Annotated in this window: 51 protein-coding genes and 1 riboswitch (2 of these 52 running past the window's edge); of the genes, 27 read left to right on the top strand and 24 right to left on the bottom strand. The window is 70.1% G+C overall.

Annotation, left to right across the window (positions count from 1 at the left end; genetic code table 11):
- From FHU39_RS11280 to FHU39_RS11270, 3 genes are all read right to left on the bottom strand, one after another.
- Window positions 1-457 carry the 5' portion of a DUF456 domain-containing protein gene (locus tag FHU39_RS11280; RefSeq protein WP_343065830.1) on the bottom strand. Its footprint begins 23 nt before the window's first position, so 457 of the gene's 480 nt are visible here — the first part of the coding sequence; the start codon lies at window positions 455-457; its stop codon lies off the left edge, out of view.
- Window positions 458-552: 95 nt separating this feature from the next.
- Window positions 553-774 (bottom strand): DUF7455 domain-containing protein, encoded by a 222-nt coding sequence (locus FHU39_RS11275; RefSeq protein WP_221185475.1) that lies wholly within the window; start codon window positions 772-774, stop codon window positions 553-555.
- A gap of 112 nt (window positions 775-886) precedes the next feature.
- Window positions 887-2,167 (bottom strand): MFS transporter, encoded by a 1,281-nt coding sequence (locus FHU39_RS11270; RefSeq protein WP_221185238.1) that lies wholly within the window; start codon window positions 2,165-2,167, stop codon window positions 887-889.
- Between the two features lie 209 nt (window positions 2,168-2,376).
- Here FHU39_RS11270 and FHU39_RS11265 point away from each other — a divergent pair, with 209 nt between their 5' ends.
- Window positions 2,377-4,500, top strand: a complete 2,124-nt coding sequence (locus FHU39_RS11265; protein ID WP_183320418.1) for a DNA gyrase subunit B — start codon at window positions 2,377-2,379, stop codon at window positions 4,498-4,500.
- Between the two features lie 5 nt (window positions 4,501-4,505).
- Here FHU39_RS11265 and FHU39_RS11260 read toward each other — a convergent pair whose 3' ends face one another.
- Window positions 4,506-5,657, bottom strand: a complete 1,152-nt coding sequence (locus FHU39_RS11260; protein WP_183320417.1) for a zinc-dependent alcohol dehydrogenase — start codon at window positions 5,655-5,657, stop codon at window positions 4,506-4,508.
- Between the two features lie 74 nt (window positions 5,658-5,731).
- On the opposite strand from FHU39_RS11260, the gene FHU39_RS11255 reads away from it, so the two are divergent.
- Complete coding sequence (locus FHU39_RS11255; protein ID WP_183320416.1) at window positions 5,732-6,130, top strand: MmcQ/YjbR family DNA-binding protein; 399 nt, start codon at window positions 5,732-5,734, stop codon at window positions 6,128-6,130.
- A 116-nt stretch (window positions 6,131-6,246) separates the two neighbouring features.
- Here FHU39_RS11255 and guaD read toward each other — a convergent pair whose 3' ends face one another.
- The 9 genes from guaD to FHU39_RS11210 all read right to left on the bottom strand — a co-directional run bounded on the left by guaD (window position 6,247) and on the right by FHU39_RS11210 (window position 17,259).
- Window positions 6,247-7,539, bottom strand: coding sequence for a guanine deaminase (gene guaD / locus FHU39_RS11250; protein ID WP_183320415.1), 1,293 nt, complete (start codon window positions 7,537-7,539; stop codon window positions 6,247-6,249).
- Window positions 7,536-8,357 (bottom strand): xanthine dehydrogenase accessory protein XdhC, encoded by an 822-nt coding sequence (gene xdhC, locus FHU39_RS11245; protein ID WP_183320414.1) that lies wholly within the window; start codon window positions 8,355-8,357, stop codon window positions 7,536-7,538. Before xdhC ends, guaD begins: the two co-directional genes overlap by 4 nt.
- A 1-nt stretch (window position 8,358) precedes the next feature.
- Window positions 8,359-10,761: a xanthine dehydrogenase molybdopterin binding subunit gene (gene xdhB / locus FHU39_RS11240; protein ID WP_183320413.1), complete on the bottom strand. Its 2,403-nt coding sequence runs from the start codon at window positions 10,759-10,761 to the stop codon at window positions 8,359-8,361.
- On the bottom strand, window positions 10,758-12,206 hold the full coding sequence (locus FHU39_RS11235) for a xanthine dehydrogenase small subunit (RefSeq protein WP_183320412.1): 1,449 nt from the start codon (window positions 12,204-12,206) through the stop codon (window positions 10,758-10,760). The genes xdhB and FHU39_RS11235 overlap by 4 nt, the downstream gene beginning before the upstream one ends.
- A gap of 194 nt (window positions 12,207-12,400) precedes the next feature.
- The gene (locus FHU39_RS11230; RefSeq protein WP_221185236.1) at window positions 12,401-13,774 is read right to left on the bottom strand and encodes an 8-oxoguanine deaminase; all 1,374 of its coding nucleotides are present in this window, start codon (window positions 13,772-13,774) and stop codon (window positions 12,401-12,403) included.
- The gene (gene uraD, locus FHU39_RS11225) at window positions 13,771-15,699 is read right to left on the bottom strand and encodes a 2-oxo-4-hydroxy-4-carboxy-5-ureidoimidazoline decarboxylase (RefSeq protein WP_343065829.1); all 1,929 of its coding nucleotides are present in this window, start codon (window positions 15,697-15,699) and stop codon (window positions 13,771-13,773) included. The genes FHU39_RS11230 and uraD overlap by 4 nt, the downstream gene beginning before the upstream one ends.
- A gap of 378 nt (window positions 15,700-16,077) precedes the next feature.
- Entirely contained in the window at window positions 16,078-16,452 is a 375-nt protein-coding gene (locus FHU39_RS11220) for a helix-turn-helix domain-containing protein (RefSeq protein WP_183320410.1), read from the bottom strand.
- On the bottom strand, window positions 16,445-16,687 hold the full coding sequence (locus FHU39_RS11215) for a thiamine-binding protein (RefSeq protein WP_183320409.1): 243 nt from the start codon (window positions 16,685-16,687) through the stop codon (window positions 16,445-16,447). The genes FHU39_RS11220 and FHU39_RS11215 overlap by 8 nt, the downstream gene beginning before the upstream one ends.
- On the bottom strand, window positions 16,684-17,259 hold the full coding sequence (locus tag FHU39_RS11210; protein WP_183320408.1) for an HhH-GPD-type base excision DNA repair protein: 576 nt from the start codon (window positions 17,257-17,259) through the stop codon (window positions 16,684-16,686). Before FHU39_RS11210 ends, FHU39_RS11215 begins: the two co-directional genes overlap by 4 nt.
- Before the next feature lie 72 nt (window positions 17,260-17,331).
- Here FHU39_RS11210 and FHU39_RS11205 point away from each other — a divergent pair, with 72 nt between their 5' ends.
- Window positions 17,332-17,895 (top strand): DinB family protein, encoded by a 564-nt coding sequence (locus tag FHU39_RS11205; RefSeq protein WP_183320407.1) that lies wholly within the window; start codon window positions 17,332-17,334, stop codon window positions 17,893-17,895.
- A 6-nt stretch (window positions 17,896-17,901) separates the two neighbouring features.
- On the opposite strand, the gene FHU39_RS11200 is transcribed toward FHU39_RS11205, so the two are convergent.
- Window positions 17,902-18,852, bottom strand: coding sequence for a ferredoxin family protein (locus FHU39_RS11200; RefSeq protein ID WP_183320406.1), 951 nt, complete (start codon window positions 18,850-18,852; stop codon window positions 17,902-17,904).
- A 145-nt stretch (window positions 18,853-18,997) separates the two neighbouring features.
- On the opposite strand from FHU39_RS11200, the gene FHU39_RS11195 reads away from it, so the two are divergent.
- Entirely contained in the window at window positions 18,998-20,263 is a 1,266-nt protein-coding gene (locus FHU39_RS11195; protein ID WP_183320405.1) for a DUF222 domain-containing protein, read from the top strand.
- Between the two features lie 54 nt (window positions 20,264-20,317).
- Here the strand turns inward: FHU39_RS11195 and FHU39_RS11190 are convergent, their stop codons facing one another.
- From FHU39_RS11190 to FHU39_RS11170, 5 genes are all read right to left on the bottom strand, one after another.
- On the bottom strand, window positions 20,318-20,641 hold the full coding sequence (locus FHU39_RS11190) for a type II toxin-antitoxin system PemK/MazF family toxin (RefSeq protein ID WP_343065828.1): 324 nt from the start codon (window positions 20,639-20,641) through the stop codon (window positions 20,318-20,320).
- Between the two features lie 10 nt (window positions 20,642-20,651).
- Window positions 20,652-20,882: a ribbon-helix-helix protein, CopG family gene (locus tag FHU39_RS11185; protein WP_183320404.1), complete on the bottom strand. Its 231-nt coding sequence runs from the start codon at window positions 20,880-20,882 to the stop codon at window positions 20,652-20,654.
- 20 nt (window positions 20,883-20,902) lie between these two features.
- On the bottom strand, window positions 20,903-21,406 hold the full coding sequence (locus FHU39_RS11180) for a DoxX family protein (protein WP_183320403.1): 504 nt from the start codon (window positions 21,404-21,406) through the stop codon (window positions 20,903-20,905).
- Window positions 21,407-21,481: 75 nt separating this feature from the next.
- Complete coding sequence (locus tag FHU39_RS11175; RefSeq protein WP_183320402.1) at window positions 21,482-23,935, bottom strand: DNA gyrase/topoisomerase IV subunit A; 2,454 nt, start codon at window positions 23,933-23,935, stop codon at window positions 21,482-21,484.
- A gap of 96 nt (window positions 23,936-24,031) precedes the next feature.
- Window positions 24,032-24,838 carry an LLM class F420-dependent oxidoreductase gene (locus tag FHU39_RS11170; protein WP_183320401.1) on the bottom strand — a complete coding sequence of 269 codons (807 nt, stop codon included), beginning with the start codon at window positions 24,836-24,838 and terminating at the stop codon, window positions 24,032-24,034.
- A gap of 48 nt (window positions 24,839-24,886) precedes the next feature.
- Between FHU39_RS11170 and FHU39_RS11165 the strand changes: the two genes are divergently transcribed.
- Window positions 24,887-25,942 (top strand): alpha-hydroxy-acid oxidizing protein, encoded by a 1,056-nt coding sequence (locus FHU39_RS11165; protein ID WP_221185235.1) that lies wholly within the window; start codon window positions 24,887-24,889, stop codon window positions 25,940-25,942.
- Here FHU39_RS11165 and FHU39_RS11160 read toward each other — a convergent pair.
- Window positions 25,922-26,551: a nitroreductase family protein gene (locus FHU39_RS11160; RefSeq protein WP_183320400.1), complete on the bottom strand. Its 630-nt coding sequence runs from the start codon at window positions 26,549-26,551 to the stop codon at window positions 25,922-25,924. The two genes, FHU39_RS11165 and FHU39_RS11160, sit on opposite strands and share 21 nt — an antisense overlap.
- A 189-nt stretch (window positions 26,552-26,740) precedes the next feature.
- Here FHU39_RS11160 and FHU39_RS11155 point away from each other — a divergent pair, with 189 nt between their 5' ends.
- Genes FHU39_RS11155 through FHU39_RS11125 form a run of 7 tightly spaced genes read left to right on the top strand, consistent with a single transcriptional unit; the run spans window position 26,741 to window position 35,736 of the window.
- Entirely contained in the window at window positions 26,741-27,247 is a 507-nt protein-coding gene (locus tag FHU39_RS11155) for a sigma-70 family RNA polymerase sigma factor (RefSeq protein ID WP_221185234.1), read from the top strand.
- Entirely contained in the window at window positions 27,244-28,683 is a 1,440-nt protein-coding gene (locus tag FHU39_RS11150; RefSeq protein ID WP_183320398.1) for a beta propeller repeat protein, read from the top strand. Before FHU39_RS11155 ends, FHU39_RS11150 begins: the two co-directional genes overlap by 4 nt.
- Before the next feature lie 18 nt (window positions 28,684-28,701).
- Complete coding sequence (locus FHU39_RS11145) at window positions 28,702-31,392, top strand: bifunctional acetate--CoA ligase family protein/GNAT family N-acetyltransferase (protein ID WP_183320397.1); 2,691 nt, start codon at window positions 28,702-28,704, stop codon at window positions 31,390-31,392.
- A 54-nt stretch (window positions 31,393-31,446) separates the two neighbouring features.
- A complete protein-coding gene (locus FHU39_RS11140) occupies window positions 31,447-32,055 on the top strand; it encodes a DUF5998 family protein (RefSeq protein WP_183320396.1) in 609 nt (202 codons plus the stop codon).
- Window positions 32,052-33,203: an alkaline phosphatase family protein gene (locus tag FHU39_RS11135; protein WP_183320395.1), complete on the top strand. Its 1,152-nt coding sequence runs from the start codon at window positions 32,052-32,054 to the stop codon at window positions 33,201-33,203. The genes FHU39_RS11140 and FHU39_RS11135 overlap by 4 nt, the downstream gene beginning before the upstream one ends.
- A 24-nt stretch (window positions 33,204-33,227) precedes the next feature.
- Complete coding sequence (locus FHU39_RS11130) at window positions 33,228-33,926, top strand: thymidine kinase (RefSeq protein ID WP_183320394.1); 699 nt, start codon at window positions 33,228-33,230, stop codon at window positions 33,924-33,926.
- Between the two features lie 43 nt (window positions 33,927-33,969).
- On the top strand, window positions 33,970-35,736 hold the full coding sequence (locus FHU39_RS11125) for an MFS transporter (protein ID WP_221185233.1): 1,767 nt from the start codon (window positions 33,970-33,972) through the stop codon (window positions 35,734-35,736).
- Window positions 35,737-35,741: 5 nt separating this feature from the next.
- Here FHU39_RS11125 and sepH read toward each other — a convergent pair whose 3' ends face one another.
- The gene (gene sepH / locus FHU39_RS11120) at window positions 35,742-37,088 is read right to left on the bottom strand and encodes a septation protein SepH (protein ID WP_183320393.1); all 1,347 of its coding nucleotides are present in this window, start codon (window positions 37,086-37,088) and stop codon (window positions 35,742-35,744) included.
- Window positions 37,089-37,304: 216 nt separating this feature from the next.
- Here sepH and FHU39_RS11115 point away from each other — a divergent pair, with 216 nt between their 5' ends.
- The 5 genes from FHU39_RS11115 to FHU39_RS11095 all read left to right on the top strand — a co-directional run bounded on the left by FHU39_RS11115 (window position 37,305) and on the right by FHU39_RS11095 (window position 41,246).
- Window positions 37,305-38,510 (top strand): ferrochelatase, encoded by a 1,206-nt coding sequence (locus FHU39_RS11115; RefSeq protein ID WP_183320392.1) that lies wholly within the window; start codon window positions 37,305-37,307, stop codon window positions 38,508-38,510.
- Window positions 38,511-38,515: 5 nt separating this feature from the next.
- Window positions 38,516-39,352 carry an inositol monophosphatase family protein gene (locus tag FHU39_RS11110; protein WP_183320391.1) on the top strand — a complete coding sequence of 279 codons (837 nt, stop codon included), beginning with the start codon at window positions 38,516-38,518 and terminating at the stop codon, window positions 39,350-39,352.
- Window positions 39,353-39,523: 171 nt separating this feature from the next.
- Window positions 39,524-39,823: a DUF4193 domain-containing protein gene (locus FHU39_RS11105; protein WP_183320390.1), complete on the top strand. Its 300-nt coding sequence runs from the start codon at window positions 39,524-39,526 to the stop codon at window positions 39,821-39,823.
- Window positions 39,824-39,982: 159 nt separating this feature from the next.
- Window positions 39,983-40,873 (top strand): DUF3710 domain-containing protein, encoded by an 891-nt coding sequence (locus tag FHU39_RS11100; RefSeq protein WP_183320389.1) that lies wholly within the window; start codon window positions 39,983-39,985, stop codon window positions 40,871-40,873.
- A 1-nt stretch (window position 40,874) separates the two neighbouring features.
- Window positions 40,875-41,246, top strand: a complete 372-nt coding sequence (locus tag FHU39_RS11095) for an OB-fold nucleic acid binding domain-containing protein (protein ID WP_183320388.1) — start codon at window positions 40,875-40,877, stop codon at window positions 41,244-41,246.
- Window positions 41,247-41,250: 4 nt separating this feature from the next.
- Here the strand turns inward: FHU39_RS11095 and FHU39_RS11090 are convergent, their stop codons facing one another.
- Both FHU39_RS11090 and FHU39_RS11085 read right to left on the bottom strand, forming a co-directional pair.
- The gene (locus FHU39_RS11090; RefSeq protein WP_183320387.1) at window positions 41,251-41,949 is read right to left on the bottom strand and encodes a potassium channel family protein; all 699 of its coding nucleotides are present in this window, start codon (window positions 41,947-41,949) and stop codon (window positions 41,251-41,253) included.
- 37 nt (window positions 41,950-41,986) lie between these two features.
- A complete protein-coding gene (locus FHU39_RS11085; RefSeq protein ID WP_183320386.1) occupies window positions 41,987-42,649 on the bottom strand; it encodes an NAD-binding protein in 663 nt (220 codons plus the stop codon).
- 135 nt (window positions 42,650-42,784) lie between these two features.
- Here FHU39_RS11085 and FHU39_RS11080 point away from each other — a divergent pair, with 135 nt between their 5' ends.
- The 8 genes from FHU39_RS11080 to acnA all read left to right on the top strand — a co-directional run bounded on the left by FHU39_RS11080 (window position 42,785) and on the right by acnA (window position 53,907).
- A complete protein-coding gene (locus tag FHU39_RS11080) occupies window positions 42,785-44,791 on the top strand; it encodes an APC family permease (protein WP_343065825.1) in 2,007 nt (668 codons plus the stop codon).
- The gene (locus FHU39_RS11075) at window positions 44,788-46,167 is read left to right on the top strand and encodes a class I SAM-dependent RNA methyltransferase (protein WP_183320385.1); all 1,380 of its coding nucleotides are present in this window, start codon (window positions 44,788-44,790) and stop codon (window positions 46,165-46,167) included. The genes FHU39_RS11080 and FHU39_RS11075 overlap by 4 nt, the downstream gene beginning before the upstream one ends.
- A gap of 71 nt (window positions 46,168-46,238) precedes the next feature.
- Window positions 46,239-46,352: riboswitch (SAM riboswitch) on the top strand.
- 40 nt (window positions 46,353-46,392) lie between these two features.
- Entirely contained in the window at window positions 46,393-47,382 is a 990-nt protein-coding gene (locus FHU39_RS11070) for an amino acid ABC transporter permease (RefSeq protein WP_183320384.1), read from the top strand.
- Entirely contained in the window at window positions 47,379-48,200 is an 822-nt protein-coding gene (locus tag FHU39_RS11065; protein WP_183320383.1) for an amino acid ABC transporter ATP-binding protein, read from the top strand. Before FHU39_RS11070 ends, FHU39_RS11065 begins: the two co-directional genes overlap by 4 nt.
- A 50-nt stretch (window positions 48,201-48,250) precedes the next feature.
- Window positions 48,251-49,261: a transporter substrate-binding domain-containing protein gene (locus FHU39_RS11060; RefSeq protein ID WP_183320382.1), complete on the top strand. Its 1,011-nt coding sequence runs from the start codon at window positions 48,251-48,253 to the stop codon at window positions 49,259-49,261.
- A complete protein-coding gene (locus tag FHU39_RS11055) occupies window positions 49,258-50,007 on the top strand; it encodes a GNAT family N-acetyltransferase (RefSeq protein WP_183320381.1) in 750 nt (249 codons plus the stop codon). Before FHU39_RS11060 ends, FHU39_RS11055 begins: the two co-directional genes overlap by 4 nt.
- On the top strand, window positions 49,991-51,040 hold the full coding sequence (locus FHU39_RS11050) for an LLM class flavin-dependent oxidoreductase (protein WP_183320380.1): 1,050 nt from the start codon (window positions 49,991-49,993) through the stop codon (window positions 51,038-51,040). Before FHU39_RS11055 ends, FHU39_RS11050 begins: the two co-directional genes overlap by 17 nt.
- A gap of 194 nt (window positions 51,041-51,234) precedes the next feature.
- On the top strand, window positions 51,235-53,907 hold the full coding sequence (gene acnA, locus FHU39_RS11045; RefSeq protein ID WP_183320379.1) for an aconitate hydratase AcnA: 2,673 nt from the start codon (window positions 51,235-51,237) through the stop codon (window positions 53,905-53,907).
- An 85-nt stretch (window positions 53,908-53,992) separates the two neighbouring features.
- On the opposite strand, the gene FHU39_RS11040 is transcribed toward acnA, so the two are convergent.
- On the bottom strand, window positions 53,993-54,424 hold the full coding sequence (locus FHU39_RS11040) for a hypothetical protein (RefSeq protein WP_183320378.1): 432 nt from the start codon (window positions 54,422-54,424) through the stop codon (window positions 53,993-53,995).
- Window positions 54,425-54,584: 160 nt separating this feature from the next.
- On the opposite strand from FHU39_RS11040, the gene FHU39_RS11035 reads away from it, so the two are divergent.
- Together FHU39_RS11035 and FHU39_RS11030 are read left to right on the top strand one after the other, a co-directional pair.
- Window positions 54,585-55,547, top strand: coding sequence for a helix-turn-helix domain-containing protein (locus FHU39_RS11035; protein WP_183320377.1), 963 nt, complete (start codon window positions 54,585-54,587; stop codon window positions 55,545-55,547).
- Between the two features lie 138 nt (window positions 55,548-55,685).
- A protein-coding gene (locus tag FHU39_RS11030; RefSeq protein ID WP_183320376.1) for a C39 family peptidase crosses the window boundary here: on the top strand, window positions 55,686-57,000 show its 5' portion. 29 nt of this gene lie beyond the right edge of the window; the window shows 1,315 of its 1,344 coding nt (coding positions 1-1,315); the start codon lies at window positions 55,686-55,688; its stop codon lies off the right edge, out of view.

The following is a 57,000-nucleotide window of genomic DNA, read 5'->3' as shown; positions in this document are numbered from 1 at the left end:
CCCAGATCCACGAGACCAGCACGGCCGCCGCGAGCTCGATGCCGATGCTGGTGAGCACCGCCTTCACCGCTGCCTTCGTCGACGTCCAGGCCCGCCCCGAGTCACGCAGCCGCACCTGCTCCGCCGCGAAGACCCCGACCGGGAACCCGACGAACAGTCCGACATACGGGATGACGAAGAAGCCGATGGCGGCGCCCGCGACGCCGGCGAGCTTGGCGACCCCCGGCACGCCCGCCTCCTTCAGGCGCTTGTTCGGCACCAGGAACTGCACCACCCAGCCCACCGCGGCGACCGCCACGCAGCAGCCGAAGATCGTCCAGGACAGGGCGCTGCCCACGTGCCAGGCCCACAGCAGCACGCCCGCGAGGCACAGCAACAGCCCCGGCAGCACCGGGATGATCAGCCCGAGGATGCCCACCACGATCATCAGGCCGGCCAGCACCGTCACAGCGTCCACGGGGGAAACCTAGCCCAGGGATCGGCCCGGACCGACGCGAAAGGGCGGCGCGCCGCCATGGCGCGCCGCCCTTTCCGCGGTCGGTTGGGCTCGACTCAGACCTCGATCGTCGGCTCGCTGTGCAGGCGATCGGTCTCGTCGATCACTTCTTCGGCGATCTCGCGCAGCTTGTCCAGGTGCTCGCGGCCGTGGTGGGCGCAGAAGAGCAGATCCTGGCCGGAGCCGAGACGAGCGCGGATGAATGCCTGGGCGCCACAGCGGTCGCAGCGATCGGACGCGGTCAAGGTTTGGGCAACTGCTGTAGTCACGATCTTCATCCTCTCGTTGCGGGTCTTCCCGGTCACCCCGGGATTTCCGTCCTCGAAGTAGTCAACAGTCAATCACGCGAGGGGATTCCCGTCGAAACATATCCCCGGCGTGTGGCGTGCTTCACAATCTTGTGACGTTGGGACGAAGCGGCGCGGGCGGGCGTTCCTCGCGGGCCAGATAGCGCTCCGCGCTGCGCGCGGCCGGATGTATGACGATCGCGGCGGCGACCACGACCACGGCGATGACCAGCCAGCCGGAGGGGCCCCAGTCCATCGCCAGGAACGTGTAGGCGGCGGGCGCCCAGACCGTGCCCAGCGTGTACCCCAGCTGCGCGACGCCCTGGTACTCCCCGCGGCGGCGCGGATCGGACAGCTCGGCCTGTAGCCCCCACTGGCCGGCCGACTGGAACAGCTCGGTGCCGGTGACAGTCACGTGGCCCAGCCAGACCAGGGCGATCGTGAGCCAGCCGGCCGTGTCGTGGGTGACGGCGACGATCGCGCAGGACAGCACGAAGCACAGCGCTCCGCGTCGTTCCGCGCGCAGCGAGGTACGGGGGTCGTCGACCCCGCGGGCGGCGACGACCTGCAGGAACACCGCCATCACCGTGTTGGTGCCGAACAGCCAGGCGAGCAGGACGCGCGGCGCGTCGGTCCGCTCGACGAGCCACAGCGGGATGACGGTGTTGAGCAGCACACCGTGGGTGCCGAGCACGCCGTCGCAGATGCTGGTGAGCAGGAACCCGCGGTTGTGCAGCGCGCTGCGGCGTTTCCCGGCGCCGGGTGCCGGGGCGTCCTCCGGCGCGCCCCCCGCGTGCGGTGCGACGCGTGGCAGCCGGGTGACCCACGCGGTGTTGGCCAGCAGCACCACCGCGGTCAGCAGCGGCACCGCGCGCACCAGGGTGTCGTCGTCGGCAGCGAGCGCGAGCCCGCTGGCCAGGGCGCCGAGGGTGTAGCCCACGTTGCGCGAGGCCCGCATGTAGGCCAGCGAGCGGACGCGCGTCTCCCGGGGGAAGACGTCGAAGCGGTAGGCGTTGCGCCCGGCGCGCATCCAGGTCTGGACGAGCTGCAGCGCGATGGTGACGGCGACATACCCGGCGAAGTCGCCGATGAGCAGCCAGCCGGCGAAGAGCAGTGCCTCGCAGAAGGCGCCGATGATCCAGGTGCGGCGGGTCCCGACCAGGTCGGCGAGTTTGCCCAGCGGCACGGCGACCAGGAAGGTCGCGATCCCGGCGATGGTCAGGCCGAGGCCGACCTGCGCCGCGCTGAGTCCGACGATCTGGGTGAAGAACACGGCCGAGCCGGTGAGGAAGGCGCCCTCCCCGAAGGCGGACAGCACCGACTGGTAGGACATCGCCCGGATCAGCGGATCGTCGGACAGGATGCGGCGCAGCAGTGCTTTCACGGTTCCCCTCGGCCGAAGTATCTTGACATCGAGATATCTAACGCGTGTCCACCCGGTCGCGTCAACCGAATATGCGACGCCCGGTCGCGGGGCGTTGTCGTCCGGGATCCGTGCGCCTGCACGGGATCGTCGGCCCCGAGCGTTAACCTGCCTCGAAGCCTTTCCGCCCGCGCGAGCGGGCGCACACCAGCCAGGAGAGAGCACCACTCGTGACCGCAAGCCCGTCCACCACGTCCAAGAGCGAATACACCGCACGCCACCTGCAGGTGCTCGAAGGCCTGGAGGCGGTCCGCAAGCGACCCGGCATGTACATCGGCTCGACCGACGGCCGCGGCCTGATGCACTGCCTCTGGGAGATCATCGACAACGCGGTGGACGAGGCGCTCGCCGGGCGCGGCAACCACGTCCTGATCACCCTCTATGCGGACGGCTCGGTCGCGATCGCCGACCAGGGCGCCGGCATACCCGTCGACATCGAGCCGCGCACCGGTCTCACCGGCGTCGAGGTCGTCTTCACCAAGCTGCACGCCGGCGGCAAGTTCGGCGGTGGGTCGTATGCCGCCTCCGGTGGCCTGCACGGCGTCGGGGCCTCCGTGGTCAACGCGGTCTCCAGCCGCCTCGACGTCGAGGTGGACCGGCACGGCAATACCTACGCGATGAGCTTCCGCCGTGGCGAGCCCGGCATCTTCGACGACCCGAAGTCCGGTCCCGGCCCGGACTCCCCGTTCGAGCCGTTCACCGCGGGCAGTGAACTGCGCATCATCGGCAAGACCAAACGCGGCGTCACCGGCACCCGGATCCGGTACTGGACCGACCACCAGATCTTCCTGAAGAACGCCAGGTTCGACTACGACCAGCTGATCTCACGGGCCCGGCAGACGTCGTTCCTGGTGCCCGGCCTGACCCTCGTGGTCCGCGACGAGCGCGGCCTGCCGGACACCCCCGGCGCCGACGGCCCGCACGAGGAGGTCTTCCTGCACGAGGGCGGCATCTCGGAGTTCACCGAGTTCCTGGCGCCCGACCCGTCGGTCACCGACGTGTGGCGCCTGGAGGGCGAGTCGACGTTCACCGAGACCGTGCCGGTGCTCGATCACCAGGGCCACATGACCCCGACCGAGGTGGAGCGCGTCTGCGGCGTCGACGTCGCGGTGCGGTGGGGCACCGGCTACGACCAGCGGATGAAGTCCTTCGTCAACGTCATCGACACCCCCCACGGCGGCACGCACGTCGCCGGTTTCGAGCAGGCGCTGCTCAAGGTCTTCCGCAAGCAGTTGGAGGCCAACGCCCGCCGGCTGAAGGTCGGCAACGACAAGGTCGAGAAGGACGACATCCTGGCCGGGTTGACCGCCGTGGTGACGGTACGGCTGGCCGAACCGCAGTTCGAGGGGCAGACCAAGGAGGTGCTGGGCACGTCGGCGGTCCGGCAGATCGTCAGCAAGGTGGTCGAGCGCGAGCTCACCGCCCGCCTGACCTCGACCAAGCGCGAGTTCAAGACGCAGTCGTCCCAGCTGCAGGAGAAGGTCGTCGCGGAGATGAAGGCGCGCATCCACGCGCGCGTCCAGAAGGAGACGCTGCGTCGCAAGAGCGCGCTCGAATCCTCCTCGCTGCCGGGCAAGTTGAAGGACTGCCGGTCCAACAACACCGACCACACCGAGCTGTTCATCGTCGAGGGGGACAGCGCCCTCGGCACCGGTATGGCGGCGCGCAACTCCGAGTTCCAGGCGCTGCTGCCGATCCGCGGCAAGATCCTCAACGTGCAGAAGGCGTCCATCGGGGACATGCTCAAGAACGCCGAGTGCGCGTCGATCATCCAGGTCGTCGGCGCCGGGTCGGGGCGCACCTTCGACCTGGAGATGGCGCGCTACGGCAAGATCATCCTGATGACCGACGCCGACGTCGACGGCGCGCACATCCGCACGCTGCTGCTGACGCTGTTCTTCCGCTACATGCGCCCGCTGGTCGACGCGGGCCGGGTCTTCGCGGCCGTGCCGCCGCTGCACCGCATCGAGACCACGGCGCAGGGGCGGGCCAAGGGCGAGGTCGTCTACACCTACTCCGAGCAGCAGATGCGGCAGGTGATGGCGCAGTTCCAGAAGAAGGGCCGCACCGTCAAGCAGCCGCAGCGCTACAAGGGACTCGGTGAGATGGACGCCCACCAGCTGGCCGAGACCACCATGGACCCGCGGCACCGGACCCTGCGCCGGGTGACGCTGAAGGACGCCGAGAACTCCGAGCGGGTCTTCGACCTGCTGATGGGCAGCGACGTGGCACCGCGCAAGGACTTCATCGTCGAGTCCGCCAAGGAGCTGGACCGCGAGCGCATCGACGCCTGACGGGTTCAGGCGGACAGGTCGAGCGGCTCGCGGTGCAGCACCAGCTTCGTCGTGCGTGCGGCATACCCGGCGGGTGCGTCCTCCCAGGGCAGCAGCGTGCTGGTGACCTGCTCTGCGGCGAACCCGGTGCGCGCCACGAAGTCGAGGAGTTCCGGTAGCCGAGGGCGCACGTTGGAGACGCCGGCGTGCAGGGTCGCGCTCGTCGCGTACATGTCCATCACCGGCACCCTGGTGCCGGTGCCGACGTAGTAGCCGGTCGCCGTGCACACCCCTCCCGGCCCGAGCGCGCGCAGCGCGTCCCGCAGACCCTGCTCGGTCGACGAGGCCTCCACCGCCACGTCGTAGGTCGTGCCGATCGCGGGCGAGACGGAGGTCCATCGACGCCGGGACACCTCCAGCACGGCGGCGCCGAGCCCTTCCGCGATGGCCAGCCGGTCGGGGTCGTCGTCGACGTAGTCGACCCGAGCAGCACCCAGTGCGACGGCGAGACCGGCGGCATACAGACCGATACTGCGCGAGCCGCCGCCGATGACCAGCACCGACGCATCCGGGGTGCCGTCCAGTGGGGGAGCGACCGAGCGCCACGCGTCGCTGAGGTTGTCGGCCGCGGCTGCGACGCGCAACGGGTCGAGGCCGTCAGGGAGTCGCACGAGCATCCGGTCGGCGAACGGCACGCGGAGCGAGTCGGTGACGACACCACCCCAGGCGCCGCACGACGGTCCGAAACCGAAGGCTGCCAACGCCTTTCCGGGGCTGAGGGCTCGAGCGGTCGAACACTTCGCGGTGATGCCGCGGCGGCACTCCCGGCAGTCGCCGCACGAGACGGACCACGGCACGACCACCGCATCGCCCACGCGGAGGTCGCGGACCTCGTCGCCGGTCGCGGTGACCTGAGCGATGCACTCGTGCCCGATGCCGAACGGCCCGTGGAAGGGGACGGCGCCGGTGATGTCGGCGATGACCGGGTCTATGAGATGCAGCTTCACACCTGCCTGCATCGGCCGGGACACCGAGTGGTGCAGGGGCAGCACGTCACCGTCGCAACGCCCTGCCACGAACGGGCGCACCAGCACGTCGGTGGGCGCCTGCAGCTGCGGATCGGCCCGCTCGCGCCACTCGAGCCGGCCGCGTGTGACGTAGGTGAGTTCGCGCGTCATGGTGGCTACCCTGGCACGCGCCGTTGGTCCGCTCCGACGGCACGGTCGCTGGTATACGCGTAGAGTTACCGGGTATGGCGACCTGGGACGACGTGCGGGCGATCGTGGCGGACCTGCCGGAAGTGGACACCAAGGTGTCGTGGGGTCATCTCATGTGGCGGGTGAAGGGCAAGGGCTTCGTCTGGGAGCGGCCACTGCACAAGAAGGACATCGCCGACCTCGGCGGGAACGCCCCCGAGGGCGAGATCCTCGGAGTGCGGGTGCCCGACGAAGGCGTGAAACAGGCCTTCATCGCTGACGATCCGAGCATCTACTTCACGATCCCGCACTTCGACGGTTACCCCGCGGTGCTCGTGCGGCTGGACGAGATCGGGGTCGACGAGCTCACCGAGGTGGTCGTCGAGGCGTGGCTCGACCGGGCGCCGAAGAAGCTCGCCGCGGCATACCTCGAGGACCACCCGATCGCGGACTGACGTCCATCGCCGAGAGGACACGTTGTGCTCGAGGGGACACGAAAAGTGCGCCCGAACGGGCACATTTGCGTGTCCTGTCGGTGTGTTTGTTGTCCTCTCGGCGGGGGGCGGTGCGGCTACCAGGTGTCGTGCTTGATCTGTCGGCCGTCGACCCAGACCCGGGCGATGTCGGCGGGGGTGCCCAGCGCGAAGATCTTCGCCAGCGCGTCGTCCGCGCTCGACGCGTGCCAGATGCCGACGCCGAGCGGTGAATCCGCTTCTGGTGCAACGAAGACGGCGTCGAACTGCTTGCCGACGCTGAGCTCACCGACCTGCTCGCGCAGGCCGAGTGCGTCGGCACCCGCCGTGGTGGCCAGGTGCAGAAGGTGGGCGGGGGTCAGGGACATGCCCTGCGCACCGAGCAGGCTCTGGATGAAGTAGGCCTGCAGGCCCTCCTTGAACATCGAGAAGCCGGTGCCGCCGCCGACGTCGGTGCCCATCGCGACGCGCACCCCGCGTTGCAGGTGCGCGGCGAGCGGGAACATGCCGCTGCCCAGCGAGGCGTTGCTGGTGGGGCAGTGCGCCACCGCCGCCCGGCTCGCGGACAGCATGTCCAGCTCGGCGTCGGTCGGGTGGACGTTGTGCGCCAGGATCGTGTGCGCTCCCAGCAGCCCGTGGTCCTGGTAGGTGCCGACGTAGCTCGTGCCGCCGAAAAGCCTTGTCACCTCGGCCACTTCGGTGACGTTCTCGTTGACGTGCGAGGTGCACCAGGCGTTGTCGATGTCCTTGTATGCCGCGCCGCACGCCTCCAGCAGATCGGAGCTGCACGAGTAGGAGAAGCGTGGCGTCACCGCGTAACGGATCCGCTCGTGCCCCTGCCACCGCGACGCCAGAGCGACCGACTCGTCATACGCCCGCTCCGGTGTGGTCAGCAGGTCCTCGCGCAGCAGCCGGTCGGAGACGACCAGCCCGCTGGTGATCCGCAGGCCGAGTTGCTCGGCCTGCGTGAAGAGCACGTCGACGGCCGACGCGAAGTGCGAGCCGAAGACCAGCGCGGAGGTGGTGCCGGCGCGGGTCAGGCCGTGCAGGAACTCGGTGGCGATGGCCTGCGCGTAGGCCGGGTCGTGCAGCTTGGCCTCCTCCGGGAGCGCGGAGTGCTCGAGCCAGTCGAGCAACGGCATGCCGAGTGCACCGATCGCGCGCACCTGCGGGAAGTGCACGTGCGTGTCGACGAAGCCGGGCAGCAGCACACCGTCGCGCAGGTCGAGGACCTCGTCGTCCGGTGCTGCGGCGCGGACCTCGGCGAACGACCCACGTGCGGTGATCCGTCCGTCGGCCACGGCGATCGCGATGTCGGATTCGGCACGCAACGCGCCGCCGCCGAAGGGGTCGACCGGTGTGTCCATGACGGTCGCGCGGTAGATGGTCATCGCTGCACCGCCGCGCTCGGGGCGACCGTGAAGCGGTGGGCCAGGTCCGCGGCGACGCTGAGCGCGATGACCGCCGGCGCCTTGCCGGGCAGGTCGGGCAGCCCGATCGGCGTGGTGATGCGCGCGAGCGCCGCCTCGTCGTGCCCCTCCTCGGCCAGCCGGCGGCGGAAGCGGGTCCACTTCGCCGACGAGCCGATCAGCCCGATCGTCGCCAGGTGCGCGCACCGCAGCGCCGCGTCGCAGATCGCGATGTCCTCGGCGTGGTCGTGGGTCATGACCAGCACATGGGTGCCGGCCGGCACCTCGCCGAGCACGACCTCGGGCACCGGTGCGACGTGCGGCACCACGGTCGCGACCGCGTCGCCCAGCACCGCGAGCCGTTCGGGGGACAGGTGGGCCGCACGCGAGTCGACCAGGTGCAGCTCGACCTCGTGCCGGGCCAGGATGCGGGCCAGCTCGAATCCGACGTGGCCGACCCCGAAGATCGCGATCGACTCGCGAACCGGCAACGGCTCCAACAGGATCCGCACCTCGCCGCCACAGCACTGCACGCCGTGCTCGGCGGGTGCCTTGTCGCTCAGTGCGACCGTCAACTCCTGCGGATGAGCAGGCGCGTCGGATGCGAGCGTCTCGCGGGCTGTCGCGACGGCGGTCTCCTCGAGGTTGCCGCCGCCGATGGTGTCGAAGACGGCGTCCGCGGTCACGACCATCTTGGCGCCCGCCTCGCGTGGTGCGTGACCGCGCACGTCCACGAGCGTCACCAGCACCGCCGCGCGGCGCTGCTGCCGGAGCAGGCCGATCGCGTCATACCAGTTCACGTCATACTCCCGATGGCACGCGTTGCCGCTCGGCAACGGCCGGAACCGCTTGCGCCGCAGGCGCTTCCGGTGTCCGCGACCGCGCGTCCTCGATCGCCCAGTAGACCGCCTCCGGGGTCGCCGGGGACGCCAGGTGCACGCTGATCCCGGCCGGGCCGAAGGCCGCCGCCGCCTTGCGCAGCGCCTCGCGGACCGAGATGGGCAGCATCAGCGGGGGTTCGCCGACGGCCTTGGAGCCGTAGATCGCGCCCTCCTCGGTGGCGTTCTCGAACATCCGGACGTTGAAGACCTCGGGCATCTCCGAGAAACTCGGCAGCTTGTAGGTGCTGGCGCCCTGAGTGCTGAACCGGCCGCGCGCGGGACCGTCACTGGCATCCCAGCGCTGGTCCTCCAGCGTCAGCCAGCCGGCGCCCTGCACGAACGCGCCCTCGATCTGACCCAGGTCGATCAGCGGCGACAGGCTGTCACCGACGTCGTGCACGACGTCGACCCGCCGGGTGCGGTAGGCGCCGGTGAACCCGTCGACCTCGACCTCGGAGACCGCCGCGCCGTAGGAGAAGTACTTGAACGGCGAGCCCTTGTAGGTCTCTTCGTTCCACTCCAGGCCCTCGGTGCGGTAGTAGCCGGCCGCGTGCAGCTGGATGCGCTGCAGGTAGGCGATGTGCACCAGCTCGTCCCACGCGATCGGGTCGCGGTCGCTGTTGAGGCCGTAGGCGGTGCCCTCGGCGAACCGCACGTCGGCCGGCGGCACGCCGAGCATCCCGCCCGCGACGACCGCGAGGCGGTCGCGGATCTGGTCACAGGCGTGCTTGACCGCGCCGCCGTTGAGGTCGGCGCCGGTGCTGGCCGACGTCGCCGAGGTGTTGGGCACCTTGTCCGTGCGGGTCGGGGCGAGCCGGACCTTGGCCAGCGGCAGGCCGAGCGCGGTCGCGGCGACCTGCAGCATCTTGGTGTGCAGCCCCTGGCCCATCTCGGTGCCACCGTGGTTGACCAGCACCGAACCGTCCTTGTAGACCAGCACGAGCGCGCCGCCCTGGTTCATCGAGCTCTTGTTGAACGAGATGCCGAACTTGACCGGGGTGGCCGCGATGGCGCGTTTGACGTCCTCGTGGGTGGCGTTGAACTCCTCGATCTCCCGCTGGCGACCGGCGAAGTCGCTGTCCGCGAGCACCTGGTCCCAGATCTGGTGCATCCGCTCGATCTGCCGCACCCGCTGGCCGTACGGCGTCGTCTGGTCGGCGGACCGGTAGAAGTTGCGGCGACGCAGCTCCTCGCCGGTCAGGCCGAGCTGCGGCGCGACCACGCCCATGATGTTCTCGGTGAGCAGCATGCCCTGCGGGCCGCCGAAACCGCGGAACGCCGTGTGCGAGGTGCGGTTGGTCTTGGCGATGCGCCCGTGTGCCTGGATGTTGGGGATCCAGTAGGCGTTGTCGATGTGGCACAGGGCGCGGGAGAGCACCGGCTGGCACAGGTCCATGCTCCAGCCACCGTCGGCGGTCAGCTCCACCTTGAGCGCGAGCAGGTGCCCGTCGTCGTCGAAGCCGGCCTCCCAGGTGGACAGGAAGTCGGGGCGTTTGCCGGTGAACTGCAGGTCCTGGTTGCGGCTGAGCCGCACCCGCACCGGGCGCCCCGTGAGCGTGGCACCGAGCGCGGCGATCGCGGCGTAGCCGTTGGCCTGGGTCTCCTTGCCGCCGAAGCCGCCACCCATGCGCAGGCACTGCACGGTGACCTCCGAGGCGGTCAGGTCGAGCACGTGCGCGGCGATCTCCTGGGTCTCACTCGGGTTCTGCGTGCTGGAGTGGATGAAGATCTGGCCGGACTCGTCGACATACGCGATCGACGCCTGCGTCTCCAGGTAGAACTGCTCCTGGCCGGACGCCTCCCAGGTGCCGCTGAAGACGCGCGTCGCGGCCGCCATACCGGCCTCCACGTCGCCGCGGGACACCGTCGGCGCCCGTCCCTGGAAGCTGCCCGCGGCGATCGCCTCCGGGATCGTCACCAGCGCCGGCAACGCCTCGTAGTCGACCTCGACCGCTGCGGCACCCAGCCGGGCCGCCTCCAGCGTCTCGCCGAGCACCCAGCACACCGGGTGGCCGTAGAACATCACCTCGTCGGGGAAGAGCGGCTCGTCGTGGTTGATGTTGGAGTCGTTGACCCCGGGGACGTCGTCGGCGGTCAGCACCCGCACGACACCGGGCACGTCGTATGCCGGGGCCGTGTCGAGGCGGGTGACGCGGGCGTGGGCGTGCGGCGCCGACACGGGGTAGGCGTGCAGCAGGTCACGCATGCGCCCCACCAGGTCGTCGGTGTAGAGCGCCGAGCCGGTCACGTGCTCGACCGCCGCCTCGTGCGGAACGGTGTCGCCGACAACGGGCTTCGGGGGGAGTTCGGACAACGCGCTCATGCGACATCACCTTCCTGGGATGCGGTCTCGGCGAAAATCTTGCGCAACGAGGTGCCGAGCATGGCCCGGCGGTACTTGCTGCTGGCCCGGTGGTCGTCCATCGGGGTGCCTTCCTGTTGCAGCAGTGCTGCGGCGGCGCGGACGGTCTCGGCGGTCCACGGCTGCCCCTCGAGGGCGGCCTCGACCGCGGTGGCCCGCAGTGGCGTGGCGGCGACACCACCCAGCCCGATGCGCGCCTTGCGGACCACACCGCCGGCGACGTCGAAGGCGTAGCCGACGGCCACGCTGGAGATGTCGTCGAAGCGGCGCTTGGCGATCTTGTGGAAGGCGGTGATGCCGGACAGCGGCAACGGGATCCGCACCGACTGGATCAGCTCGCCCGGCGCGCGCACCGTCTGCCGGTAACCGGTGAAGTAGTCCGAGAGCGGCACGACCCGGCTGCCGTCCAGCCCGGTGAGCACGAGGTCGGCGTCGAGCGCGAGCAGGGCCGGCGGGGTGTCGCCGATGGGCGATCCGGTGCCCAGGTTGCCGCCGATGGTCGCACCGTTGCGGATCAGGCGGGACGCGAACTGCGGGAAGAGCTTGGCCAGCAACGGGATCCGGCCGTCCAGCCGCTGCTCGATCTCGCTGAGGGTGAGCGCCGCGCCGAGCTCGACGTAGTCGTCGGTCTCCTCGAAGGTGCGCAGCTCCGGCAACCGGTCGAGGCCGATGACCAGGTCGGCGCGGGTCGACTTGATGTTGACGTCGACACCCCAGTCGGTGCAGCCCGCGACCGGCACCGCGTCCGGCCGGTCCCGCAGGACGGTCAGCGCCTCGGTGAGGGTCGCCGGCCGGACGAACTGCCGCCCGTCGGCGGTGTATGCCGTGGGCACCGCCTCCGGTGCCGGCTGCGCACGTCGGGCGGCGAGCTCGTCGCCCTCCGCGACGTCGCCCAGCGCGTATGCCGCGTCGCGGATCGGCCGGTAGCCGGTGCAGCGGCACAGGTTGCCCGACAACGAGTGCAGGTCGAACCCGTTCTCGCCGTGCTCGCTGTCCCCGTGATCGCACGCGGTCCGGTCGGGGCGGTAGTACTCGGCCGCCATACTGCAGACGAACCCCGGTGTGCAGTAACCACACTGGGAGCCACCGCGCACCGCCATCTCCTGCTGCACCGGGTGCAGCGACTCCGGGGTGCCGAGGCCCTCGGAGGTGACGATCTCCTGGCCGGCGAAGGCCGCGGCCGGGGGCAGGCAGGCGTTGACCGCGGTCCACTGCGTCCCGCCGTTGCCGTCGGGGCGTGCGACGAGCACCGAGCACGCACCGCACTCGCCCTCCGCGCAGCCTTCCTTGGCGCCGGTGAGGCCCTCGGAGCGCAACCAGTCCAGCAGGTTGGTGTGCGCGGCCTCGGTGAACGCGTGCGATTGCCCGTTGACGGTGACGTCCAGGGCGGACGACTGATCGGTCATCAGCGACTCCTTTCGAGCCGGGAGTCGGGAGACCCCGGTCAGGTCGTCGCATGGTTGGGTTGACGCCGTCACCTCATCGATCGGTGGTATCCGATCGGTTATCCATGCAGAACGACCGGACCCGTGGGCTCCCACAATGGTACCGGCTCAACAATTTGTTGAAAAGCACTTTCGGGTATTCGTTGTGATGCGTGTCACGGGTGGCCGGACAGCGCGGGCGCCCCGACGAGTCGGGCCGCTTCCTGCGCTCCGGCGGCCAGTTCGCGCTCGTCCGCGCGCACCAGCCGTCCGTCCCGGACGACGGCCCGGCCCGCGACCAGGACGAGGTCCAGCGGCGGTGGAGAGCCGAGCACGAGGCCCGCGACCGGGTCCGCGATGCCGGCGTGCGCGAGCGTGTCGAGGCGCCATACGCACAGGTCGGCCTGCTTGTCCGGCTCCAGCGACCCGATCCGGTCCTGCCAGCCGAGCAGGCGGGCGCTGCCGAGCGTGGCGGCCTCCAGGGCCTGCCGGACGCCGAGCGCGGTGGGCCCGCCGAGGGCGCGCGCGAACAACAGCGCGTGGCGGGCCTCCTCGAGCATCGAGGTCGCCTCGTTCGATGCGGCGCCGTCGACGCCGAGGCCGACCGGCGCGCCGGCCGCGAGCAGGTCACGCGTGCGGCACACCCCGGCGCCGAGCCGGGCGTTGGAGGACGGGCAGTGCGCGACACCGGTGCCGGTGGCCGCGAGCTTCTGGATCGCCGCGTCGTCGAAGTGGATCCCGTGGGCGAACCACACGTCGTCGCCGAGCCAGCCGACGCTCTCCATGTAGTCGACCGGGGTCTGCCCGAAGCGCTCGCGGCAGAAGTCCTCCTCGTCGAGCGTCTCGGCCAGGTGGGTGTGCAGGCGCACCCCGCGGTCACGGGCCAGCGCCGCAGCCTCGCGCAGCAGCTCGGTCGTGACCGAGAACGGTGAGCAGGGTGCCACCCCCACCCGGACCATCGAGTCCGACGACGGGTCGTGGTGCTCGTCGATCGCGGCCGCCGTGGCGGTCAGGATATCGTCGAGCGACTCCACGACGTGGTCCGGCGGAAGGCCGCCGTCGCTGCGCCCGAGGTCCATCGAGCCGCGGGTGGCGAAGAACCGCACGCCGATCCGCTCTGCGGCGCGGATCTCGGCACCGAGTACGTCGCCGCCGTCGCGCGGGAACACGTAGTGGTGGTCCATGACGGTGGTGCAGCCGGTGAGCGCCAGGTGCCCGATGCCCGCTGCGGTGGCCTGGCCGACGATGTGCTCGTCGATGTTGCCCCACACCGGGTAGAGCGTCGTGAGCCACTCGAACAGCGTTGCGTCCACGGCGTATCCACGGGTCGCCCACTGGTAGAGGTGGTGATGGGTGTTGATCAGGCCCGGTGTGACGACGCACCCGCTGGCGTCGATGACCTCGACGTCCTCGTCGGTGGCGGCATACCGGCCCGGCCCGACCGACCGGACCCGGCCCCCGTCGACCACCACGTGGCCGACGGGGTACTCGTGCCGGTCTGCGTCCATCGTCACGACGGTGGCGCCGTCGAGCACCAGCTTCTTCGTCACGGCGTGCTCGCCATCCTGCTGCGCGCGGTGCCGATCGGGTCGGCGTCGGCGACCAGGTCGTCGAAGCGGTGGCCGGCGATCTTGGCGCTCTCCAGCAGCGCGGTGACCAGCTCGTGCTGGCGGGAGTTGTCCAGCCGGGTCTCGCCGTCCTCGACCAACTGCTCGACCGAGTCGGTCTCGCGGATGCAGGTGATCAGCGGGAAGCCGAACTTCTCCCGGTAGGCGGCGGTCAGGGTGGACAGCTCCTCGCGCTCGTCGTCGCGCAGCTGGCTGAGCATGATCGCGGCCCGGTCACGGATGGACGCTTCGCCGACCTCGTCGTCGGAGACGTCCACGCTGCCCAGGTCCGGGTAGCTGGCGATGAGCGCGCGCTGCTTCTCGTCCGAGGCGGAGAACAACGCCTCCTGGAAGGACGCACGCAGGTCGCGGGTGTCCTTGAACGGCCGCTGCTCGTAGGCGTCCTCGATGACCCACGAGTTGCCCTGGAAGAGCGTCCCGAAGGTCTGCACGAACTCGTCCTTGGACATCGAGTTGACCTGCGCGAGCCCGATCACGGCGCCGGTCGGCGTCGTCGCGACCCCGGCCCCGCGGCTGTTGCCGACGTGGAAGAACACCATGTAGAGCACGAAGGCCGCGATCGATCCGATGGTGATCCCCGAGCCCAGGAACACCTGGTAGTCCTTCGGCAACAGGGTCGCCACACCGGGCTGGGCGGTCACGAGCATGGCCAGGCCGAGCGAGGTGGCCACGATGATGCCGTTGCGGTGGTCGTTGAAGTCGACCTTGCCGAGCGTCTGGATGCCGACCACGGCGACGGTGGCGAACATCGCCAGACCGGCGCCGCCCAGGACGCTGGAGGGTATGCCGGCAACGATCGCGCCGGCCTTCGGCAGCAGCCCCAGGATGATCATGAAGACGGCGGCGGTGGCCACGACATACCGGCTCTTGATCTTGGTCAGTCGCACCAGGCCGACGTTCTCGGCGAAACAGGTGTAGGGGAAGGAGTTGAAGATGCCACCGATGAAGGTGGCCAGTCCGTCGGCGCGCAGGGCGCGGGCGACGTCCTCGCCGTCGACCCGCTTCCCGACGATCTCGGCCGTCGCGAAGACGTCACCGCAGGTCTCCACCATCGTCACCAGCATCACCAGCACCATCGAGATGATGGCGGCGAGCACGAACTTCGGCATGCCGAAGTGGAACGGTGTGGTGACCCCCAGCCAGCTGGAGCTGCTGACCGAGTCGAAGTGTGCCTCGCCGATGGTCCAGGCGATCAGGGTGCCGATGGCCAGGCCGAGCAGCACGGCGATGGTCTGGACGAAACCGCGGAAGAGGCGCTGGATGATCACGATGATGAGGACGGTGCCGAGTGCGAGGCACAGGGTCTTCCAGCCGCCTGCGGCCAGGTGGAAGTTGCCGTTGGCGTCGGTGCTCAGCACCGAGGCGCTGTAGGAGTGGGTCTTGGGGTCCCAGCGCAGCAGCGCGTCACCGGCGGCGACCGGCAGCAGCGAGAAGCCGATGACGGTGATGACCGAGCCGGTGACCACCGGCGGGAAGAAGCGCACGATCTTGCCGAAGTACGGCGCGAGCAGGAACGTCACGACACCGGAGACGAGCACCGAGCCGTAGATGGTGAGCAGGCCGTTGACGCCACCGCCGGCGTTGACGCCGATGATGATCATCGGGGAGACGGCGGTGAAGGTCACGCCCTGCAGCAGGGGCAGTCGGACGCCGACCTTCCAGAAGCCGATGGCCTGCAGCAGCGAGGCGATGCCGCAGGTGAACAGGTCGGCGTTGATCAGGTGGATCAGCTGGTCGGAGGTGAGGCCGATGGCCCCGGCGAGCAGGATCGGCACGATGACGGCGCCGGCGTAGAACGCCAGCACGTGCTGGATGCCGTAGACGGCGAGTTGTTGCGGGGGGAGCACTTCGTCTACGGGATGTTTGGCGCGGGGGCGCACTCCCTCAGCTGTGGCAGCAGACATTACGAGCGGTCCTTCCAGAAGGCCCAGGGGGACATCAATGATTTTGTGGTGGCTAGGGCATTTTCGCGCTTCGGCGGCCCGGCCGGGGGAGATTCCGCTGGTCATGCGAGGAGCACCCGCGCGGCTGCGCGGTTTCGTGCGTTTCGGTGGGCGTGGGCTGAGCCGCCGCGGGCACCAATTATTCGCTTATACGGAATGTGAGTTTCAACATATGGAATTTGATCCGTGAAAGAGAGTATGCCGTGGGTCACACTCGCGTCAACAGTTTGTTGAGCCGAGTTCGCGGCGCGCTCCCCGGCGCCCGCTGTGGCGTGACCGGTCTCAGCCGTTGACCCTGATCCGGTTGAGGTAGTTGTAGATGGTGAAGCGGGACATGCCCATGGCCTCCGCCACGGTCTCCGCGGAGCGGCGCATCTCGAAGGCGCCGCGTTCCTCCAGCAGCCGGACCGCGTGCTGTTTACCGGCCCGGGGTAGCTCCGCGAGGCTGCTGCCCAGCTCCGTCTCGACACTCTGGATCAGTCGCGCCAGACCGTCGGACAGGTCGCGGTCGTCCTGGACCCGGACGTGGATCGTGCTGCCCGCCCAGGTGATCGGGATGTCGTCCGGTTGCGGGTCGCCCTCGACGACGATGGCGCCGACCCGGTCCAGCAGGGGTCGCAGTGCTTCGGTGAAGGTGTCGGGCATGGTGTCAGTCATCGATTCGCTCGATCTGCAGGCTGATGCGGGTGGCGCCGGCGGCGAGCGCCTGCTGGACCGCGACCGACAGCGCGGGCACGACGGTGTCGGCGGCGCCGACGACCGACGTGCCCAGCGGCCCGAGATCCGGTTGCAGCCCGTCGGTGCCCAGTGCGTCGGCCGCCGCGCGTACGTGGGTCGGGAGTTCGCCCTCGCCCTGGAACGGTTCGGTCGTCACCTCGGCGCGGACCTTCATCGTGCGGCTGCCTTCGCCGCGGCCTTGGCCCGCTTCTTGAAGTCGCGGACCTTCTGCAACGACACGTCGTCCACGACGTCGGCGACGGAGCGGAACGAGCCGGACTCGGCATACGGACCGATCGCCTCGCGCCAGCCGTCGGGGGTGACTCCGAGCTGTTTGCCGAGCAGGGCCGCGAAGATGCGCGCCTTCTGGTCGCCGAAGCCGGGCAGCGCCTTCAGGCGTTTCAGCAGCTCCTGGGTGGTTCCGGAGGTGGACCAGATCTGCGCGGCATCGCCGTCGTAGTCGTCCACGACGACCTGGGCGAGCTGCTGGACGCGTCCTGCCATGGAGCGCGCATAGCGGTGGATGGCCGGCGGGGTGGAGCACAGGTCGGCGAACTTCTCGGGGTCCTGCGCCGCGATCGTCGCCGGGTCAAGGGTGCCGAGCTTGTCGACGATCTTGGCCGGGCCGCGGAAGGCGTGCTCCATGCCGTACTGCTGGTCGAGCAGCATCCCCACCATGAGGGCGAACGGGTCGGTGGAGAGCAGGTGGTCCGCGGTGTCGTCCTGTGCGATCCGGATGTTCGGCATACCAGCAGCGTAGAACGATCCGGGGCAACAACTCGATGGCGCGGTGCTCGCACCTGCTCCTAGGTTGGCGGGATGACTGCTGCCACGGACACGACCCCCGCCGTCGACCCGGCCACCCGGGTGGATCCGCCGGGCCAGGCGGGCGAGGTGGAGACCCTGCTGGCCTACTTGCGCTATCACCGGGACACGTTCCGCTGGAAGACCGGCGGGCTGACTCGTGAGCAACTGGCCATGAGCCTGCCGCCGTCGGACATGACACTGGGCGGGATGATCAAGCACCTCGCCCTCGTGGAGGTGGGGTGGTTCCACGAATTCTTCGGTGGCGGCGACGAACTCGAGCCGTGGGCGTCGGTGGACTGGGCGAACGATCCGGACTGGGAGTGGCGGACCGCGCTGGACGACTCACCTGCGCAACTGTCCGAGATCTACGAGCGGTGTGTCGGATTGGCGGATTCGGCGATCGCGCAGGCGGCGCCGGGCGACGGTCTGGGCGCCCTGTCGGCGAAGTCGGGTGGGGAGCCGAAGCAACCGATGACGCTCCGCTGGATCGTCACGCACATGATCGAGGAATATGCCCGGCACAACGGCCACGCCGACCTGATCCGGCAGTCGATCGACGGCGACACCGGCGAATGATCGCTGTCACTGGGACAGCGCTGCGCGCCATACCGTGCTCGGCACGGGCGACTTGGCGCAGGACGTCTTGATGTCGGGCCCGTCCTCGGCAGTGATGTCGACCGTCCAGCTGCGCCCGTCGGTGTGGTCGACGGTGCACAGCCAGGACCCGTCGGCGACCTGCGTGCCCGAGGCGGTCAGCGACGGGCCGTGCTTCTCCGAGATCTGCTGGCGCACAAACGATTCGGCGACCTGTACCGGTGCGCGGAAACAACTGCGGCCCCGGTTGTGGGTGGCGCTCGCGAGCTCGTCGGGCACCTCGTGCCGGTGCTCTGCCCGGAGTGCCGCTTCGGCGAGCGTCGGGGTGAGCCGGGCGTAGGTCTGCCCGGAGGGCAGGGCGATGCCGGTCGGCGCGAACCGGTGTCCGCCGGTGTGCGAGCACTCCCAGATCGCGTCCGGATGCGCCGCCGCGAGTTCGAGCGCGATCGGCCGACCGCGCACCGCGCAGCACACGTCGCGCTTGCCGTTCGTGCAGATGAGCATCGCCGGGTCGCGGGTCTCCTCCAACTCCGGCAGGCGCTCGGTCGCGGCATCCGGGTCGTCCTCCAGCAGGGCGTCCCACGGCAGGCCCAGCAGCTGCGCCGGGTCGTCGATCTCGCCGGTCAGCAGCCACGGGTCACGGTCGAGGCAGCCGGCGACGAGCACGGTGTGCGGGCCTTCGTGCGGCTCGTCCGCGTGTGCGCCCGGTCTCCGGATGAGCAGCAGTCGCCCGCCGCGGTCGGCACAGGCGCGCTCGAGCGTCATACCGACCTGGTGGTCGAGGTGGGACTCGGTGATGGCGCTGTGCCCCCATGGACCGGCCTGCTCCAGGCAGACCCAGAACCTCGCGTAGGACGCCGAACCCCACGCGGGCAGGTCCGCATCGTCCCACTCGACGGAGCAGGCGTCGGACGGGCGTGGTGTGGCGTGTGTCGTCATCGCTGGGTCCCTTCGTGGAGGAGGCATGCTCAGCTTAGAGGGCTGCAAAGTTGTCCACATCCCCTCCTGCGAGGACGGTTGTTGTGGATAATTTGATGGGTGAAAATTCTTGTATTGCAGTGGAATTCGGAATATAATCGAACGCATGAACGAGATCTTCATCGACGAGATCGGGTCGTGCGCCGCGGTCACCGCCGATGCGGTGCGCTCGTTCCAGGACCGGCTCGACGGCCCGCTCAGCACCGAGGACCTGTTGGCGGAGGTGCGCGCCTGTGAAGAGTTGAAGAACGCCCTCAGTGCCCGGCAGGCACGGGCAACCGTCGCCCTGCATGAGCGCCAGCGCGAACGCGACACCGCACGCGGCATCCGCGCCGCCGACACCGCCCGGCTGGTCGGGTCCCAGGTCGCCCTCGCCCGGCGTATCGCACCCTCGCAGGGCTCCCGGCTGCTCGGGGTGGCCCGTGCGGTGACCCAGGAGATGCCGCACACCTTCGAGGCGCTACGCGCCGGGGTGATCAGCGAGCACGACGCGACCACCCTGGTCGCCGAAACCGCCTGCCTGACCAAACAGGACCGCGAGCAGGTGGACGCGGCGGTCCGGCCAGAGTTGGGCCGGGTCGGGCACCGCCGGTTACGGGCCGCGGCACAAGCGGCCGCCTACGCAGCGGATCCGGCCGCGATCACCGCCCGCCGCTCCAAGGCCGAATCCCAGCGGCGGGTGAGCCTTCGGCCGGCACCGGACTGTATGGCGTGGCTGACCGCGTTGTTGCCGGTCAAGGACGGGGTCGCCTGCTACGCGGCGTTGAAAGCCGAAGCCGACCGGGCCGCCACACCCGAGCACCCGCGGGGACAGGTGATGGCCGACACCCTGGTCGAGCGGGTCACCGGCCGCGCACCCGCCGACGGCGTCGAGGTGCATGTCAACCTGATCATGGGGCTGGACTCGCTGACCGGGGACACTCCGGCCGAGGTGCCCGGGTACGGGCCGGTCCCGGCCGACCTGGTCCGCGAATGGTTCGCCGACCCGCAGAAGGCGACCCAGGTGCGCCGGTTGTTCGCCTACCCGGGCACCGGGGACCTGGTCGGATGGACTCCTCCGCCCGCTGCTACACCGGGCTCCTCGCCGATTTCGTCGCACTGCGGGACCGCACCTGCAGGACGCCATGGTGCAATGCGCCGATCCGGCACACCGACCACGTACTCGCCCACTCACACGGCGGTGCCACGTCCGAACGCAACGGCCAAGGGCTGTGCGAACGCTGCAACTACGTCAAGGAACACCCCGACTACCTCGTCGGCGGCGACGCCGGCCAAACACACATCCTCACCGGCGGCCTCACCGCCACCAGCACACCACCACCCCCACCCGGCCTACCGCCACCGGTCACCTCACCCGTCGGGCGCACTCTGATGAACATCGAATGGCGCCACCGGCACGCGGTGAGGAACTGACGGCTGCGCGGAGTTACAGCTGCAGGTGGATGCGCAGCGCATCGTCCAGTCGTGTCATCAGGTCTGCTGGCACCCGGCCAAGGACGGCGCCCAGCTGCTCGATGGTGACCGAGCGGATCTGCTCCGCTTGGGCCTTTGAGTCCTGCCGTAAGCCGGTGTCGCCGGCGGGTAGCAATACCTGGAACGGGAAGATCCGGGCGGTGTTGCTGGTGACCGGCACGATGGTCAGCACTCCGCGGCCGAGGCGTGTCGCAGCGTCGTTCGCGCGATCGTTGCTGACGATCACTGCGGGGCGCCGCTTGTTGGCCTCGTTGCCGCGCACCGGATCCAGGTCCACGAGCCGAATCTCACCGCGCAGCATCGGTGAGCCCATCGGCCGCCGTCGCATCCCATGCTGCGTGATCGCCGGACGCGTCCCATTCCTGCCATGCGGCCTCATAGTCGTGTTCGAGGTCAGGCAGGCGCAGCAAGCGCACGGCATGGTGGACCGCCGCCGATCTGGACGCAAGACCGGCAGCGCGGGCGTACTCATCGAGGACGGCCACGTCCTCGTCCGGCAGGCTGACACTGAGCTTCACACCGAAATACTACCGCGGTACTACCTCGCGTTCCGCTCCGCCTCGCGCCGACCCAACTCGATCGTCGCGAACGAGGCGGCAACGCCCAGCGCGGTCGCGCCGAGGGCCACGGCGGTGCCCTTCTTCTCGACGCCGAACGCATGGTCGAGGGACAGATCTCCCGGGCCGGCCTCGGCGAGCGTGACCAGCGCGGCGATGAGCGTGGCGTTGAACTCGAAGCCGCCGTTGGAGTTCCAGACACCGTTGGGTGCGTGGACCTTGCGGATGGCTGTTGTCATCACGCCGATCAGGCTCGATGCGGCGAGTGGGGTGGCCAGCCCGGTCGCGAGCAGAGCGCCGCCGGCGGCCTCGCTCACTCCGGCGGCGATGGCGTTGCGGCGCGGCGGATACATCTGCAGCGCCTCCATCATCTTGTCGGTGCCCTCCAGGCCCGGACCGCCGAACCACCCCATGAGCTTCTGCGTGCCGTGGCCGATGAAGAGGCCACCGATGACCGTACGTGCTGCCAGACGAGCGAGTTGCATGAGCTGACCCCTTCTCGGCGTGATACCGATCCACATAGGTGAATGTGCAACCACTCTACGGCGGGATCAGGCCCGTCAGCTCGGGAACGCACCGCCGATCACGGCCAGCTGACCCGAGATCGGGACACCGCTGCCGTCCCGCTTGCCGTCCGCGGCGGGCAGCTCCACCGCGGCGCCGGTCGGGCTCGCGCCGCGCGCCGGAGCGGTGCCGGCCCACGCGATGACCAACTCGTCCTCGCCGCGCAGGAAGCGCTGGCAGCGCACCCCGCCGGTGGCACGTCCCTTGCTCGGGAACTCCTCGTACGGCGCGACCTTCACCGACTCCGGACCCGTGCCGGGGAGCGCGCCCGACGCTCCCGCGCCGGTCACCACCACGGCCGGTGCCGTCGTCTCCACCGTGCCGAACCAGATGGCGCGGGCTCCCTTGCCGAGTTTGATGCCGGCCATGCCGCCACCCGAACGGCCCTGCGGCCGCACCAGATCCGCGGAGTAACGCAACAGCTGCGCGTCGGAGGTGATGAAGACGAGATCCTCGGTGCCGGTGAGCACCTCGACCGCGCCGACCACCTTGTCGCCGTCCTTCAGCGAGATCACCTCGAACGAGTCCTTGCCCGGGTAGTCCGGGTTGACCCGCTTCACGACACCCTGCAGGGTGCCGAGCGCCAGGCCCTTGGACTCCGCCGCGAGCGAGGCGATGGCCAGCGGCTCCTCGCCCTTGGCCAGGTCGATGTATGCCGCGAGCGGCGCACCTCCCGCCAGCACCGGGGCGTCGTTGGTCGGTGGCAGCGTGGGCAGGTCGAGCGCGCTCAGTCGTACCAGGCGACCCGCGGAGGTGACCACACCGAACTCACCGCGAGCGGTCGTGCGGACCCGGGACACGACGACGTCGTGTTTGCGGCGCGACCCCTCGTTTGAGACGGGGGAGTCGTCCGTGGTCCGGGCGAGCAGCCCGGTCGAGGACAGCAGCACCCAGCACGGGTCGTCCGAGACCTCCAGTGGGGTCGCGGCAGCAGCGGTCTTCTGAGCTCCGTCACCCTCCAGCAGCACCGTGCGGCGTGGCGTGCCGTGCGTCCTGGCGACTTCGGCGAGCTCGCTGGAAACCGTTTTGTGCAAAAGCTTTTCGTCGTCCAGGATCGCTTGCAGGGCGGTTATCTGCCGACGCAACTCGGCCTGCTCCTTCTCGAGCTCGATCCGGCTGAACTTCGTCAGGCGACGCAGTTGCAGCTCCAGGATGTACTCGGCCTGCGCCTCGGACAGATCGAAGACCTGCATCAGCCGGCCGCGCGCCTCGCCCGCGTTGTCCGAGCTGCGGATCACCTGGATGACCTCGTCGATGTCCAGGATCGCGATCAACAGGCCGTCCACCAGGTGCAGGCGGTCGGTGGCCTTCTTCAGCCGGAACGCGGTGCGGCGGCGGACCACGTCGATGCGGAAGTCGACATACACCGTCAGGAGCTCTTTGAGTCCCAGCGTGCGGGGCTGGCCCTCGACGAGGGCGACGTTGTTGATGCCGAAGGACTCCTCCATCGGCGTGTGCTTGTAGAGCGACTCCAGCACGGCGTCGGGGTTGAAGCCGTTCTTGACGTCGATGACCAGGCGCATGCCGTTCATGTCCGACAGGTCGTCGACATGGGCGACGCCCTGAAGGCGCTTGCTCTGGGCGAGGTCCTTCATCTTCTCGATGACCTTCTCCGCGCCGACCATGTAGGGCAGCTCGGTGACTACGATGGATTTCCTGCGCGGAGTGAGGTTTTCGATCGTGGCGGTCGCGCGGGTGCGGAAGCTGCCACGGCCGGTCAGGTAGGCGTCGCGGATGCCGTCCAGCCCGACGATCCGTCCGCCGCAGGGCAGGTCGGGGCCGGGCACGAACTTCATCAGGTCGTCGAGCGAGCAGTCCGGGTGATCGATCAGATGCCGGGCGGCCGCCACTACCTCACCGAGGTTGTGCGGTGCCATGTTGGTCGCCATACCGACCGCGATGCCGCTGGCGCCGTTGACGAGCAGGTTGGGGAACGCCGCCGGTAGGACGTCCGGCTGCTGCTCGCTCTCGTCGTAGTTGGGGACGAAGTCGACGGTGTCCTCGGACAGCGACCTGGTCAGCTCCAGTGCTGCGGGGGCGAGACGCACCTCGGTGTAACGCGACGCGGCAGGGCCGTTGTCCAGCGAACCGAAGTTGCCGTGGCCGTCGACGAGCGGCAGCCGCATGGTGAAGTCCTGTGCCTGCCGGACGATCGCGTCGTAGATCGCCGCGTCACCGTGCGGGTGGTACTTACCCATGACCTCACCGACGACACGGGAGGACTTCACGTGGTTGCGGTCCGGGTAGAGCCGCATCTCGTCCATCGCGTAGAGGATGCGGCGCTGCACCGGCTTCAGGCCGTCACGAGCGTCGGGGATGGCCCGCGAGTAGATGACCGAATAGGCGTATTCGAGGTATGCCGACTGCATCTCGTCGTCGACGTCGATGTCGATGATGTTCTGCTGCGCGTCGTCGATGTATTCGGTCTCGTCGCGTTTCTTGCGCGCCATTACTGCCCTTCGGTGTCCTGCTGATCTCGCGGTGTTCGCGCCGATCATCTTCTCTCACGCCGCGCGGCGACGCGTGACCGACACTCGGTTGGCTCCTCAGCCGTTCAACGCGTCCCGCCACGCGATCCACCGGCGCAGCACGGTGAAGTCGTAGTCGGGACCGTTCGCGCCGTGGGTGAACAGCCGCGCGCCGAGGTCGAGGAGCGGCTGTCCCTCGACCTCGGGGTCGCCGGCGGACCGGCCCTCGCGGCCGCGGCCGCCGACCCCCACCGACACCTCGATCTCGTCGAGGTCACGACCCACCGCGTCGCAGTGGCTGCGCAGCACCTGCAGCTTGTGCGCCAGCTTGTCCGGGCCGGAGAAGCTGTGCCAGATGCTCGCGTGCTCGGCGACCATCCGCAGCGTCTTCTGCTCCCCTTCGCCGCCGATCAGGATCGGCATGGGGCCGGTCGGCGGCGGGTTGAGCGCCGCCCACCGGGACTCGATCCGCGGCAACGCAGCCGCGAGGTCGTCGAGCCTGCTGCCGGTGCTGCCGAACTCGAACCCGTAGCTGTCGAAGTCCCGTTGCGCCCAGCCGGACCCGATGCCGAGGATCAGCCGGCCGCCGGAGATGTGGTCGACGGTGCGTGCCATGTCGGCCAGCAGGTCCGGGTTGCGGTAGCCGTTGCAGGTGACCAGCGCACCCAGCTGGACCCGGGAGGTCTGCTCCGCCCACGCGGCCAGCGTCGTCCAGCACTCGAAGTGCTTGCCGTCCGCGTCGCCGTTGAGCGGGAAGAAGTGGTCCCAGGTGAAGATGACATCGACCCCGAGATCCTCCGCCTCGCGCACCGCGTCACGCATGCGTTCGTAGGACGCGTGCTGCGGCTGGATCTGGACGGCGATGCGGACCGGGCGCGAAGTCATCCCGCAACAGTAGGGTCACGGCAGGCCCGATCGACCAGGAGGCACGCGGTGCACGAACAACTCCAACGGCTGCGTGACGACGCGGAACGCGTCGTCGACCCGGACATGTGGAGCTACCTGAATCGTGGGTCCGGGGATCAACGGACCGTCACGGAGGCACATGACGCCTGGGACCGCTACCGGCTGCGGCCGCGCGTGCTGCGGGACGTCTCCCACGTCTCGACCGAGCTGCCCCTGTTCGGGGGCGTATGGCGCACGCCGATCGGCATAGCCCCCACCGCATTCCACGCCGTGCTGCACCCGGAAGGGGAAGTCGCCACGGCGACCGGTGCGGCCGCGGCGGGCGCCCCGATGGTCCTGTCCAGCCGGTCGACCCGGCGTATCGAGGATGTCGCCGCGGCCGTCGACGGGCCCTGGTGGTTCCAGGTCTACCTGATGCGCGAGCGGGCGATCACCGCCGCGCTGATCGAGCGGGCCGCGGCCGCCGGCGCGACCGCGATGGTGCTGACGGCCGACACGCCATACGTCGGGCACCGCGCACGCACACCGGCACTCGCCCGGCCGCTCCCGCTCGGGGACGACCAGGCCCTGATCAACGTGCGCGACCACTTCCCGGAGGGTGTCGAGGACTACTGGGAGCTCATCGACCAGCGCGCCGACCTGAGCCTGGGCGACATCGCCTGGGTGGCGGACGTCTGCGAGCTGCCGGTGATCGTCAAGGGTGTGCTGCGCGGCGACGAGGCGCTCGCCTGCATCGACGCGGGAGCCGACGCGATCTGGGTCAGCAACCACGGCGGCCGGCAGCTCGACCGCGCGATCTCCACCGCGGCGGCGCTGCCGGACGTCGTGACGGCAGTGGGTGATTCGGTGCCGGTGATCGTCGACGGGGGAGTGCGCGACGGGTTCGACGCGCTCACCGCTCTCGCGCTGGGTGCGAGTGCGGTGATGCTCGGCCGGCCGGTGATGTGGGCGCTGGCCGCCGAGGGCGCCGACGGTGTCGCCGGCATACTCGACGAGCTCACCGGCGAGTTGCGGCACGCCATGGGCCTCGCCGGCGCGGCGTGCCTGGGCGACCTGGACCCCTCACTGGTCAGCGGGCGCTGAGTCCTCGGCCTTCCCGAAGCGGCCGAAGTGGGTGACGTCGGCCAGCTCACGCCGGCGCACGGACCGGGTGCTGCCGGACGGTTTCGGGTCGGCGGGATACCCGAGCGCGACGACGCCGACAAGGTTGCGATCGGCTGGTATGCCGAACGCCTCCCGCACCGCGTCCAGCCGCTCCACCGGCACCCCGAAGAAGAGCGCGCCCAGCCCCTCGTCGACCGCGCCCAGCAGCATCAGCATCGCCGCCATCCCGGTGTCCACGTCCCAGTAGGGCACCGGCCAGTGCTCTTCGGACTGGTCCTGCCACGGCTTGTCCTCGCGTGCGTAACGCCGCAGGTAGGTGCCCTTGTCCGAGCAGCAGAGGATCAGCACCGGCGCCGTGCTGACGCCCGCGAGCCACGAGTCCGGCAGGCCGTCGTCGGTGGTCGCGGCCCAGAAGGCGTCCCGCTCGGTGCCCCGCAGCACCAGGAAGTCCCAGCCCTGGCTGAAACCCGCGCTGGGTGCCCGCACCGCGAGTTCGAGCAACCGGCGCACCACGTCGGGCCCGACGTCCTTGTCCGGGTCGTATCTGCGCACCATCCGTCGCCGTCGCACCGCATCTCGCAACTCCATGCCCGCGAGCCTACGAGCCGTCCCGGGATAGGCTTTGTTGGCCGCCGGGGCAGATCCCGGCGGCGTACGACTGGCGACAAGAGCGGGTAGACCAACCGTGCACGGCCTTTCGGCGTCCCCTTGGGTATGACGGCGACGATCTCCGGCCGGCGCGCGGCCACTCGCGTCCCACGGGAAAGGTGGCGATGGGTGGCTTCGGGGGAAGCAGCCGTCGAGCGCGCCGTCCGCGAGGTGTACGACGCACATTTCGGGCGGCTCGTCGGCTGGACCACGACCTTGATCGGTGACCGTGATCTGGCACACGACGTGGCCACGGAGGCATTCGTGAAGTTGATGACGCACTGGCACTCGGTGCAGGATCCGCGTGCCTGGCTGTACACGGCTGCCGCCAACCAGGTGCGCGACCACTGGCGCAAGCGGGGGCGGGAGGCCTCGGCGTACGAGACCTTCATGGCGGGCAACGGCGGGACCCTGGAGACCGCCGACCCCGGCCTCGACCCGGCCACCCGGATGACGGTCCGGGACGCCGTGCAAGGACTGCCGGAGCGCTTCCGGCTGGTCGTGCTGTTGCACTACTTCGCGGACCTGTCCGTGGCACAGGTCGCGTTGCAGACCGGTAAGAGCGAGGGCACCGTCAAGCGGGACCTGCACGACGCCCGCAAACTGCTGGCACAGCGGCTGGAGGTGAGCCGATGAACGCCGACCGCGACGACTTCACCGTCGAGGACGACCCGGTGGCCGGGTTCTTCGCCGACGCCCGGGCGGAGGTCGCCGACGAGCCGACCACCGAGCTCGACTGGCAGCGCATCGTCCACGAGTCCCGGCGCCACGCTCGGCGTCGTAGCCGGCTGACGCTGCTCAGCAGCGCGGCCGTCGCCGTCATCGCGATCGTCGCGGTGCTGGTGTGGCAGCAGCAGGGCGTCAGCGGCGGTGTGCAACAGGGGCAGGCCATCGCCGGCAGCAGTGCGGTGGTCCACAGCGCCGGTACGAGCAGCAACGCGTCCTCGGTATCGAAGGCGCAGACCCCGACCGCGGTGCCGAAGAGCTTCCAGACCTGGTCGTTGAGCAACGCCGGTTCGAACACGCTCTACGCGCTGGGGTCGCAGGACTGCGGCAGCGGTATCTGCCCGGTGCTGCTGCGGTCCGGCACCAACGGCGCCGGCTGGAACGCCGTACACAAGTTCACCGGCACCGACACCTCGGCGGCCACCGGGAACGACATCGCGCAGATCCAGCCGGAACGCGCGATCACCCAGACGCGGTTCGCCAAGCCGCAGGTCGGCTTCGTGTTCGGCGGCGACCTGTGGGTGACCCGCGACAGCGGGGCCACCTTCACCGAGCTGAGCCACCCCGGCACCCGGGTGCTCGACCTCGAGATCAACCGGAACGAAGCGGTGTTGCTCAGCGCCGACAACTGCGCACAGGGCGAGTGCAACGGCCCCCTCTACGTCACCCGCTTCGACCCGTCCAGCAACACCGTCGGGGACTCCGGCGCGCAGCTGACCCTGGACACCCCGATCAGCGCGGGCCGGGTGCTGGTGCAGAACGGCCAGGCGTTCGTGCAGCTCACCGCCGCGAAGACCGGGATGCCCCTGGCGCCGATGCGGCTCAACGGCACGACGCTGCAACAGCTGACCGCCCCCAGCGCCTGCTACAACACCCAGCTGCAGGCGATCACCGCGGCGACGACCACCGACAAGCTGCAACTCTTCGCGGTCTGCAACCCGAAGCAGCTGTCCGGTGACCGGCTGGGCTACACGCTGCTGCGCAGTGACGACGCCGGACAGACCTGGACCAGCGTGTCGACCGGATCGTTGATCCTGCCGCGCCGCGGGGACGTCTGGCTCGCGGTGGCCGACGCCGACCACATCGCGGCCTCCTCCGGCGGCCCGCGGGACACCAACGGCGTGCCAGCCGGCAGCAGCGCCGGCAGCCTCGTCGTGTCGACCAACGGGGGCACCGTGTTCGGGCCGGTCACCGCACCGCCCGGCGCCACCCTCCCGGCGATGGGCTTCGACTGGACCGCCAGCCCCGGCGTGTACTACCTCTACGCCATACCGCACACCACCCACGGGTTCTGGATGACCAGCGACTTCGGCGGTAAGTGGACAGTGATCGACCCCCGATCCTGACCTGGCATGCTTGCGAGCATGAACGAAGACGCGGATGACGCGCTTCCCGAGGGGTACCCGCACGAGTGGGAGGCGGACGTCGTGCTGCGCGACGGGTCGGTCGCCCAGGTGCGCCCGATCCGCCCGGACGACGTCAAACTTCTGCAGGAGTTCCACGAGCGTCAGTCGGACGAGTCGATCTACCTGCGCTTCTTCGCACCGCTGAAGCACCTGTCCGACCGGGAGGCAGAGCGTTTCGCCAACGTCGACTACCGCGAGCGGGTGGCGCTGGTCGTCGAAGCCGGCGGCCGGATGGTGGGCGTCGCCCGCTACGACCGGCTGACCGGGCCCGACGGGCCCCGGGCCGAGGTCGCCTTCAACATCGCCGACGACTTCCAGGGGCGGGGCGTCGGCTCCGTCCTGCTGGAGCACCTCGCGGCCATCGGGGCCGAGGCAGGGGTCCGCGAATTCGTCGCCGACGTGCTGCCGCAGAACCGGAAGATGCTGTCGGTCTTCACCGACGCCGGTTACGCGGTCCACCGCAGCTTCGACGACGGGGTCATCGCGTTGTCGTTCCGGATCGAGCCCACCGAGCAGTCCGAGGCGGTGCGTGCCGCGCGGGAGCAACGCGCGGAGGCACGCAGCATGCGCTCGCTGCTGGCGCCCGCGTCGATCGCGGTCGTCGGTGTCGGCGCGGATCCGAACGGTGTCGGCCGCGGCGTCTTCGAGCACCTGCGGGCCGGGGCCTTCACCGGCCAGCTGTATGCCGTCAACCGGCACCAGCACGACGAACTCCCCGGGGTGACCATCCACCCGAGCGTCACGCAGTTGCCCGGGCCGGCGGAGCTGGTGGTCATCGCGGTGCCCGCCGCCGAAGTGCTGAACGTCGTCGAGGACTGCGCGGCGCACCAGGTGAAGGCGCTGGTGGTGATGGCGTCCGGCTTCGCCGAGGCCGGGCCCGAGGGCGAACAGCGCCAGGCCGAGCTGGTCCGCACCGCGCGCCGGCACGGCATGCGGGTGGCCGGGCCCAGCTCGTTCGGCGTGATCAACACCAGCGACGAGGTGCGGATGAACGCCTCGCTCGCACCCGAGATGCCGCGCAGGGGCCGGTTCGGGCTGTTCGCCCAGAGCGGCGCACTCGGCATCGCGGTGCTCGACTTCGCCGACCGGCGCGGGCTCGGACTCACCGAGTTCGTGTCCACCGGCAACCGGGCCGACGTGTCCGGCAACGACGTGCTGCAGAGCTGGATCGACGACGAGAGCACCGACGCGGTCGGTCTCTACCTGGAGTCGATGGGCAACCCACGCAAGTTCTCCCGCATCGCCCGGCACCTGTCCACCCAGAAACCGGTCATCGTGGTCAAGTCCGGCAACTCGTCCTACGGCGTGCCGCCCGGCCACCGGGTCCGGCAGACGAACACCCCGCCCGAGGCGTTCAAGTCGATGCTGCGCCAGGCGGGCGTCATCCGCGTGCACAACCTGCACCAGCTCTTCGACGTCGCCCAACTCGTGGTCAACCAGCCGATCCCGCGGGGACCCCGGGTGGCCATCGTCGGCAACTCCCACGCCCTCGGCGCGCTCGCCGCCGACAACGCGGTCAGCTCCGGTCTGCAGATCACCCACGGCCCGATCAACCTGGCCGCGGAGTGCACCCCGGAACAGCTCGAGGAAGCCGTCGAGGCCGCATTCGCCGACCCCGAGGTCGACAGTGTGGTGACCGCCTTCATGCAGCCGGCGATCATGCAGGGCTTCTGGCTCGCGAAGTCGCTGGCGACCGTCGCCGCTCGCCATGACAAGCCCTGCCTCACCACGTTCCTGGGCATCACCGGGATCACCGAGGTGCTCTCGGCGACCGACCCCGACACCGGTGACGAGCGGTTCGTCCCGTCCTACGCGGTGCCCGAGGACTCGGTGCGTGCGCTGGCGGCCGCGACCCGGTACGGCGAATGGCGCGCCACCGAACGCGGCGCACCGGTGTTGCGCGACGACATCGACCGGGACGCGGCCGAGTCCCTCGTCGACGGTGTGCTGGCCGCCTCCCCGGACGGTCGACCGCTGACCGCCACCGAGGTCGGCGACCTGCTGGCGGCATACGGCATCGAGGTGTGGCCGAGCACCCCGGCCCACTCCGCCGACGACGCCGTCGAGGCCGCCGACCGGATCGGCTACCCGGTCGTCGTCAAGTCGGTCTCGCCGCTGGTCCGCACCCAGCCGGTGACCGCGGTGCGTGCCGACCTGACCAACGCCGCCGCGGTGCGCGACGCCTTCACGGCACTGGACGAGCGGCTCGCACCGTTGCACGCCAATCGGCTGGTGGTGCAACGTATGGCGACCCCCGGCATCCCGTGCATACTGGCGACCGGGGAGGACCCGCTCTTCGGGCCGGTGGTGCGGTTCAGCCTCGCGGGTGCCCCGACCGAGGTGATGGGGGACCTGGCCTACCGCATCCCGCCGCTGACCGAGACGGACGTGCGTGACCTGATCAACTCCGTGCGTGCCGCCCCGCTGCTGCACGGGCACGGCGGCGCACCCGCGATCGACCGGGCCGCGCTGGAGGACCTGATCGCGCGGGTGTCGGTGCTGGCCGAGGACCTGCCGGACATCGCCTCGCTCGAGCTCAACCCCGTCAACACCCACGCCGGCGGTCTGGAGGTGCTCGGTGCTTCGATCACGGTCGCCCCGCCACCGGTGCGCACCGACTCGGGCCGCCGCTCGCTGCCGACCGCATGAGGTGAATCCACAGTGGTACGCGAAGCCCGCCGCACACCTGCGACAATGACCGGCATGTCTTCGACCAGCAAGCAGATCACCGCCTCGGCGCTGCCGGCGGGGCTCCTCGCCGACATCGAGCAGGCGGGCTACTTCCCGCTGCTCGTGGCCGACGTGGTGGCCGCGGCGGTCGGCACCGAGAGCATCGACTCACACCTGGTGCACTCGGAGACCACGATCGACAACGAGACCGTCCGACGGCACGTCACGGTCTTCGCGCTCACCGCCAGCCGGCTGATCCTGGCGCACGCCGACGACCACGCGCCGGGCCCGGACTCGCCGGTGCAGCACCTGGGCATGGTCGCGACCGCCACCAGCGAGACGGTGCCGTTGTCCTGCGTCCGCGGCGTGATGCTCGGCCGGGTCGTCACCGACCCGGAGCGGTATGTCGAGGGCTCGTTCGGCCGCGAGGTGACGCTCACCATCTCGTGGGGCGCCGTCTCCCGGGTCGACCTGCTCCCGGCCAACTGCGCCGACCCCTCCTGCGACGCCGACCACGGCTACGAGGGCACGATCACCGGTGACGACGTCACCATCCGGGTCAGCGCCGACGCCGACGGTGACGCCAACCTGCAACAGGCCCAGGTGTTCTCGACCGCGCTGTCCGCGGCGATCGGACGGTGACCGTCGCAACGGTCCCGGCATACGACGCCGGCGGGCTGGCGGGCGTCCTGCCACGGGTCGTGGCATCGCTCGACGGTCCGGAGTTGACCCCGGCGGCCACCCAGGCGCCGCTGCCGGCCGCCACCCGGGCGGTCGTGGTGCTGGTCGACGGGCTCGGCGCCCAGCTGTTGCGTGCCCGGTCCGGGCACGCGCCGTTCCTGCGGCAGGCGACGGCAGCGCAGGACCCGCACATCCCGAGCGTGCTGACCGCCGGGTTCCCGTCCACGACCGCGACCAGCATGGGCACCTTCGGCACCGGCCTGCCGCCGGGCACGCACGGCCTCGCCGGCTACCAGGTGCGGGTGCCGGGCACCGACCGCCTCTTCAACGAACTGGACTGGATCGACGGACCGGATCCGCTGCAGTGGCAGCCGCGTCCGACGATCTTCGAGCGCGCCGTCGCCGCCGGCATCCCCGTCACGTCCGTCGGCAAGGGCCGGTTCGAGGACTCCGGGCTCACCCGGTCGGCACTGCGCGGCGCGTCATACCGCGCCGCCCGCGACCTGCCCTCGGCGGTGGACGCCGCCGCGGCGGCCAGCCGCGCCGCCGACCGGTCGCTGGTCTACCTCTACTGGGGTGACGTCGACCGAGCCGGCCACCAGTTCGGCTGCGAGTCCTGGCAGTGGGGTGAGACGGTCGAGCAGCTGGACACCGAGCTGCGCCGGCTGCGCGCCCTGTTGCCCGACGACGCGTCGCTGACGATCACCGCCGACCACGGCATGATCGACATCCCCGACTCGGCCAAGACCGACGTCGCGACCGACCCGGAACTGCGGGACGGCGTCGAGCTGGTCGGCGGCGAGCTGCGCGGCCCGCAGCTGTACTGCCGGCCCGGCGCGGCGGCCGACGTGCTCGCGGCCTGGTCCGAACGGCTCGGCGACGACGGGTGGGTGATGACCCGGGACGATGTGGTCGCCACCGGTCTGCTGGGTGCCGTCGCACCCGAGGTGCTGCCCCGCTTCGGGGACGTCTTCGTGGCGGTGCGGTCCGCGATCGGCTTCACCGACACCCGGGTGATGAACCCGCGGGTGGTCGCGCTGATCGGCCAGCACGGGTCGCTGACCGACGCCGAGCAACAGGTCCCGTTCATCCACCTGCCGGCTCGGTGACCGGCCGCCCTAGGGTGGTGCTTCGTGGCTGAACTCGTCTTCTTCTCCGGCACGATGGACTGCGGCAAATCCACGCTCGCCCTGCAGCTGAACCACAACCACCGCGCACGGGGCCGCCGAGGGCTGGTCTTCACCAAGTTCGACCGGGCCGGCGCCGCCGTGCTGTCCTCCCGGCTCGGCCTGTCCCAGGAGGCCATCGAGGTCGACGACGGGCTCGACTTCTGGGAGATCGTCGTCGAACAGGCCACCGGTGGCCGGGTGATCGACTACCTCATCTGCGACGAGGCGCAGTTCTACACCCCGACCCAGGTCGAGCAGCTGGCGCGGCTCGTCGACGAGATGAGCATCGACGTGTTCACCTTCGGCATCACCGCCGACTTCCGGGCGCAGCTGTTCCCCGGCTCGCGGCGGCTCATCGAACTCGCCGACCGCACCCAGGTGCCGCAGGTCGAAGCGCTGTGCTGGTGCGGCAAACGCGCCACACACAACGCGCGCGTCGTCGACGGCAACATGGTCGTCGAGGGCGAGCAGGTGGTCGTCGGCGACACCGCGCACGACAGCCCCGCGGTCGTGGAGTACGAGGTCCTGTGCCGCCGCCACTACATGCGTCGTATGACGTCCCACGCGGCGCGGGCCCAGTCCCTGTCCGCCGAGGTGCTGCCGTTCGACCTCGACCTGTGTCCGCTCCCGGGGCCGCGGCCCGACCGACACACGGCGCAGTGACTGCCTCGACGCGGGAGGCGCCGTCAGTTGGCATGATGGACACATGACGAGTGACGGCCTTTCCGGCAGAAAGCGCCGCCGCGCCGAACGAGATCGCGCCTTCACCGAGCCGGTGCAACGACCGTCGCGGACCCGGCCGCTACCGCCGCAGTCGCCCGGCGGCCGACGCCCGCCGCCGGGCACGTCACCGCGTGACCCGTGGGCGGCGCAGCGCGGCCCGCAGGTGCGTCATACCCCCGCGCCCGAGGACGAGCACGAGCCGGACGACTCCGGCACCGAGCAGGGCGGCCGGAGCACGGCACGCGCGGCCGGTCGCGGCATGGTGCGCGGCGCCGGCGCCATGGCCCGGCTGACCGCGACCGCCAGCAAGAAGACCGTGTATGCCGCCCGTCGGGCCAGCGAGGCACAGGGTGCGGGGGAGAGCGGCCTGGCCCGGCTGATCCAGGTCCACGCGTTCAACTCCGCCGGCGACGCAGCGGTCACCATCGGCCTGGCAGGGACCGTCTTCTTCTCCGTCTCCTCGGCGCAGGCCAAGGGGCAGGTGCTGCTCTTCCTGTGCCTCACGATGCTGCCGTTCGCCATCGTCGCGCCGCTCATCGGGCCGTTGCTGGACCGCTTCCGGCACGGCCGCCGCTGGGCCATCGGCTTCACCCTGGCGATCCGCGCGTTCCTGTGCTGGGTGCTCGCCGAGGCGATCGACGACAACTCGGTGTGGCTCTTCCCGGTCGCGTTGTGCGTGCTGATCGCCTCCAAGGCCTACCTGGTGACGCGTTCGGCCGCCGCGCCGCGCCTGCTGCCGGACCAACTCACCCTGGTCAAGGCGAACGGCCGGCTGTCCCTCGCCGGTGTGGTCGGTGCCGGGGTGGCCGGTGCGCTCGCCGGCGGCGCGGCCAAGCTGGGCGGTGCCGCCTGGGGGCTGCGTGTCGGCGCACTGCTGTTCGCGATCGGCACCGTGCTGGCGATCCTGCTGCCGCCGCGCGTCGACTCCAGCATCGGTGAGAAGCCGGCACCGTCCGGGCTGACGACCGGGCGGGCTACGGGCCGTGGCGTGGGTCCGGCCGTGGTGACCGCGCTACGCGCCAACACCGGGCTGCGGTGGCTGTCCGGTTTCCTCACGATCTTCCTGGCGTTCCTGGTGCGCAGCCACCCGTTCCCGGGCTGGCAGGGCAAGGAGACGCTGCTGCTGGCGCTCGTCCTGGGCGCGGCGGGTGTCGGCAACTCGGTCGGCACGGTCGCCGGTGCGGCCCTGAAGATCGCCTCGCCGAAGGTCGTCGTGCTGGCCACCCTCGTCGCGGACGCCGTCATGGTGGTCATCGCGGCGGCGCACTTCACGGTGGTCACCGCCACCGCGGTCGGCTTCGTCGCCGGCCTCGGTCAGCAGCTCGGCAAGCTGTCGCTGGACTCCCAGATCCAGGACACCGTGCCCGAGCACATGCGCACCAGCGTCTTCGGCCGCTCCGAAACGTTGCTGCAGCTGGCCTGGGTGATCGGCGGCATCATCGCCGTCGCGATCCCGACCAACGCGTCCCTCGGCATGATCCTGGCCGCGGTCGTGCTGGTGGCGTGGGCCAGCGTGGTGCTGATCTGGAACAGCGGGCACTCACTGCCGGTGCCGCACCGGGCCCGGTCCGGCAAGGCCCCCGCCGCCGAACCCCCGGAGAAGGTGCGCCGTCCCCAGCCGCACCCGTCGGGGTATGACGAGGCGGAGACGATCGGCCTGCGCCGCAGCGACGTGCCCCGCAAGCCCCCGCCGGGGTCGGCGGACAGGCAGCGCCCGCGCCGGGAGCAACGTCCCGGCGGGTGGCGCTGACGCTCTCAGCCCCGGCCGGGACGGCGCCCGAACATGATGTCGTCCCAGCTCGGCACGCTCGGGCGGCCCTTGCGCGCGGTCGTCGGACGGTCCGGGACCGTGGCTTCGTCCCGGGCTTCCGCGACCGCCTCGGGCTCTTCCGTCTCCGGCTGCTCCGACACGTTCGCTGACGTTTCCTCGGCAGGCACCTCCGCGGTGGCGTCGGCGTTCTCGTCGGTCACCGCCTCGTCGTCGGGTTCCGGCTCGGCCTCGTCGGTCGTAGCCTCCGGCTCGGCCTCGTCGGGCGTAGCCTCCGGTTCGGGCTCGTCGGACGCAGCCTCCGGCTCCAGGTCCGCGAACAGGTCCGCGGTGCCGGTCACCGGGTCGTGGCCGAGCTCCTCCACCGACGGCTTCGCGGGCGCCTCGGTGTCGTCGAGCTCGTCCGGTCGCGGGTGCGACCCGACCGGCGGTGCCTCGCCGGTGGTGTCGAGCTGCTGCCGCGGGGCGGCGTCCTCGGGGAAGGTGTGCTCGGCCGCGGACCGGCCCTTGCGCTTGCGGCTCTTGGAGCGCTCGCGCATCGCGGCCACCAGGTCGACCGGGCCGTCCGCGGGGTCGGCGGCGGCCGCCGGCCCGGTGGCGGTGGTGGGGTGGCTGGGGATCGCGGTGGCGGAGGTCCGGCCGCCGCGCACCCGGCGCACCGGGGTCGTGCGCTTGCCGTCGAGCCCGCCCTCGGCCTCGACGTCGTAGACCGACGCCTCCGGCGCCGGCCGGGACAGCGGGTCCCCGGCGTTCTCGTCCTCGCCCAGCCAGCGGGCCTCGTCGTCGCTCGGGTCCAGCGTCCGGCCGCGCACGTCGAAGTGCCAGGCAGCCTGCCGCTGGCGCCCGCCCGCCGGGAAGCTGCAGATCACCGACCAGGCGCCGTCGGCGCCGCGCCAGGCGTCCCACACGATGTCGTCGGCGGCGACGCCGCGCCCGTCCAGCCGGTGCTCGACCCGCTGCCCGAACGTCGAGTCCGTCCGGCCCGCCGCGGTGCCGCTGACCGGCAGGCCCCGCGCGACGCCGGCGATGTGCTCGCGCTCGGCGCGGATCGGGCCCTCGTAGCGCAGCACCTTCTCGGTGGTCCAGCCGGCCCGCTCGGCGACGTCGTCGACCGAGACGCCGGCCCGCAGCAACGCCTGCACGTCGCGCGGCCGCAGCTCGTCGGGCACCGCGACGGAGCCGACGTCGGTCGACGGACGGTGCCGGACCTTGCGCACGGCGGTGCGCAGGGCGTCGTCGATGGGCAGCCGCAACCGCTCGTCGGTGTCCTCGGTCCCGGCAAGTAGCAGATGCTCGCCGCCGTCGTCGACGCCGATCAGTCGCAACTCCCGCATGTGCGTGTCTCCCAGATAGCCCGTGGTGCGCCGAGCCGAGCTCGGTTTCGGTCGCCGTTGCAGCGGCGCTGCACCCGGCCGCACACAACCATGCCACGGCGCGTCGTGTCGACCCTGCAGGGCACGCCGATCAGGGGCGTGCGCGGGGTCGTACGCTGGCGGGGCCGACCCCCACGGGCGGCTACCCGCAGACCTCCTCAGGAGACACCAGAAGCAATGTCGTCGCCGATCGCCGAGCCCCCCGAGCAGACGCCGCGACCCGTGCCGTCAGGACCGGAGCCGAGCGCTCCCGTGCCGGACCCGGGCACGCAACCGGTGGGCGAGTCGCTCGCGCTCCAGCCGTATGACGCCGTCGTGCTCCTCTCCTTCGGCGGACCGGAGGGCCCGGACGAGGTGATGCCGTTCCTGCGCCGGGTGACCGGCGGACGCGGCATACCCGACGAACGCCTCGAAGAGGTCGCCGAGCACTACTTCGCGCGCGGCGGGCGCAGCCCGATCAACGAGCAGACGCGCGCGCTGCAGCAGGCGATCCGCGCGGAGCTGCGGCGCCGCGGCTACTCCACCCCCGTGCTGGTGGCCAATCGCAACAGCGAGCCGTTCCTGGCCGACGTGCTGCGCGGCGCACAGGACGCCGGGTCGCAACGGATCCTGGTGGTCACCACGAGCGCCTACGCGTCATACAGCTCGTGCCGGCAGTACCGCGAGGACATCGCCGCGGCGCTCGCCGGCCTCGCCGACGAGGGCCGCTCGCTGCAGGTGGACAAGATCCGCCAGTACGCGACGCACCCGAGCTTCGCGCGGGTCAACATCCGCCTGGTCACCGACGCGGTGCGTGCCTGCGGACAGCCCGACGACGACAAGCTGCGGGTGGTGTTCGTGACCCACTCGATCCCGACCGCGATGGACGACACCTCCGGGCCCGGGGACGGGGAGGGCAACCTCTACGACCACCAGCACGACGAGATCGCCCACGTCGTCCTGGACGAGGCGGGCATCACCCTGGACCGCAACCTGTCCGGGGCGCTGGTCTACTGCTCGCGGTCCGGCCGGCCCGAGCAGCCGTGGCTGGAGCCGGACGTCAACGACCACCTGCGGCGGCTCGCCGACGACGGCATCACCGACGTGGTGGTCGCGCCCATCGGGTTCGTGTCCGACCACATGGAGGTCGTGCACGACCTGGACACCGAGGCCGCCGAGACCGCCGCGGAGGTCGGCCTGCGGATGACGCGGGTGCCGACGGTGGGCACCGACGCCGAGTTCGTGATGGGCCTGGTCGACCTGGTCGAGGAGCGCGCCGCCGAGGCCCGCGGGGAACGGGTCGACCCGCTCGCCTGGCCGGGGGAGGCGATGCCGTCCGTCTGCGCCGCCGGCTGCTGCCCCAACCTGCGGACGGCCAAGCCCGCAGCCTGCGGAAGGGACTGATCGCGATGACCACCACCGAGCCCAACCTGCAACCCGCCGAGCTCGCGCTGCTGGAGGAGCTCGCCTGCGCGCTGGCCCGCGAGGCCGGGGAGCTGATCGTGACCGAACGACCTGAGCGGCTCGGCGTCGCGGCCACCAAGACGACCCGCACCGACATCGTCACCGTCATGGACCGGCGCAGCGAGGAGCTGCTGCGCAGCCGCCTGGCGTCGGCACGGCCCGGCGACGGGCTGCTCGGTGAGGAAGGCGCCTCCCGGCCCTCGGAGACCGGGATCACCTGGGTCGTCGACCCGATCGACGGCACCGTCAACTACCTCTACGAGCTGCCCGCGTATGCCGTCTCGGTGGCCGCGTGCGTCGGTGACGTCCACACCCCGGGGCAGTGGCGCACGGTCGCCGGTGCGGTGGTGAACCCGGTCACCGACGAGCTGTTCCACGCCCGCAGCGGCGGCGGGGCGTTCCTGGAGCACCGCGGGCGCACGAGCGCGCTCCGGGTGAGCGACCAGGGGGACCTCGCGCTCAGCCTGGTCGCCACCGGATTCGGCTACGACGTCGACAAGCGCCGGCGGCAGGCCGCGGTGGTCGTCGACCTGATCCCGCAGGTCCGTGACATCCGGCGCGCCGGAAGCGCCGCGATCGACCTGTGTTGCGTGGCCGCCGGCCGCCTCGACGGCTACTACGAGTCCGGGCTGAACCCCTGGGATCTGGCGGCCGGGTGGCTGGTCGTGACCGAGGCCGGCGGTGTCGTGCAGGGTGTCGCAGGGGGCGCTCCCGGCTCCGATCTGGTGGTCGCCGGATGCCCCGCACAGGTCGCCGCGCTGGCGCCGCTGGTCGATCGCTGACGGTTACGCGAACGGAAGAACCGACCCCGGGTTTTGGTTCCGCATCTCGATAGGGCAAAATCCCGCCGGTCCGGGCACAAAACGCGGGCGTCCAGCGTTATTGCGCGCGAAGACGCCGAAACATTCCGCTCAGGCGGGACTCTGAGCGACGAGGAGACGGGAACGACCGCAATGGCAACTGATTACGACGCTCCGCGGAAAAGCGACGATGACATCGACAACGACTCGATCGAGGAGTTGAAGGCTCGTCGGAACGACAAGAGCACCGCAAACGTCGACGTGGACGAGACCGAGCAGGCCGAAGGCTTCGAGCTGCCCGGTGCCGACCTGTCGGGTGAGCAGCTCTCGGTGCAGGTGATCCCTCGCCAGGCCGACGAGTTCACCTGCTCGAAGTGCTTCCTGGTGCACCACCGCAGCCAGCTGGCCAAAGAGGAGGGCGGCCTGCCGGTGTGCACCGAGTGCGCGGCCTGACGAGGACTCGGGAGGCGGATCGGGGAACGCCCGATTCGCTTCCGGGGTCCGCCAGGGCGACACTGGATCCGAGCGGCAGCGGTGGCTCCGGTCACCGCTGACCGCCGTACGACAACACATTCCACCGACCAGCAATCAAGGCAAAGGGGCACGAGCGCAGTGGCACTCTTCCGGCGCAAGGCCAAGGAACAGGCGTCCGACGAGGTCGACGTCACCGAGGTCGACGAGGACCTCGAGGTCGATCCGGACGAGGTGGACACCGACGCGGATGTCACGGCGGACGACGCCGAACCCGAGGACGAGGCGGCCGACGACCAGGACGCCGACGACGAAGCGGCGCAGGACGAGCCGAGCCGGTTGCCGCGCCCCTTCGACCTGGACCGCTCCGACGGCCCCTACGACCGCAGCGAGGTCACAGAACTCGACGGGCTGCTCGACTTCGGCGCGATCGCGATCATCCCGCAGCCCGGCATGGAGCTGCGGCTCGACGTCGACGACGCCGGCCAGGAGATCACCGGCCTGACCGCGGTCGTCGAAGGCTCCGCCTGCCAGCTGCAGGCGTTCGCGGCACCCAAGAGCCGCGGCGTCTGGGACGAGATCCGCGACGAGATCGCCGACAACCTGATCGCCGGCGGTGGCACCGCCGAGGAGCGGCTCGGTCCGCTCGGCATCGAGCTGCACACCCGGATGCCCACGCGCGGCCAGGACGGCCGCACGACGTACGCACCGGCCCGGTTCGTCGGCGTCGACGGGCCGCGGTGGTTCCTGCGGGTGGTCCTGTCCGGCAACGCCGCGATCGACGAGGCTACCGGCAACCAGCTGCTGGAGTTCGCCCGCCACAGCGTCGTGACGCGCGGCGGCGAACCGCGCGCCCCACGGGAGATGCTGCCGCTGGAGATCCCGCAGGACATCCAGACGCAGGCCCAGGCGCAGGCCGAGGAGGTCGCGCAGGACCCGAACGCCAAACCGGACCAGACCGGCGACCGGTCCGAGACGGCCGACGACTTCAAGCCGTTCGAGCGAGGCCCGGAGATCACCGAGGTGCGTTGAGATGAGTTGGAAGACATCACTGGGCAAGGTCGCCGAGCGTCTCGCCAAACCGGTGGAGCAGTTGGAGAGCGACGAGCTGCGGGAGACCACCCGCAAGCTCGGGGCGACACCCATCTGTGACGCCGTGGACCGGTCGATGGTGTCGTGCTGTGGCACCGTGCGCAGCGTCAGCCTGCGTCCCCGCGGCGACTCCGTGCCGGCCATGGTCGTCGACCTGGACGACGGCAGCAAGACGATGAACCTCGTCTGGCTCGGCCGGCGCAAGATCGCCGGCATCGAGCCGGGCACCTACCTGAAGGTGCATGGCCGGGTGACCTACGTGAAGGGCACTCCGACCATCTTCAACCCGTCCTACGAGATCAAGGCTCCCTGAGCCGTCAGTCCCCGGCGGGGGAGTGCGTACGGATCTGATCGGCCGGTCGGCCGGTCAGCACCGCGCCCAGCGACTGCTCGGCCTCGGGGGTCGCGAGCAGCAGCAGTTCGTCGAGCGCCTCGATGGCGTCGTACGGCGTCGGAGCGATCGGCACGTTGTCGCGGATGATGCCGACCAGCACGCACTCCGGCGGCAGCTCCAGCTGGCTCACCGCGACCCCGACGTTGGGGCTGTCGGCGGGCACGGTGATCTCGACCATGGTGGCCTTGCCCTGCTGGAACTGGAAGAGGCGCACCAGGTCGCCGACGCTGACGGCCTCCTCGACGAGTGCGGTCATCAGCCGTGGCGTCGACACCGCGACGTCCACGCCCCACGCCTCGTCGAACATCCACTCGTTCTTGGGGTTGTTCACCCGGGCCACGGTCCGGTTGATGCCGAACTCGGTCTTGGCCAGCAACGAGACCACCAGGTTGACCTTGTCGTCGCCGCTGGCGCAGACCACCACCTCGCAGGACTGCAGGTCGGCCTCGCGCAAGGTCGCGATCTCACACGCGTCCGCCAACAGCCAGGACGCCTCCGGCACCGAGCTGGCGCGGGACTCCTCGGCGTACTTGTCGATGATGAGCACCTGGTGCTCGCGCAGGATCAGCTCGCGCGCGATCGACCGACCGACACTTCCGGCACCGACGACAACAACTCGCATCTGACGAATCTCCTTGGGCTGCAGTTGTTTACGACGTTCAGTCGACCGGCTTGGTGGACTTGAGCTGAGCTTCGATCTCCTGGACCCGGCTGCTCGGCATGGTCAGGTGCAGCAGGTCGCCCTCCTGGTAGACCGAGTCGGCCTCGGGCATCATCCCGTCGCCCAACCGGGTCAGGTAGGCGACGCGTGCGCCGGTCTCCTCCTCGATCCGGTGCAACGGGGTGCCGATCCACGACGGGTCCGGCGGGATCTCGGCGATGACCACCCGGCCGCTCGCGTCGGTGTGCACGGGCAGCGCACCCATCGGCAGGACCTTGCGCAGGATCTGGTCGCTGGTCCAGCGCACGGTGGCGACCGTTGGTATGCCGAGCCGCTCGTACACCTCGGCGCGGCCCGGGTCGTAGATGCGGGCGACGACGTTCTGGATGTCGAACGTCTCGCGGGCGACCCGTGCCGCCAGGATGTTGGAGTTGTCACCGCTGCTCACCGCGGCGAAGGCGTCGGCACCCTTGATGCCGGCGCGGATCAGCGTCTCGCGGTCGAACCCGATGCCGGTGACGCGGCGGCCCTCGAACCTCGGGCCGAGACGGCGGAACGCGGCCTCGTCCTGGTCGATGATCGAGACCTCCTGACCGTGCTTCTCCAGGCTCAACGCCAGCATCGAGCCGACCCGACCACAACCCATGATCACGAAGTACACAGAACGAAACGCTACCGGAGAGCGGCGCGGCGACCGCACTCGCTCCGGCCCGCGGACGTCGTGTGACGCAGGTCGCGTCCCGAATGGGAACTCGCCGTCCCGAACGTGCGGCTTGCAGCCGTACACTTGCGCGTTGTGTCAGGCACCGGTCGCGCCCTGAAGCGCCTTGTCGTGGGTCGTGCGATGCGCAGCGACCGGCTCGGCGAGACATTGCTCCCGAAGAAGCTGGCACTGCCGATCTTCGCGAGTGACGCCCTGTCCTCGGTCGCCTACGCACCCGACGAGATCCTGCTGACGCTCGGCACCGCCGGCGGGTCGTTCGCGTTCACCCACTCCTGGCAGATCACCCTCGCGGTCGTCTGCGTGATGGCTGTCGTGGTCGCGTCCTACCGGCAGAACGTGCACGCCTACCCCTCCGGCGGCGGCGACTACGAGGTCGCCACCACCAACCTCGGTCCGAAGGCCGGGCTCACGGTCGCGTCGGCCCTGCTGGTCGACTACACGCTGACGGTCGCCGTGTCGATCGCGTCCGGTGTGCAGAACGCCGCCTCCGCGATGCCGTTCATCCGGGGTCACCAGGTCATCGTCGCGGTGCTGCTGATCGTCGCGTTGACGGCGATGAACCTGCGCGGTGTGCGCGAGTCCGGCAGCTTCTTCGCCGTACCCGTCTATCTGTTCATGCTCGCGGTGATCGCGCTCGCGATCGTCGGCGTCGTGCGCAAGCTCGTCGGCGACCTGCCGATGTCGGAGACCGCGCAATTCACCCTGGCGCCACAACCGCACATGGACGCGCTGTCGCAGATCGCCGTGGTCTTCCTGCTGCTGCGGGCGTTCTCCAGCGGCTGTGCAGCGCTGACCGGTGTGGAGGCGATCTCGAACGGCGTACCCGCCTTCAAGAAGCCCAAGAGCAAGAACGCCGGGTCCACGCTGCTACTGATGGGCTCGATCTCGGTCGTCATGCTCGTGTCGATCGTGACACTGGCCAACTGGACCGGGGTGCACATCCAGGACCCCGACAACCCCGGCAGCCTGCTGCTGCACGGCAAGCCGGTGCTCGGCTACGACGAGGACACTGTGCTCGGCCAGCTGGCGCACGCGGTCTTCCACGGCTTCCTGCCCGGCATCATCTTCGTCTCGATCGTGACCGGGATCATCCTGGTGCTGGCCGCCAACACCGCGTTCAACGGTTTCCCGGTGCTCGCCTCGATCCTGGCGCGCGACGGGTGGCTGCCGCGGCAGCTGCACACCCGCGGCGACCGGCTGGCCTACTCCAACGGCATCCTGATCCTCGCCGGGGTCGCCATGCTGCTGGTGGTGGTCTACGACGCCGAACCGACCCGGCTGATCCAGCTCTACATCGTCGGGGTGTTCGTGTCGTTCACGACCAGCCAGATCGGCATGATCCGGCACTGGAACCGCAACCTGCGCTCCGACGACCCGCCGACCTCCCGGTCCCGGATGAAGCGCGCCCGGGTCATCAACGCGATCGGTGCGGCGATGTCCGGGACCGTGCTCGTCGTGGTGCTGCTGACCAAGTTCCTGCACGGCGCCGGATACGCGGTGGCGGCCATGGTGGTGCTGTTCGCGCTGATGGTGCAGATCCGCCGGCACTACAGCAACGTCAGCAAGGAGCTGCTGCTGGCGGAGACCGACGACGACCAGCTGTTGCCCTCCCGGGTCCACGCTGTGGTGCTGGTGTCCAAGCTGCACAAGCCGACGATGCGCGCGCTGGCGTACGCGCGGGCGACCAGGCCGTCGGTGCTGGAGGCGATCACCGTCGACGTCGACCCGGAGGAGACCAAGGCGCTACAGGCGGAGTGGGAGCGGCGCGAGATCCCGGTCACGCTGAAGATCATCGCCTCGCCCTACCGGGAGATCACCCGGCCGATCGTCAACTACGTCAAGACCGTTCGCCGGGACAGTCCGCGCGACGTGGTCATGGTCTACATCCCCGAATACGTGGTCGGCAAGTGGTACGAGCAGCTGCTGCACAACCAGTCCGCGCTGCGGTTGAAGTCCCGTCTGCTGTTCACCCCGGGCGTGCTGGTGGCGAGCGTGCCCTGGCAGCTGCGGTCCAGCCAGGGGCACGAGATGCGGTATGACGGGCCGGCGCCGGGCTCGGTGCGGCGCGGCGGCCGATGAGCGGCGGGCAGGGCCGCAACCGGCGTCGTGGCCGGCCGAACCGACGCCGTACGTCGGCCCGCCCTGCGGCACAGGGTGATTCGCTGGTCGGCACCCGGCTCGAACTCGAGGTCGGAGATGTGGCGCACGGCGGGCACTGCGTGGCCCGGCACGACGGCCGGGTCGTCTTCGTCCGGCACACGCTGCCGGGGGAGCGGGTCATCGCGGAGGTGACCGACGGCGGGTCGGCGTCCCGTTTCCTGCGCGCGGACGCGGTGCAGATCCTGCAGTCCTCGCCCGAACGCCGCACCGCACCATGCCGATTCGCGGGTCCGGGCGCCTGCGGTGGCTGCGACTGGCAGCACACGTCCGCGGCCTTCGGTCGTGAGCTCAAGGCCAGGGTCGTGCGTGAGCAGTTGCGCCGGCTGGCCGGGCTCGAGTGGTCCGGTTCGGTCGAGCCGGTGCCCGGTGACGAGGAGGGCCTGCGCTGGCGGACGAGGGTGGAGTTCGCGGTCGCGGCCGACCGCCGGCTCGGCCTGCGCAAACACCGGTCGCACGACGTGGTGCCGGTCGACGACTGCCTGATCGCCGTGCCCGACATCGCCGCGACCGGCCTGCTGACGGAGCGCGCCGCGGACGGCGTCACGGGCGTCGACGTGGCGGTCGCCGGCAACGGGGAGGTCGTCGCCGTCGACCTGCCGCTTCGCGCACCATCTCGCGGCGCACCATCTCGCGGGTCGAGTAGCGGACCGGAGGAGCGCAGCGGGGGAGGTTCGCGTATCGAGACCAGCGACGATCTCCCGGACGTGCTGGAGCGCGTGACCGTGCCGGGCCACGGCGCGCGCGACTTCGCCGTGTCCGCTCGTGGTTTCTGGCAGGTGCACCCCGGCGCGGCGGCCACCTTCGTCGGCGCCGCGCTGGACGGCCTGCGGCCCGAGCAGGGGGAGCAGGTGCTGGACCTGTATGCCGGGGTCGGTGTCTTCACCGCCTTCCTCGCCGAGGCGGTCGGTCCGGCCGGCCGGGTGCTGGGCCTCGAGGGTGATGCCCGGGCGGTGGCCGACGGGCAGCACAACCTGACGGATCTGCCCCGGGCCTCGCTCGAACGCGCCGACATCGGCCGCGCCGGGTGGGAGGCCGCCGTCGACCGCCTCGACCGGGTCGACCTGGTCGTGCTGGACCCGCCGCGGTCCGGGGCCGGACGCGAGGTGATCGGCCGGCTGCTGGCCCGAGGGCCGCGGCGGGCGGCATACATCGCCTGCGACCCGGCGGCGCTCGCCCGCGATCTGTCCTACGCCGCAGACGCCGGCTACCACGTCGACTCGCTGCGCGCGTTCGACGCCTTCCCGATGACGCACCACGTGGAGTGCGTCGCCATCCTGCAGCCCGTCCGCGGCTAGCTCGCTGTGACTCACGTCATATCTCTACTACTTCCATAGGATAAGTAGAGTAGATAAGATTCCGAACGAATGGTTATGAGCGTCAGCGACAAGCCCTGGCTTGCTGGCCGGCAACCCTCCCACGCGGCGGGGTGCTCCAGGTGATGACCTGATCGGCGTCGTAGTGGCGTCGGTAAGCGCGTGCTCGACGGACCGAAGCGTCCGGTCGAGGATTGTGAGTCGTCCATGACAGCAACAACCTGGCGCCGCGGCACGAGCCGCAAGCCGGTGCCGCAGCACGAAGATCCCGGCCCGGTGGCCGCATCGTCCTCCGTCGACGACCGGGTCCATCCGCATCGCCGCCCCGGCCGATGGGTCGCCGCCGCCGTCGTCCTGGTGCTGGTCGCCCAGTTCGTCAATGCGCTGGTGACCAACCCGTTCTTCCAGTGGGACCGCTTCGCGTACTGGTTCCTGCAGCCGGTGATCCTGAAGGGACTGCTGGTCACGCTCGAGGTCGCCGCCCTCAGTGCGGTCGCCGGCCTGGTCGGCGGCGTGCTGCTGGCTGCCATGCGGCTGTCGCGCAACGCGGTGCTGCAGACCGTCAGCTGGTGCTACATCTGGTTCTTCCGCTCGATCCCGCTGATCGTGCTGTTGCTGTTCCTGTACAACTTCGGTGCGCTCTACCGCACGCTCAGTCTCGGGGTGCCGTTCGGCCCGGAGTTCGTGCACTTCGACGAGGCCTCGCTGGCCGGCCCGCTGCTGCTGGCGGTGGTCGGGCTGAGCCTGAACGAGGCGGCCTTCGCCGCCGAGGTGGTCCGCGGCGGCGTGCTCTCCGTCGACACCGGGCAGACGGAGGCCGCCGCGGCACTCGGAGTGCCCAAGAGCTACGAGTTCCGCCGCATCGTCCTGCCGCAGGCGCTGCGGTCGATCGTGCCGACCTACGTCAACCAGCTCATCGGGCTGCTGAAGAGCACCTCGCTGGTCTACTACGTGTCCCTGCTGGACCTCTTCGGTGCCGTCGAGACGGTCGGCAGCACCTACAACGGCGACATCGTGCCGCTGCTGCTCGTGGCCACCGTCTGGTACGTCCTGCTGACCAGCGCCCTCTCGGTCGTCCAGTTCTACGTCGAGCGCTTCTACGCGCGCGGTGCCGTGCGCAGCCTGCCGCCCACTCCGCTGCAGCGGGTCCGGTCGGCGCTGGCCGGTCGCCGACTGCAGAAGGCGGGTGCGAGATGAATCAGCAAGCACCCCAGCGTCTTCCGGCAGCAACCGCGGCGATATCCGTGCACGGCGCGACCAAGTCGTATGGCGACAACGCCGTGCTGCGGGGCGTCGACCTGACGGTCCGACCGGGCGAGATCGTCGCGGTGATCGGTCCATCCGGGTCCGGGAAGTCGACCCTGCTGCGTGCCATCGCCAATCTCGAGCAACTCGACAGCGGGTACGTGTGCATCGACGGGCAGCTGCTCGGCGTACGCCGGGAAGGCGGCCGGCTGCGCGCGGTGGGGGACCGGCAGGCCCGCAGGGACCGCAGACGGATCGGCTTCGTCTTCCAGAACTTCAACCTGTTCGGAAACCTGACGGCGGTGCAGAACGTCGTCGCGGCGCCGCGGGCGACCGGCCGACTGGCCCGGGCCGACGCGCGGGAGACGGGACTGCGGCTGCTGGACCGGGTCGGCCTGGCCGACTGGGCCGATCACTACCCGCGCCAGCTGTCCGGGGGGCAGCAGCAACGGGTGGCGATCGCCCGGGCACTCGCGCCGGAGCCGAGCGTGCTGCTCCTGGACGAACCGACGTCGGCCCTCGACCCGGAGCTGGTGGGCGAGGTCCTGTCGGTGATCAGGGACTGCGCCGCCGACGACGTCACGATGGTGTTGGTGACCCACGAGATCGCCTTCGCCCGCGAGGTCGCCGACCGGATCGTCTTCTTCGACCAGGGGCAGGTCGTGGAGTCCGGGCCGCCCGAGCTGGTCATCGACGAGCCGCAGAAGGCCCGCACCCGGCAGTTCATCGGCGCCGTGCTCGGCGCCGGCACACCCTCTGATCCTTCCTGATCGCAACACCATTCGCAGACCCGACGGGTCACGACTCGAGGAGTACAGCCATGTCCAGAACCACCAAGGGACGTTCCACCGCCGTGGGACTCCTGTCGGTCGCGGCGATCGCCACCGCGACCGGCTGCGCCAGCAGCGCGGCCTCCACCCCGACGCAGACCACCGGGTCCGGGAAGGTGGTGGTCGGTGCCCTCTCCAACGGCGCGGGGCGCGAGGCCACTCTCACCGTCAAGCCGGTCGCATCGATCCGGGCCCAGCTCCCCGCAGCGGTGCGCAAGAGCGGGAAGCTCGTCATCGGCGAGGGTGCCCTGCCGGCCGGGTTCCCGCCGCTGGCGTACGTCGGCACGGATCACCAGACACTGACCGGTGCCGAGCCGGACCTGGGGCGCCTCGTCGCGGCGGTGCTGGGGCTGAAACCGGAGGTGACCAACGCGACCTGGGAGAACCTGTTCGTCGGCATCGACAGCGGGAAGACCGACGTCGGCTTCTCCAACATCACCGACACCGAGGAGCGCAAGCAGAAGTACGACTTCGCCTGCTACCGCAAGGACAACCTCGCCTTCGAGCAACTGGCCTCCAGCGACTGGAAGTTCGGCGGTGACTACCGCAACCTCAGTGGCAAACGGGTCGCCGTCGGTTCCGGCACCAACCAGGAGAAGATCCTGCTGAGCTGGCAGAAGAAGCTGCGTGCCGCCGGCAAGAAGCTCACGATCGTGCACTACCCGGACCAGAACGCCACGAACCTCGCGCTCGCGTCCGGGCGCATCGACCTGTACTTCGGCCCGAACCCGGGAGTTCAGTACGACGTCACCCAGAGCGCCCACACCAACCGCCCGACGCGCAACGCGGGGCAGTGGTCCGGTGCCGGTGCCTCCCTGCAGGGCCTGATCTGCGCGACGTCCAAGAAGGGCGACGGCCTGGCCAAGCCGGTCGCCGCAGCGATCGACCATCTCATCCGGACCGGCGACTACGGGAAGTGGTTGGCGGCCTGGAACCTGTCGAACGAAGCGGTCAAGACCGCGGCGATCAACCCGCCCGGACTCCCGTTGAGCGACTCATGACCAGCGAAGCGACGCTTTACGTCCATCACCTGCCGGCGGGTGCACCGGAACTGCTGGACAACCCGGCGCTCTGGTCGGCCTACGGCACGCACGCCCGGTTGGTCCGCCGGGCCGGCGGCGCAGCCGCGTTCGACCCGCAGGTGTCGCCGTTCACCGCCATCCCGCAGCCGCCCACGCCCGAGGACTGGGCCGACCTCGCCGAGCTGGTCGGCCCGGGCGGGACGGCCGTCGTCTCCGGTGACCTGCTCGAGCCGCCGGGCGGGTGGGTGGTCAACGACCGGATCCCGGGCGTCCAGTTGGTCGCCGAGACCCTGGTGACCGCGCCCGACCCCGGGGCCGTCCGCCTGGGCCCGCAGGACGTGCCGGAGATGCTCGACCTGGTCGCCCGGGCCGAGCCGGGTCCGTTCCTGCCGCGCACCATCGAGCTGGGCACCTACCTCGGGATCCGGATCGACGGGCGGCTCGTGGCCATGGCGGGGGAGCGGCTGCGGCCGCCCGGGTGGACCGAGATCAGCGCCGTGTGCACCGATGAGGCGTTCCGCGGCCGCGGCCTGGCCACCCGGTTGATCCGGGCGGTCGCGGACGGCATCGAGCGGCGCGGTGACCGGCCGATGCTGCACACCGGCGCCGGCAACGAACGCGCCATCGCCCTCTACGAGCACCTCGGGTTCCGGCTGCGCCGTAGGCTCCAGTTCCAGAGTTTCCAGGCGCCTTCGACGGGAGTGCACGATGCCGCGAGCCGGTGAACCGCTGGCCCGGATGGGTTTCCTGACCATCGGGCTGTTCGACGAGAGCAACCCCGCAGGTGGCCACGAGACCACGCTGCGCGTCATCGAGACCGCCGAGCAGCTCGGCTTCGACTCGGTGTGGCTGCGCTGCCGGCACCTGCAGCACGGCATCTCGTCACCGGTCGCGGTGCTCGCGGCGGCGAGCCAGCGGACCCGCCGCATCGAGTTGGGCACGGCCGTCATACCCCTCGGGCTGGAGAACCCGTTCCGGCTCGCCGAGGACCTGGCGACCGTCGACGTACTGTCCGGCGGCCGGCTCAACCCGGGTGTCTCGGTCGGCACCCCGATGCGGTACGACGACTTCAAGACCCGGCTGTACCCCGACACCTACGACGCGGAGGACTTCTCCAAGGAACGGGTGGTGAGGTTGCTGGACTTCCTTCGCGGAGAGCCGGTTTCGGACTTCGAGGGAACGGTCGGCATCGAGACCTTCTCCCGGCGCGTGCAGCCGCACTCGCCCGGTCTGGCGGACCGGCTGTGGTACGGCGGGATGAAGGACTCCGCGGTCTGGGCCGGCGGGCAGGGGATCAACTACCTGACCAGCTCGGTGGTCACGACCGACGGCAGCGACTTGTCCGGCACCGAGCCGGACCACTTCGCGCGCATCCAGGCCGAGCACATCGACGCCTACCGGGACGCGTATGCCGCCGCCCACCCGGACCGTGCACCGGGCCGGGTGTCGCAGGGGCTGGTCGTCATACCGACCGATTCGGCGACGGCCGGGCAGAAGGCCAAGTACGCGGCCTATCGCGAGGGCCGGCTGGCTCGCACCCGCGCACCGCAGGGCCCACGGCACATGCTGTTCTCGGCCGACTACGTCGGTGACAGCGCCGAGCTCGCCGAGCAGTTGTACGCCGACGCCGCCTTCCAGCGCGTCGACGAGGTCGCGTTCGCACTGCCGTTCACCTTCGACGAGACCGACTACCTGCAGATCATCACCGACATGGCGACCGAGCTCGGCCCGGCCCTCGGGTGGACCCCCAAGCACTGATCGGGGCCGGCACCGTTTTCGGCCCGCTCCCCGCCACACCTGACGCGTTGGTGGCAGGATCGACAACGTGGCTTGCGCTCGGCGCGGGTTAGGCAAACCTTCGCTGAACCCCTGCCACGGCGTGTGATTAACTTATCTTGACGTCAAGATAAAGCCGTCCACGAGTGCCAGAGACGAAGGAGTCGGCGATCAGCATGAGCACCAATAGCTTCGGAGCGAAGGACACGCTCGCCGTAGGTGAGAAGTCCTACGAGATCTACCGCCTGGACAAGGTGGAGGGCAGCACGAACCTGCCGTTCAGCCTGAAGGTGCTGCTCGAGTGCCTGTTGCGCACCGAGGACGGCGCCAACATCACCGAGGACCACATCAACGCGGTCGGCCAGTGGGACGAGAACGCCAACCCGAGCACGGAGATCCAGTTCACCCCGGCGCGCGTGATCATGCAGGACTTCACCGGCGTGCCCTGTGTCGTCGACCTGGCAACCATGCGTGAGGCGGTCAGCGACCTCGGCGGTGACGCCAAGAAGATCAACCCGCTGGCTCCCGCCGAGATGGTCATCGACCACTCGGTGATCATCGACGTCGCCGGGCGCCCGGACGCGTTCGAGAAGAACGTCGAGATCGAGTACGGCCGCAACCGCGAGCGCTACCAGTTCCTGCGCTGGGGGCAGACCGCGTTCGACGACTTCAAGGTCGTCCCGCCGGGCACCGGCATCGTCCACCAGGTCAACATCGAGCACCTCGCCCGTGGCGTCATGACCCGGGAGAACGACGGCGTCGTGCAGGCCTACCCGGACAGCTGCGTCGGCACCGACAGCCACACCACGATGGTCAACGGCCTCGGCGTGCTCGGCTGGGGCGTCGGCGGCATCGAGGCCGAGGCCGCCATGCTCGGCCAGCCCGTGTCGATGCTCATCCCGCGCGTCGTCGGCTTCAAGCTGACCGGCGAGATCCCCTCCGGCGCAACGGCGACCGACGTCGTGCTCACCATCACCCAGATGCTGCGCGAGCACGGTGTGGTCGGCAAGTTCGTCGAGTTCTACGGCGATGGCGTCGCCTCGGTGCCGCTGGCCAACCGCGCCACCATCGGCAACATGAGCCCCGAGTTCGGCTCCACCTGTGCGATCTTCCCGGTCGACGACGTGACCCTGGACTACCTGCGGCTCACCGGACGTCCGGACGACCAGGTCGCGCTCGTCGAGGCCTACGCCAAGGAGCAGGGCCTCTGGCACGACCCGAGCGTCGAGCCGCGCTTCTCCGAGCGGCTCGAGCTGGATCTGTCCACCGTCGTGCCGTCGATCGCCGGACCCAAGCGTCCGCAGGACCGCATCGTGCTCGCCGACGCCAAGCAGCAGTTCAACCTGGACATCAAGAACTACGGCGTCCAGGGCGACTACCGCGAGGTGCAGGTGACGCCCGCCGAGGGCGCGGCATACGGCCTGAAGGACGGCGCTGTCGTGATCGCCTCGATCACCAGCTGCACCAACACCTCCAACCCGTCGGTGATGATGGCCGCCGGCCTGCTGGCCAAGAACGCCGTCGAGAAGGGCCTGACGGTCCCGCCGTGGGTCAAGACGTCGATGGCGCCCGGCTCGCAGGTCGTGACCGGCTACTACGACAAGGCCGGCATGTGGCCCTACCTGGAGAAGCTCGGCTTCTACCTGGTCGGCTACGGCTGCACCACCTGTATCGGCAACTCCGGCCCGCTGGCCGACGAGATCAGCCAGGCGATCCAGGACAACGACCTCACCGCCGTGTCGGTGCTCTCGGGCAACCGCAACTTCGAGGGCCGCATCAACCCCGACGTGAAGATGAACTACCTGGCCTCCCCGCCGCTGGTCATCGCCTACGCGCTCGCGGGCACCATGAACTTCGACTTCGAGACCGACCCGCTGGGCCAGGACCAGCAGGGCAACGACGTGTTCCTCAAGGACATCTGGCCCAACCCGGCCGACGTCGAGTCGACCATCGCCACCTCGATGGACCGCGACATGTTCATCAAGGACTACGCCGACGTGTTCGCCGGTGACGAGCGCTGGCAGTCGCTGCCGACGCCCGAGGGCGACATCTTCGAGTGGGACGCCGAGTCGACCTACGTGCGCAGGCCCCCGTACTTCGAGGGCATGGGCAAGACGCCCGAGCCGGTCGAGGACATCCACGGAGCGCGCGTGCTGGCCAAGCTGGGTGACTCGGTGACCACCGACCACATCAGCCCGGCCGGCTCGATCAAGGCCGACAGCCCTGCCGGCAAGTACCTCACCGAGCACGGCATCGAGCGCAAGAACTTCAACTCCTACGGTTCGCGGCGCGGCAACCACGAGGTGATGGTGCGTGGCACCTTCGCCAACATCCGGCTGCGCAACCAGCTGCTGGACGACGTCGAGGGCGGCTTCACCCGCGACTTCACCGCCGGCGGCGAGCAGACGACGATCTTCGACGCGGCACAGAACTACGAGAAGGCCGGCATCCCGCTGGTCGTGCTCGCCGGCAAGGAGTACGGCACCGGCAGCTCGCGTGACTGGGCCGCCAAGGGCACCGTGCTGCTCGGCGTCCGCGCCGTCATCGCCGAGTCGTTCGAGCGCATCCACCGGTCCAACCTGATCGGCATGGGCGTGCTGCCGCTGCAGTTCCCGGACGGGGAGAACATCGAGTCGCTGGGCCTGTCCGGCACCGAGACGTTCGACTTCGACGGCGTCACCGCACTGAACGACGGCGGCATCCCGCCGACCGTCCACGTGAGCGCCACCAAGGAGGACGGCAGCAAGGTCGAGTTCGACGCGGTGGTCCGCATCGACACACCCGGTGAGGCCGACTACTACCGCAACGGCGGCATCCTGCAGTACGTGCTCCGGTCCCTGGTGGACTGAGTCGTCGCTCCGGCACATCGCACAGCAACGGGAAGCCCCGCCGAACTTGTTCGGCGGGGCTTCCCGTTGCTCTCGTCCTGCGTCTTCAGCGATGGCAGATGGTGTTCGCCCCGATCTGGGACTCCGGGCGCAGATCCACCGAGTTCACCAACTTCGCGTGGAAATCCTCGTAGCTCGGTGAGTAGTTCTCGATCGGCCACGGGGCCACGTCGACAACACCTCCCGTGCCGTTCGAGTAGCGACACAGCCCGAAGCCGGCATTTGCCGATTGGTTGTTGACGATCCGATTCGTGCCGAGTTCGTTGTAGATGTTGTGACCCGCATATGAGTACCAGACGTACTTCGGGTGGTCATGGTTGAAGCCGGTGCCGCCCGGGTAGACACATACTGCGCCGTACGGACAGCCGTGGTACGACGGTCCCGATGCGGCGGTCGCCGGTGCGGCGAGCGCTGCGCCTCCGGCCGCGATTCCAACAACAAGACCGGCCCGGACGAGGCCTGTCGCGAGGTTGCGCATGATTCGATTCCTTCCCCTGATGGTCGGGCGCGACGGGTGCCGCGCGAGCAGCTTCGGCGCTGCCCAGCCGTATCGTCGTACCGATAGGGAGGGCCGCGTCTCGAACTGGAAATTCCTGGATATCCGTGCACGGCGCCGCTCGCACGATGTTGGATGAGCCATGGGCGCGGAAGGACTCGATGGTCACGCCGTCGACCCTGCGGCGATCTTCGACCAGAACGATCTGGTGCTCCAGCTGGAGCTACTGCGTCGGCGGGCGGCCGTCGGCTCGGGCCGGCGGCGGGTTCCCCTGGCCACTCTCGGTCGCCTGAGTGGGATCCCCACTTCCACCCTCCACACGTACATTCGCGGCAGGTCGTTCCCTCCCGCCGATGCTCTGGACCGGATCGTCGAAGCGCTGGGAGCCACGCCACGAGAGGCCCGCGACTGGGCGACGGCCTGGGAACGGGCCAGCGACGCGATGTTCGGCGGCGGACGACAACCAGGCGCGTCCGGTCTCGGTCGGCTGAGGCGCTTTCGCCGCGAGGTACGGCGACAGATGACGCGTCCGACGGATCGTGCTGTGGATCGTGCCGAGTACGTGGTGTTGTTCAACCGGCTGACCGTCAACGCCGGCAAAATCATCGTCGGCCTGGAGCAACGGGTCGTGCTGCGCGCCACCGGGTTCGGGGTGGATCGTGATGTGTTGCAGGTGCAGTCGAGCACGGATCAGGATGTCGGGCGGCTGACTCTGCACGACCTGGTCAACGCCCACGAAGGGAGTCACCGATCGCTGAGCGAGCCTCCGGTCCGTCTGATGGAAGTACTGTTCGATCGCGAGCTGGCCGTTGGTGAAACCTACTTCTACGAAGCCACGGTGCGATATGCGCCGACGGAAGGTGCCCCGGAGCCACCATCGCGGTGCGCGTTGAAAGGCTTTGACGGCCCAGGCCCCTCGTTCACCTTGGAGGTGTGCTTCGACCCTTCTGTGCGACCTCGGCGAGTCGTCCAGGTCCACCGGCCGAACTTCGGTCGAGGGACCGAGAACATCGTCGGCGAGCTCACGGTGAACGACTGGGGTGCTGTCGTGGTGACCGCACAACGGCCGCTCGCAGGTGTCCACGGGATTCGATGGGAGTGGTGAGAGTTGATGCCGACGACCGGCAATGATCGGGAGTGCGACCCGCGGAAACAGTTTGCGCAGATCTGACATCTCCGGTGCTCCTTTACGCAAGACTGGAAGTGGTCATCACTCACCCCGAGACTCGAAGGAGTCCGTCCCATGTCCGATCGTTCCGGGTTGATCACCACCGACAAGCTGCCGGCGCCGAACCGCCGCCAGGTGATGCTGGGGGGTGTGGCGGCGGGTGGTGCGCTGCTCTTCGGGGCGCCCGTGGCCTCCGCAGCCGGAGCGGACGGGGACAGCGACCGGCACATCCGCTACCACCGCTTCTCGAGCGCGCGGGACTGGGCACACGGTGAGTGTCGCGGCGTGCACTTCGACCAGCACGGCCTGCGCATCTCCCGACCGGCCGGCACCCGCGAATTCGCAGACCCCACAGTCGAGAACGCGCCCACCAAGCTGTATGACGTCAGCACCTGGACCGCACCCTGGCGCACCAACGGCTTCGGCCTGACCGAACTCATCTCCTCCTGGAACGCCGACACACCGAACGGCACCTGGATCGAGGTCAACGTCCGCGGGCGCGCCGAGGACGGCACGCTGTCCGACTGGTTCGTGCTCGGCCGGTGGTGCAGCAACGACACCGAGCAGGGCGGCGCGATCCAGCGTCAGTCGCTGGACGGGCAGGGCACCGACTACGCGACGGTGTGGACCGACACGTTGCACCTGCTCAACGACCACACGTTCGTCGCCTTCCAGCTGCGCGTCCAGTTGCTGCGCCCGCATCGCTCGCGGCTGACACCGACGGTGCGCTTCCTCGGGGCCGTCTCGTCGGCGCTGCCGGACGACCCGACCGTGCCGGAGAGCACGTTCACCCTCGGCCGCGAGGTCATCCTCGACGTCCCGACCTTCTCCCAGGAGACGCACGTCGGGCAGTATCCGCAGTGGGACAACGGGGGAGAGGCGTGGTGCTCACCGACGTCGTCGTCGATGGTGCTGGCCTGGTGGCGCCGCGGCCCGAACGCCGCGGACCTGTCGTGGGTGGACCCGTCATACGCCGACCCGCAGGTCGACTACGCAGCCCGCAACACCTACGACTATGTGTACGAGGGGTGCGGCAACTGGCCGTTCAACACGGCCTACACCTCCCGGTTCGGGCTGGAGGGTTTCGTGACCCGGTTGCGCAGCCTGGCCGAGGCGGAGCCGTTCATCGCCGCCGGGATGCCGGTGATCACCTCCGTGTCGTTCAAGAGTTCGGAGCTGGACGGTGCCGGTTACTCGACCAACGGGCACCTGATGGTGCTGGTCGGCTTCACCGCCGACGGCGACCCGGTGATGAACGACCCGGCGTCCCACCTGATCGCCGACGACAAGCAGGTCCGGGTCACCTACAAGCGCGGGCAGTTCGAGAACGTCTGGGTCCCGCACAGCGGCGGCACGGTCTACCTCAACCACCCGGCGCGGTGGCGGCTGC

Source organism: Flexivirga oryzae, from assembly GCF_014190805.1.
Lineage (GTDB): Bacteria > Actinomycetota > Actinomycetes > Actinomycetales > Dermatophilaceae > Flexivirga > Flexivirga oryzae.
This window is presented reverse-complemented; position numbering and strand designations above follow the sequence as displayed.

What these genes read in the sequence shown, in the direction of transcription:
- FHU39_RS11055 (WP_183320381.1), top strand. Translation starts at nt 49,258, where the DNA reads ATGACCAGCGAAGCGACGCTTTACGTCCATCACCTGCCGGCGGGTGCA.
- guaD (WP_183320415.1), bottom strand. Translation starts at nt 7,539, where the DNA reads ATGACCATCTACCGCGCGACCGTCATGGACACACCGGTCGACCCCTTC.
- FHU39_RS11065 (WP_183320383.1), top strand. Translation starts at nt 47,379, where the DNA reads ATGAATCAGCAAGCACCCCAGCGTCTTCCGGCAGCAACCGCGGCGATA.
- FHU39_RS11275 (WP_221185475.1), bottom strand. Translation starts at nt 774, where the DNA reads ATGAAGATCGTGACTACAGCAGTTGCCCAAACCTTGACCGCGTCCGAT.
- FHU39_RS11105 (WP_183320390.1), top strand. Translation starts at nt 39,524, where the DNA reads ATGGCAACTGATTACGACGCTCCGCGGAAAAGCGACGATGACATCGAC.
- FHU39_RS11060 (WP_183320382.1), top strand. Translation starts at nt 48,251, where the DNA reads ATGTCCAGAACCACCAAGGGACGTTCCACCGCCGTGGGACTCCTGTCG.
- FHU39_RS11150 (WP_183320398.1), top strand. Translation starts at nt 27,244, where the DNA reads ATGAACGCCGACCGCGACGACTTCACCGTCGAGGACGACCCGGTGGCC.
- FHU39_RS11170 (WP_183320401.1), bottom strand. Translation starts at nt 24,838, where the DNA reads ATGACTTCGCGCCCGGTCCGCATCGCCGTCCAGATCCAGCCGCAGCAC.
- FHU39_RS11235 (WP_183320412.1), bottom strand. Translation starts at nt 12,206, where the DNA reads ATGACCGATCAGTCGTCCGCCCTGGACGTCACCGTCAACGGGCAATCG.
- FHU39_RS11125 (WP_221185233.1), top strand. Translation starts at nt 33,970, where the DNA reads ATGACGAGTGACGGCCTTTCCGGCAGAAAGCGCCGCCGCGCCGAACGA.
- FHU39_RS11145 (WP_183320397.1), top strand. Translation starts at nt 28,702, where the DNA reads ATGAACGAAGACGCGGATGACGCGCTTCCCGAGGGGTACCCGCACGAG.
- FHU39_RS11040 (WP_183320378.1), bottom strand. Translation starts at nt 54,424, where the DNA reads ATGCGCAACCTCGCGACAGGCCTCGTCCGGGCCGGTCTTGTTGTTGGA.
- FHU39_RS11035 (WP_183320377.1), top strand. Translation starts at nt 54,585, where the DNA reads ATGGGCGCGGAAGGACTCGATGGTCACGCCGTCGACCCTGCGGCGATC.
- FHU39_RS11255 (WP_183320416.1), top strand. Translation starts at nt 5,732, where the DNA reads ATGGCGACCTGGGACGACGTGCGGGCGATCGTGGCGGACCTGCCGGAA.
- FHU39_RS11195 (WP_183320405.1), top strand. Translation starts at nt 18,998, where the DNA reads ATGAACGAGATCTTCATCGACGAGATCGGGTCGTGCGCCGCGGTCACC.
- FHU39_RS11180 (WP_183320403.1), bottom strand. Translation starts at nt 21,406, where the DNA reads ATGCAACTCGCTCGTCTGGCAGCACGTACGGTCATCGGTGGCCTCTTC.
- FHU39_RS11050 (WP_183320380.1), top strand. Translation starts at nt 49,991, where the DNA reads ATGCCGCGAGCCGGTGAACCGCTGGCCCGGATGGGTTTCCTGACCATC.
- FHU39_RS11075 (WP_183320385.1), top strand. Translation starts at nt 44,788, where the DNA reads ATGAGCGGCGGGCAGGGCCGCAACCGGCGTCGTGGCCGGCCGAACCGA.
- sepH (WP_183320393.1), bottom strand. Translation starts at nt 37,088, where the DNA reads ATGCGGGAGTTGCGACTGATCGGCGTCGACGACGGCGGCGAGCATCTG.
- FHU39_RS11115 (WP_183320392.1), top strand. Translation starts at nt 37,305, where the DNA reads ATGTCGTCGCCGATCGCCGAGCCCCCCGAGCAGACGCCGCGACCCGTG.
- FHU39_RS11140 (WP_183320396.1), top strand. Translation starts at nt 31,447, where the DNA reads ATGTCTTCGACCAGCAAGCAGATCACCGCCTCGGCGCTGCCGGCGGGG.
- FHU39_RS11220 (WP_183320410.1), bottom strand. Translation starts at nt 16,452, where the DNA reads ATGACTGACACCATGCCCGACACCTTCACCGAAGCACTGCGACCCCTG.
- FHU39_RS11160 (WP_183320400.1), bottom strand. Translation starts at nt 26,551, where the DNA reads ATGGAGTTGCGAGATGCGGTGCGACGGCGACGGATGGTGCGCAGATAC.
- FHU39_RS11095 (WP_183320388.1), top strand. Translation starts at nt 40,875, where the DNA reads ATGAGTTGGAAGACATCACTGGGCAAGGTCGCCGAGCGTCTCGCCAAA.
- acnA (WP_183320379.1), top strand. Translation starts at nt 51,235, where the DNA reads ATGAGCACCAATAGCTTCGGAGCGAAGGACACGCTCGCCGTAGGTGAG.
- FHU39_RS11210 (WP_183320408.1), bottom strand. Translation starts at nt 17,259, where the DNA reads ATGCCGAACATCCGGATCGCACAGGACGACACCGCGGACCACCTGCTC.
- FHU39_RS11175 (WP_183320402.1), bottom strand. Translation starts at nt 23,935, where the DNA reads ATGGCGCGCAAGAAACGCGACGAGACCGAATACATCGACGACGCGCAG.
- FHU39_RS11070 (WP_183320384.1), top strand. Translation starts at nt 46,393, where the DNA reads ATGACAGCAACAACCTGGCGCCGCGGCACGAGCCGCAAGCCGGTGCCG.
- FHU39_RS11090 (WP_183320387.1), bottom strand. Translation starts at nt 41,949, where the DNA reads ATGCGAGTTGTTGTCGTCGGTGCCGGAAGTGTCGGTCGGTCGATCGCG.
- xdhB (WP_183320413.1), bottom strand. Translation starts at nt 10,761, where the DNA reads ATGAGCGCGTTGTCCGAACTCCCCCCGAAGCCCGTTGTCGGCGACACC.
- FHU39_RS11260 (WP_183320417.1), bottom strand. Translation starts at nt 5,657, where the DNA reads ATGACGCGCGAACTCACCTACGTCACACGCGGCCGGCTCGAGTGGCGC.
- FHU39_RS11205 (WP_183320407.1), top strand. Translation starts at nt 17,332, where the DNA reads ATGACTGCTGCCACGGACACGACCCCCGCCGTCGACCCGGCCACCCGG.
- FHU39_RS11215 (WP_183320409.1), bottom strand. Translation starts at nt 16,687, where the DNA reads ATGAAGGTCCGCGCCGAGGTGACGACCGAACCGTTCCAGGGCGAGGGC.
- FHU39_RS11110 (WP_183320391.1), top strand. Translation starts at nt 38,516, where the DNA reads ATGACCACCACCGAGCCCAACCTGCAACCCGCCGAGCTCGCGCTGCTG.
- FHU39_RS11200 (WP_183320406.1), bottom strand. Translation starts at nt 18,852, where the DNA reads ATGACGACACACGCCACACCACGCCCGTCCGACGCCTGCTCCGTCGAG.